44 protein-coding genes and 1 tRNA gene (2 of these 45 cut by a window edge) are annotated in these 57,671 nt (G+C 61.9%); 28 read left to right on the forward strand and 17 right to left on the reverse strand.

Features of this window, described 5'->3' with window-relative positions; translation table 11 throughout:
- The 4 genes from AB4097_RS07520 to AB4097_RS07535 form a co-directional block, all read right to left on the reverse strand.
- Positions 1–168: the start of a methyltransferase domain-containing protein gene (locus AB4097_RS07520; RefSeq protein ID WP_442038054.1), read on the reverse strand. Its footprint begins 546 nt before the window's first position; 168 of the gene's 714 nt are visible here — the first part of the coding sequence; its start codon is at positions 166–168; its stop codon lies off the left edge, out of view.
- An 8-nt stretch (positions 169–176) separates the two neighbouring features.
- A complete protein-coding gene (locus tag AB4097_RS07525; RefSeq protein WP_442038056.1) occupies positions 177–1,268 on the reverse strand; it encodes a type III polyketide synthase in 1,092 nt (363 codons plus the stop codon).
- A 116-nt stretch (positions 1,269–1,384) separates the two neighbouring features.
- A complete protein-coding gene (locus AB4097_RS07530; protein WP_442038059.1) occupies positions 1,385–2,308 on the reverse strand; it encodes a DMT family transporter in 924 nt (307 codons plus the stop codon).
- A gap of 85 nt (positions 2,309–2,393) precedes the next feature.
- Positions 2,394–2,687, reverse strand: a complete 294-nt coding sequence (locus tag AB4097_RS07535; protein ID WP_442038061.1) for a hypothetical protein — start codon at positions 2,685–2,687, stop codon at positions 2,394–2,396.
- Positions 2,688–3,072: 385 nt separating this feature from the next.
- Here AB4097_RS07535 and purT point away from each other — a divergent pair, with 385 nt between their 5' ends.
- The 4 genes from purT to AB4097_RS07555 all read left to right on the forward strand — a co-directional run bounded on the left by purT (position 3,073) and on the right by AB4097_RS07555 (position 8,019).
- Positions 3,073–4,245, forward strand: coding sequence for a formate-dependent phosphoribosylglycinamide formyltransferase (gene purT / locus AB4097_RS07540; RefSeq protein WP_442038063.1), 1,173 nt, complete (start codon positions 3,073–3,075; stop codon positions 4,243–4,245).
- Positions 4,246–4,418: 173 nt separating this feature from the next.
- Entirely contained in the window at positions 4,419–6,539 is a 2,121-nt protein-coding gene (locus tag AB4097_RS07545; RefSeq protein ID WP_442038065.1) for a PAS domain-containing protein, read from the forward strand.
- Complete coding sequence (locus AB4097_RS07550; protein ID WP_442038067.1) at positions 6,539–6,970, forward strand: response regulator; 432 nt, start codon at positions 6,539–6,541, stop codon at positions 6,968–6,970. Before AB4097_RS07545 ends, AB4097_RS07550 begins: the two co-directional genes overlap by 1 nt.
- The gene (locus AB4097_RS07555; protein ID WP_442038069.1) at positions 6,967–8,019 is read left to right on the forward strand and encodes a sensor histidine kinase; all 1,053 of its coding nucleotides are present in this window, start codon (positions 6,967–6,969) and stop codon (positions 8,017–8,019) included. Before AB4097_RS07550 ends, AB4097_RS07555 begins: the two co-directional genes overlap by 4 nt.
- Positions 8,020–8,034: 15 nt before the next feature.
- Here AB4097_RS07555 and AB4097_RS07560 read toward each other — a convergent pair whose 3' ends face one another.
- A complete protein-coding gene (locus AB4097_RS07560; protein ID WP_442038071.1) occupies positions 8,035–8,376 on the reverse strand; it encodes a hypothetical protein in 342 nt (113 codons plus the stop codon).
- Between the two features lie 415 nt (positions 8,377–8,791).
- On the opposite strand from AB4097_RS07560, the gene AB4097_RS07565 reads away from it, so the two are divergent.
- Positions 8,792–10,435 carry a Na/Pi cotransporter family protein gene (locus tag AB4097_RS07565; RefSeq protein ID WP_442038073.1) on the forward strand — a complete coding sequence of 548 codons (1,644 nt, stop codon included), beginning with the start codon at positions 8,792–8,794 and terminating at the stop codon, positions 10,433–10,435.
- Between the two features lie 9 nt (positions 10,436–10,444).
- Here the strand turns inward: AB4097_RS07565 and AB4097_RS07570 are convergent, their stop codons facing one another.
- Complete coding sequence (locus AB4097_RS07570; RefSeq protein ID WP_442038075.1) at positions 10,445–10,645, reverse strand: hypothetical protein; 201 nt, start codon at positions 10,643–10,645, stop codon at positions 10,445–10,447.
- A gap of 125 nt (positions 10,646–10,770) precedes the next feature.
- Here AB4097_RS07570 and gcvA point away from each other — a divergent pair, with 125 nt between their 5' ends.
- Positions 10,771–11,706 (forward strand): transcriptional regulator GcvA, encoded by a 936-nt coding sequence (gene gcvA, locus AB4097_RS07575; protein ID WP_442038077.1) that lies wholly within the window; start codon positions 10,771–10,773, stop codon positions 11,704–11,706.
- A gap of 20 nt (positions 11,707–11,726) precedes the next feature.
- Here gcvA and mdoH read toward each other — a convergent pair whose 3' ends face one another.
- On the reverse strand, positions 11,727–13,922 hold the full coding sequence (gene mdoH / locus AB4097_RS07580; RefSeq protein ID WP_442038079.1) for a glucans biosynthesis glucosyltransferase MdoH: 2,196 nt from the start codon (positions 13,920–13,922) through the stop codon (positions 11,727–11,729).
- Positions 13,898–15,580: a glucan biosynthesis protein gene (locus tag AB4097_RS07585; protein WP_442038081.1), complete on the reverse strand. Its 1,683-nt coding sequence runs from the start codon at positions 15,578–15,580 to the stop codon at positions 13,898–13,900. The genes mdoH and AB4097_RS07585 overlap by 25 nt, the downstream gene beginning before the upstream one ends.
- 73 nt (positions 15,581–15,653) lie before the next feature.
- On the opposite strand from AB4097_RS07585, the gene glmU reads away from it, so the two are divergent.
- The 3 genes from glmU to AB4097_RS07600 all read left to right on the forward strand — a co-directional run bounded on the left by glmU (position 15,654) and on the right by AB4097_RS07600 (position 19,534).
- Positions 15,654–17,030, forward strand: a complete 1,377-nt coding sequence (gene glmU / locus AB4097_RS07590; RefSeq protein ID WP_442038083.1) for a bifunctional UDP-N-acetylglucosamine diphosphorylase/glucosamine-1-phosphate N-acetyltransferase GlmU — start codon at positions 15,654–15,656, stop codon at positions 17,028–17,030.
- A gap of 111 nt (positions 17,031–17,141) precedes the next feature.
- Entirely contained in the window at positions 17,142–18,968 is a 1,827-nt protein-coding gene (gene glmS, locus AB4097_RS07595) for a glutamine--fructose-6-phosphate transaminase (isomerizing) (protein WP_442038085.1), read from the forward strand.
- Entirely contained in the window at positions 18,965–19,534 is a 570-nt protein-coding gene (locus tag AB4097_RS07600) for a GNAT family N-acetyltransferase (protein WP_442038087.1), read from the forward strand. The genes glmS and AB4097_RS07600 overlap by 4 nt, the downstream gene beginning before the upstream one ends.
- On the opposite strand, the gene recG is transcribed toward AB4097_RS07600, so the two are convergent.
- Positions 19,486–21,603, reverse strand: a complete 2,118-nt coding sequence (gene recG / locus AB4097_RS07605) for an ATP-dependent DNA helicase RecG (protein WP_442038089.1) — start codon at positions 21,601–21,603, stop codon at positions 19,486–19,488. The genes AB4097_RS07600 and recG overlap by 49 nt on opposite strands.
- A gap of 194 nt (positions 21,604–21,797) precedes the next feature.
- On the opposite strand from recG, the gene AB4097_RS07610 reads away from it, so the two are divergent.
- The 3 genes from AB4097_RS07610 to mfd all read left to right on the forward strand — a co-directional run bounded on the left by AB4097_RS07610 (position 21,798) and on the right by mfd (position 26,466).
- Positions 21,798–22,094: an FAD assembly factor SdhE gene (locus AB4097_RS07610; protein ID WP_442038091.1), complete on the forward strand. Its 297-nt coding sequence runs from the start codon at positions 21,798–21,800 to the stop codon at positions 22,092–22,094.
- 26 nt (positions 22,095–22,120) lie between these two features.
- On the forward strand, positions 22,121–22,570 hold the full coding sequence (rpiB, locus tag AB4097_RS07615; protein WP_442038093.1) for a ribose 5-phosphate isomerase B: 450 nt from the start codon (positions 22,121–22,123) through the stop codon (positions 22,568–22,570).
- A gap of 374 nt (positions 22,571–22,944) precedes the next feature.
- Entirely contained in the window at positions 22,945–26,466 is a 3,522-nt protein-coding gene (mfd, locus tag AB4097_RS07620; RefSeq protein ID WP_442038095.1) for a transcription-repair coupling factor, read from the forward strand.
- Positions 26,467–26,800: 334 nt separating this feature from the next.
- Here mfd and AB4097_RS07625 read toward each other — a convergent pair whose 3' ends face one another.
- Together AB4097_RS07625 and AB4097_RS07630 are read right to left on the reverse strand one after the other, a co-directional pair.
- On the reverse strand, positions 26,801–27,145 hold the full coding sequence (locus AB4097_RS07625) for a hypothetical protein (protein ID WP_442038097.1): 345 nt from the start codon (positions 27,143–27,145) through the stop codon (positions 26,801–26,803).
- A gap of 129 nt (positions 27,146–27,274) precedes the next feature.
- On the reverse strand, positions 27,275–29,089 hold the full coding sequence (locus tag AB4097_RS07630; protein ID WP_442038099.1) for an extracellular solute-binding protein: 1,815 nt from the start codon (positions 29,087–29,089) through the stop codon (positions 27,275–27,277).
- A gap of 217 nt (positions 29,090–29,306) precedes the next feature.
- On the opposite strand from AB4097_RS07630, the gene AB4097_RS07635 reads away from it, so the two are divergent.
- Complete coding sequence (locus AB4097_RS07635; protein WP_442038101.1) at positions 29,307–30,095, forward strand: invasion associated locus B family protein; 789 nt, start codon at positions 29,307–29,309, stop codon at positions 30,093–30,095.
- A gap of 74 nt (positions 30,096–30,169) precedes the next feature.
- Here the strand turns inward: AB4097_RS07635 and hspQ are convergent, their stop codons facing one another.
- Positions 30,170–30,499: a heat shock protein HspQ gene (hspQ, locus tag AB4097_RS07640; protein ID WP_442038103.1), complete on the reverse strand. Its 330-nt coding sequence runs from the start codon at positions 30,497–30,499 to the stop codon at positions 30,170–30,172.
- A 221-nt stretch (positions 30,500–30,720) separates the two neighbouring features.
- On the opposite strand from hspQ, the gene AB4097_RS07645 reads away from it, so the two are divergent.
- Entirely contained in the window at positions 30,721–31,692 is a 972-nt protein-coding gene (locus tag AB4097_RS07645) for an AEC family transporter (protein ID WP_442038105.1), read from the forward strand.
- 263 nt (positions 31,693–31,955) lie between these two features.
- Here AB4097_RS07645 and AB4097_RS07650 read toward each other — a convergent pair whose 3' ends face one another.
- Positions 31,956–33,152, reverse strand: a complete 1,197-nt coding sequence (locus AB4097_RS07650; protein WP_442038107.1) for a UbiH/UbiF family hydroxylase — start codon at positions 33,150–33,152, stop codon at positions 31,956–31,958.
- A 202-nt stretch (positions 33,153–33,354) separates the two neighbouring features.
- Here AB4097_RS07650 and AB4097_RS07655 point away from each other — a divergent pair, with 202 nt between their 5' ends.
- From AB4097_RS07655 to pncA, 5 genes are all read left to right on the forward strand, one after another.
- On the forward strand, positions 33,355–34,902 hold the full coding sequence (locus AB4097_RS07655) for an ABC transporter ATP-binding protein (protein ID WP_442038109.1): 1,548 nt from the start codon (positions 33,355–33,357) through the stop codon (positions 34,900–34,902).
- A complete protein-coding gene (locus tag AB4097_RS07660) occupies positions 34,892–35,968 on the forward strand; it encodes an ABC transporter permease (protein ID WP_442038111.1) in 1,077 nt (358 codons plus the stop codon). Before AB4097_RS07655 ends, AB4097_RS07660 begins: the two co-directional genes overlap by 11 nt.
- Entirely contained in the window at positions 35,965–36,882 is a 918-nt protein-coding gene (locus tag AB4097_RS07665; protein ID WP_442038113.1) for an ABC transporter permease, read from the forward strand. Before AB4097_RS07660 ends, AB4097_RS07665 begins: the two co-directional genes overlap by 4 nt.
- A gap of 103 nt (positions 36,883–36,985) precedes the next feature.
- Positions 36,986–38,068 (forward strand): BMP family ABC transporter substrate-binding protein, encoded by a 1,083-nt coding sequence (locus AB4097_RS07670; RefSeq protein ID WP_442038115.1) that lies wholly within the window; start codon positions 36,986–36,988, stop codon positions 38,066–38,068.
- Positions 38,069–38,165: 97 nt separating this feature from the next.
- Complete coding sequence (gene pncA, locus AB4097_RS07675) at positions 38,166–38,816, forward strand: bifunctional nicotinamidase/pyrazinamidase (protein ID WP_442038117.1); 651 nt, start codon at positions 38,166–38,168, stop codon at positions 38,814–38,816.
- 248 nt (positions 38,817–39,064) lie between these two features.
- Here the strand turns inward: pncA and rimO are convergent, their stop codons facing one another.
- From rimO to AB4097_RS07695, 4 genes are all read right to left on the reverse strand, one after another.
- Positions 39,065–40,381: a 30S ribosomal protein S12 methylthiotransferase RimO gene (rimO, locus tag AB4097_RS07680; RefSeq protein ID WP_442038119.1), complete on the reverse strand. Its 1,317-nt coding sequence runs from the start codon at positions 40,379–40,381 to the stop codon at positions 39,065–39,067.
- A gap of 489 nt (positions 40,382–40,870) precedes the next feature.
- On the reverse strand, positions 40,871–41,989 hold the full coding sequence (locus tag AB4097_RS07685; RefSeq protein WP_442038121.1) for a glycosyltransferase: 1,119 nt from the start codon (positions 41,987–41,989) through the stop codon (positions 40,871–40,873).
- A 444-nt stretch (positions 41,990–42,433) separates the two neighbouring features.
- Entirely contained in the window at positions 42,434–43,564 is a 1,131-nt protein-coding gene (locus AB4097_RS07690; protein ID WP_442038123.1) for a GNAT family N-acetyltransferase, read from the reverse strand.
- Positions 43,565–43,635: 71 nt separating this feature from the next.
- The gene (locus AB4097_RS07695) at positions 43,636–44,499 is read right to left on the reverse strand and encodes a calcium-binding protein (protein WP_442038125.1); all 864 of its coding nucleotides are present in this window, start codon (positions 44,497–44,499) and stop codon (positions 43,636–43,638) included.
- Between the two features lie 949 nt (positions 44,500–45,448).
- Here AB4097_RS07695 and AB4097_RS07700 point away from each other — a divergent pair.
- From AB4097_RS07700 to AB4097_RS07740, 9 genes are all read left to right on the forward strand, one after another.
- Entirely contained in the window at positions 45,449–48,181 is a 2,733-nt protein-coding gene (locus AB4097_RS07700; RefSeq protein ID WP_442038127.1) for an AMP-binding protein, read from the forward strand.
- A gap of 225 nt (positions 48,182–48,406) precedes the next feature.
- Positions 48,407–49,165, forward strand: a complete 759-nt coding sequence (locus AB4097_RS07705) for a hypothetical protein (protein ID WP_442038129.1) — start codon at positions 48,407–48,409, stop codon at positions 49,163–49,165.
- A gap of 608 nt (positions 49,166–49,773) precedes the next feature.
- Positions 49,774–49,858: transfer RNA gene (locus tag AB4097_RS07710), tRNA-Asn, on the forward strand.
- 457 nt (positions 49,859–50,315) lie between these two features.
- Complete coding sequence (locus tag AB4097_RS07715; RefSeq protein ID WP_442038131.1) at positions 50,316–50,963, forward strand: sugar transferase; 648 nt, start codon at positions 50,316–50,318, stop codon at positions 50,961–50,963.
- 346 nt (positions 50,964–51,309) lie between these two features.
- The gene (locus AB4097_RS07720; RefSeq protein ID WP_442038133.1) at positions 51,310–52,290 is read left to right on the forward strand and encodes a polysaccharide deacetylase family protein; all 981 of its coding nucleotides are present in this window, start codon (positions 51,310–51,312) and stop codon (positions 52,288–52,290) included.
- Positions 52,291–52,564: 274 nt separating this feature from the next.
- Positions 52,565–53,602, forward strand: coding sequence for a GNAT family N-acetyltransferase (locus tag AB4097_RS07725; RefSeq protein ID WP_442038135.1), 1,038 nt, complete (start codon positions 52,565–52,567; stop codon positions 53,600–53,602).
- Positions 53,603–53,690: 88 nt separating this feature from the next.
- Positions 53,691–54,683, forward strand: a complete 993-nt coding sequence (locus tag AB4097_RS07730; RefSeq protein ID WP_442038137.1) for a NosD domain-containing protein — start codon at positions 53,691–53,693, stop codon at positions 54,681–54,683.
- Positions 54,684–55,283: 600 nt separating this feature from the next.
- Entirely contained in the window at positions 55,284–56,732 is a 1,449-nt protein-coding gene (locus AB4097_RS07735) for a lipopolysaccharide biosynthesis protein (protein WP_442038139.1), read from the forward strand.
- Between the two features lie 23 nt (positions 56,733–56,755).
- Positions 56,756–57,671, forward strand: the start of a protein-coding gene (locus AB4097_RS07740) for an O-antigen ligase family protein (RefSeq protein ID WP_442038141.1). Its footprint extends 1,712 nt past the window's final position; only the first 916 of its 2,628 coding nucleotides appear in the window; its start codon is at positions 56,756–56,758; its stop codon lies off the right edge, out of view.

Below are 57,671 nucleotides of genomic sequence, written 5' to 3' on the forward strand. Positions count from 1 at the left end.
CAGCTGCCGGGTCGCCCGGTCGAGCCACTTCAGAACCGGACCATGGGTCATGGTCACGACATTCACCGTCGCCAGGTCCTTCAGGCAGGCGCGGTAGTCTTCCAGGCTGACGGTCTCGGTGTCCATCCACTCCGTTTCAGGGCTCCGTTCGGCAAAACTCCGGCTCATGGCAGCCTCTATTCGGCAAGCGTGAAGCGGAAGGTTTCGGCCACAAGTCCGGGGCCGAACGCCATTCCGAACCCATTCGAATTCCGGGGGGCATCCTGCATGATCCGGCCAAGAACGAACATCAGCGTTGCGGATGACATATTGCCGAAATCCCGCAGCACGCCCCGTGACCAGTGCAATGCGTCGGGGGCGAGATCGAGGCCCTGTTCGACTGCGTCGAGGATCGTTCTGCCGCCGGCATGGACGGCCCAGAGGTCGAATTCGTCCTTGCGCTGTCCGCGCAAAATGCCGCCGTCGTCGTTGCGGGTTGCCTCATGACGGAGCGCTTTCGTAATCTGCGAGGGCACTTCGCCGGACAGGCTCATCTCGAACCCGGCATCGCCGATGCGCCAAGTGATGAGATCCTGGGTGTCCGGGATCGTTGCCACGCGGAAATCCTTGAGCGCAATGCCATTTGGATCTGCGGAAACGAGGCTCGCCGCGCAGCCGTCGCCGAAAAGCAGGGCGCTGAGGATCACCTCCATGTCGGAGGTTTCCTGAAGGTGGAGCGTGCAGAGCTCCAGGTTGACGACAAGTACCTTGGCGCTCGGCTCGGACCGGACGATGTGATGGGCAATTTTCAGGGCGTTGACGGCGGCGGCGCAGCCCATGAAGCCCACCATGGTTCGCTCGATGGACGGATCGAGCCCGAGCCGCTCCATGATCTGCTGGTCGAGGCCAGGCGCCGTAAACCCGGTGCAGGAGGCCACGACCAAGTGGCTGATCGATGCGAGGTCTCCATTCAGGTCGAGTGCCTCGATGGCTTTTTGCGCCAGATCGACCGCATGAGTCTCGAAGCGCTTCATGCGGGTACCGGTACCGGCAAACTGCCCTGGCTGGAAAAAGCCGTCCTTGTCCGCCGAGGCCTCAAGATTATCGCTCGGAGTCAGGGTGGAGTAGCGGTGTTCGATTCCTGACCGCTGGACCATCCGCCTGAAGATCAGCTTGTCTTTCCGCTCCGGCAGGAACTGGTCGACGAAACCGATGAAGGTCTGATGGACGTCGTGCTGCGGTACGGCGGTGCCGATCCGGTTGATATATGCGCCTGCCAAACGAGCCATCCTGCCGAACTTGGCCCTGACTCGATGTTCGACGAATCAGAGCCCTACGGAAGCTGAGATAGGGCGGCCTCGGGAGAGAGGAAACGAATGCAGGCGCAGAAGTCGCACCCCGAGGATCACGAATGCGATAGGGGAGCGGCTACGCTCTCGGTTTGGGTAGGGCCTGCCGCAGCCATACCTGATGGCTGGTCTCGCTTGAGAGTCTGCTCCCGCGCGAAGATGAACAGGCCGGCGGCCACGACGATGAAGATGCCGACCAGCGCCATGGCGTCCGGCCATTCGTCGAAGAACAGTGCACCGATGGCCAGGGCCCAGAGAATCTGGCTGTATTGAGCCGCTCCGAGGCGGTCGGCCGGGGCGTATTGGGTTGCGATGATGAACAGGGCCTGGGCGACGAAGGCGGTCGCCGCGAAGGCGAGAAGCAGCACCCATTGATGGGTCGTCGGCCAGGCGAAGCCCGGAACCATCAGGATTCCTGCAATGACCGTCGTTGCCAGGAAGACCGTGCCGATCAGGGTGAAGCGCTTCTCCGTGTGACCAATCATCCTGCCCGTGATGACACCGCCTGCCGAGCACAAGGCCGCCGCGAGCGCCGCCAAATGGCCGGGCAGGAATTCCTTGAAGCCGGGACGCACGATGATCATGACGCCGACGAAGGCGGCGCAGACCGCAAGGCCGCGGCGCCATCTGACATGCTCCTTCAGGATGAAGATCGACAGGATCGTCACGAGGCTCGGCATCAGGAACAGAAGGGCGAAGGCCTCCGCGAAGGGCAGGCTCCGGAAGGCCATGACGCTGAGGGGCGTCGTGATGGCGATCAAGAAGACGCGAAGCCCCATGAGCCAGGGCTTGTTCCACCGAACGAGGTCGACGAGCTTGTCGCCGGATTTCATGAAGACCGGAGACAGAAGGAGGGGGATGAGGTACCCGACGAATGTCACCTCGAAAGGGTCGAGGCCATGGCCGATTTCCTTCACCACCGCATCACCCCAGGCGAAGACGGCAAAGGCTAGAAAAGCAAGAAGGATACCTTTGACCATGCTCTGACCATCCCGCGGCGCCGCGGCGGTGAGGATACGAAAAGACCGGCTGTCGCGACCGGATGGGATGGGCAGAATAAGGGAATTATCTGGGCATGACGAGGCGGGGGCGCTTGCGCTCGACCACCACGACCTTTGGTCCGTCCGCTCGCTCGGGCATGATCATCCGCTCGGACCGGCGCGGCTGGGGTGCCGCCTTCAGCACGACGGGACGCACCTCGTCCTCGGAAAGTCCCATGAGTTGCGAGGCAATCTCGACTTGGCTGTCGATATCATCCGTCAGGCCCTGTGCCGCGATGATCGCCTCCTCCAGGACCGGGGGTTCCACGCGGGTCACGCGCCGGTTTCGGCTTTCGGACGATTTCTTCTTTGCTAGCATTGGGCTTCTCCTGGGCAGACCCCTTAACCCATCGATCTTCCGATTGCGTAATGCGCGATTGAGACGGCAGGGCTGCATTCAGCGCAAGCGAAGCCGGTCTCCTGCCCATCATGAACGCAGCGCGACGGAGACTTGATCCATGGTAAGGCGTGAAAAAGCCGATATCCGGGGCTTCCAATTTCGTCTCGTAAGGGTGAGACGGGATGAGCATTATCCTATGTGAATAAGACCTCTCGATCATCGAGACGACAGTACGGGGACTCGACCTCGCTGCACCGGTCAGCCATTGATGGCCCGAAGCAGGCTCTTCGATCCTATATGGAAGGTTGAGTCTGGCAAGTTGCCAAACGGGCATTGCGGCCCACCCTGAAGGAAAGGCATTCCTGTGTTCACAGCCAAGCTTCTTCTCCTCGGATCGGGCGAACTCGGCAAGGAGTTCGTGATCTCAGCCAAGCGCTATGGCTGCTATGTGGTGGCCTGCGACAGCTATCCTGGCGCTCCCGCCATGCAGGTGGCGGACGAAGCCGAAGTCTTCTCCATGCTCGATGCGGATGCTCTCAGGCTCGTCATCGAGAAGCACCGGCCCGATTTCATCGTTCCTGAAATCGAGGCGATCCGGACGGAAGTGCTGCAGGAGTTCGAGGATAAAGGTCTTACAGTCGTTCCTTCCGCCCGGGCCGCCTCGCTGACTATGAACCGAGACCGGATCCGGGACGTTGCCGCGACTGAACTCGGCCTGCGCACGTCCAAGTACCGTTACGCGGAGAGCCTCGAGGAGGTTCGGGCAGGGGCGGAGCACACGGGTCTGCCCTGCGTGATCAAGCCCGTCATGTCCTCTTCCGGCAAAGGGCAGAGCACCGTGCGGACGACCGACCAGTTGGAGCAGGCCTGGGACGACGCCGTGGCGAACATGCGCGGGGATCGGAAGAAAGTCATTGTCGAGGAATTCATCGCCTTCGAATACGAGATCACCCTGCTGACGATCCGCTCCCGTGAGGGCGTATCGTTCTGCGAGCCCATCGGTCACCGCCAAGAGCGGGGTGATTACCAGGAATCCTGGCAGCCGACGCCCATGACCGAGAAGCTGCTGGCGGATGCCAAGGATATGGCGCGGAAGGTTGTCGACAATCTCGGTGGGTATGGGATCTTCGGCGTCGAATTCTTCGTCACTCGGGACGAGGTGATCTTCTCCGAGCTGTCGCCGCGTCCGCACGACACGGGGCTCGTAACGCTGCTTTCCCAGAACCTGTCGGAATTCGATCTCCATGCCCGTGCGGTTCTGGGCCTGCCGATCCCCCAGGTGCGGCTGCACGGCCCCACCGCCTCCGCGGTGATCCTTGCCGACCGGGAATCTGAGCGGTTCAGGATCGAAGGGTTGCGGGAGGCTCTCGCAACCGGATCGGCGGCTTCCGATGTGGAGGTGCGAATCTTCGGAAAGCCCACGACCAGGAAACACCGTCGCATGGGTGTTGCCCTGGCCTCCGGCCGCACGGTCGAGGAGGCGCGCGAACAAGCCCGGCAGGCGGCGGCTCGGCTGCGGATTGATTACGACCGCTGAGGGAGTTTTCCGATTGAGCTTGGCTCAAGGGATCCTTGCGGCTTCGCGTGTCGTATCGGTCACAGTGACCGGATGTATCGCCTAACCCTATGGTACTCGGCAGAGAGCAGCCTAGATTCGGGCAAGCTTTGTCCGGCATCAACAAGGGGGCTGGCGGCTGACCAGCATTGCGATTGAAGACGATCAACTTTGAAGCGCTTTTCAGCGCCTCGCCCAACCCTTACGTGCTGGTGGACCTCTCGCTTACTATCGTTGGGATGAACGACGCCTATCTCCAGGTGACCATGCGCAAGCGGGAGGATCTGATCGGACGCAACATGTTCGATGCGTTTCCTAGCGATCCGGACTCGGCGAGCCACCGGCAGTTGAGAAGCTCCTTCGACAAGGTCATTCGCGAGAAGTCCGCCGACTATCTCTCCGTGATCGAGTACGCCATTCCCTTGCCGAACGGTCAGGGTTTCGAGGAGCGCTTTTGGAGCGCGACCCATACGCCGCTTTTCGATGAGGCAGGCGAAATGGCGTTCATCCTCCAGCACACGGTCGACGTAACGGAGCTCCATCGGCTGCGGAATCTCGCGAAGAGCACGGTCCTGTCGTCCGGCCCGTCGGCCTTGATCGAAACGGATATGTTCCGCCGGGCCCAGGCCGTTCAGCAGGCCAATGAGGTGCTGAACGCGGAGCAGCAGCGTCTGCGAGGGTTGTTCCAGCAAGCCCCCGGGTTCATGGCGGCGCTGAGCGGGCCGCAGCATGTGTTCACCATGGCGAATACGGCCTATCTTCAGCTGATCGGTCGTGAAAACATTGTCGGGAAGCCTGTCCGGGAGGCGTTGCCCGAGGTGGTGGAGCAGGGCTTCGTCGAGCTTCTCGACCGCGTTTATGAGGGTGGCCAGCCTTTCGTGGGGCGAAGCATCCGTATCGTCCTGGAGCAGGGTGATGGCGATGTTCAGGATGAACGCTTTCTGGATTTCGTCTATCAGCCGATCTTCGATGCCAACGGAAAGGTCTCCGGCATCTTCGTGCAGGGGCATGACGTCACAGAGCAGAAGCGCACCGAGGAGGCTCTTCGGGAAAGCGAGGAGCGGTTCCGGGCCATCGCCAACTCGATCGATCAGATGATCTGGGCGACGCAGCCCGACGGCTTCCACGATTACTATAATCAGCGTTGGTATGAGTATACGGGCGTTCCGGATGGGTTGACCGATGGCGAGGGTTGGAACGGCATGTTCCACCCTGACGACCAGGAGCGTGCCTGGGTAATCTGGCGCCAGTGCCTGGAAACGGGTGAGCCATACCACATCGAGTATCGGCTGCGGCATCGTTCCGGCGAGTATCGCTGGGTCCTTGGTCGGGCGCAGCCGGTTCGCGACGAGGAGGGCCGGATCAAGCGCTGGTTCGGTACCTGCACGGATATCCATGATTTCAAGCAGGCTCAGGATGCGCTTCGGGAAAGCCGCGAGCGAGCGCTTCGCACCGAGGGAGAAACCCGCAGACTGGCGTCGGTTTTAGCCGACCGGGTCGCGGAACTCGATGCCGCGAACGAGGAAATCCAGCGCTTCGCCTATATCGTCAGCCACGACCTGAGAGCTCCTCTGGTCAACATCATGGGGTTTACCAGCGAACTCGAAGGGGCTCAATTGGAGATCGAGCAGCTTTATAGGACCATTCAGAAGGCCAACCCAAGTTTCATTTCGCCGGCGGCTCGCGAGGCCATCGAATCCGACCTGCCGGAGGCCATCGGATTCATCCGGTCTTCGACCGTCAAGATGGACAAGCTGATCGGGGCCATCCTGAAGCTCTCCCGCGAGGGTAGGCGGGTCTTGGCTCCGGAACCTATCGATATGGTCCAAATGCTGGAGGCCCAGCGCCGAAGCGTCGCACACCAGTTGTCCGAGCGAGGCGCGGAGCTTTTGCTGGAGCCTGTTCCCGATCTCACCAGCGATCGGCTCGCCATCGAGCAGATCTTCGGCAACCTCATCGACAACGCGGTAAAGTACCTCGACCCGTCCCGCCCTGGCCGGATCTTGGCCCGGGGGCACGCTCTTGGGAACAATGTCATCTATGAGATCGAGGATAACGGGCGAGGAATTGATCCCAGGGATTTCGAGCGGATCTTCGACCTGTTCCGCCGCTCCGGTGTTCAGGATCAGCAAGGCGAAGGAATCGGACTTGCACATGTGCGCGCTCTCGTGCGAAGGCTCGGCGGTACGATCTCGGTGTCGTCGCGGCGTGGGGAAGGCTCGGTCTTCACCGTCGTCCTGCCAAGCTATCTCAGCATGAGTTCGGAAGCCGCCTGATGCCTCAGCAACAGCCTGTTACCATCATTATGATCGAGGACGACGAAGGACATGCCCGCCTGATCGAGAAGAACATCCGTCGAGCCGGCGTCTGCAACGAGCTTCGCACCTTCGCCAGCGGGACAGCGGCCGTAGATCACCTGTTTAGCGAAGAGGTGCGCAACGCGGGTCCGTTCCTGGTTCTGCTCGACCTCAACCTGCCGGACATGAACGGGGTCGACATTCTCGCCAAGCTCAAAGGCGACGACAAGCTGAAACGTGCTCCGGTGGTGGTGCTCACGACCACAGACGATCAGCGCGAAGTGCAGCGTTGTTACGATCTCGGCGCCAATGTCTACATTACCAAGCCTGTGGAGTACGAGTCCTTCTCGCAGGCCATTCGTCAGCTCGGGCTCTTCCTGTCAGTCATTCAGGTTCCCGAAAACCTATGAGCCAGGGCGCCGCTGGAACCGCGCCGATCCGGCTTCTGTACATCGATGACGATCATGGGCTGGGCCGTTTGGTTGAGCGCTCCCTGTCGCGGCATGGCTTTCAGGTGAGACATGCCCTCAGCGGCGATGAGGGGTTGAGCCGGCTTGCCGCCGAACGCTTCGACGTCGTCGCCCTCGACCACTTCATGCCCGGCAAGGAGGGCCTCGAGGTCCTCACCGAGATCCGGACCCTTTCCGACCCGCCACCCGTCGTTTACGTGACCGGGGCCGACGAGGGCAGGATCGCGGTCGCCGCTCTCAAGGCCGGAGCGGCCGATTACGTGATCAAGGATGTCGGTGGGGTCTTCCTCGATCTCCTTAGAACAGCGGCCGAGCAGGCGCTGGCCGCCGAGAGACTCCGGCAGGAGAAGGAAGCTGCCGAACGGGAAATGCGGGAGGCTCGGGAGCGTGCCGAGATGCTGCTGCGCGAGGTCAACCATCGCGTCGCGAACAGTTTGCAGCTGGTCGCGTCCCTCGTTGCCATGCAGCAGCGGGCGCTCGGCAGCGATACCGTCGCAAGGGATACATTGACCGAGACGCAGAGCCGTATCACGGCCATCTCGCAGATTCACCGGCGCCTTTACACCTCCAACGACGTCCGTTTCGTAGAAATGGACACCTATCTGGAGGGGCTGGTCGAGGAGCTGGAGGGCGCCATGCGCGCCGCCGGGCGGGAGCATACGATCACCTTGCAGGCTCAGCCGGTGTCGATCCCGACCGACAAGGCTGTCTCCGTCGGCGTCATCGTGACGGAGCTCGTCACGAACGCATTCAAGTATGCCTATCCTGCCGGAAAGGCCGGCGATATCCGGGTTGCCCTGTCCTCAGACGATGGACATGCGATGCTCGTCGTCGAGGATGACGGGGTCGGTTGGAAAGGGACCGGAGTGGTGCAGGGGAGTGGTCTTGGCACGAAGATCGTGAAGGCCATGGCGTCCAATCTGCAATCCGCTATCGAGTTCGATCAGGGATATTCGGGCACGCGGGCAGTCCTGTCCTTCGCGATCTGATCTGCCCGACCGCGCTCAGCGCGACGGGTTGTTCTTCGAGCCTCCGCCACTTAGGCGCGCTCGAATTTCTCCGACAATGATGTTCAGTTCCCGTTGCAGCCGGTTGAGGCGCGAGAGGAGCTCTCCGTCCGGCATCCCCGTCGTGTTCGGTCGCTCCTCTCCATTGGGAGTGGAATGCGTCATGCTGCGCAACTCCTCCAATGTCGTTGGGCCGATGTTGGGGACAGTCAGCCATTGGGCATCCGAGATGCTGGCGACCTCGCGGATGGTGGGGCACCGTCCTTTGAATTCGGCCAGAATCGCCCCCCGGACGCGTCCGGAGCATTTCTCGATTGGAAATGGATCGTCCAAACCCATCTCGCGCCCTCGCACACCAAGCAGTGAGATCCCGTCCATCAATGCCCGCCACCTTGGAACTTAGCTTTTTAGGACACTCCATGCGTAACCATTATATGCACAAAAGAGCAGACGACCTTTAGGAGATGGCGGCATGCGTTCGGAGTAGCCAAATTGATCTTGGCAGGAAGCGCGGCTGTTTTTGCGTTCATGCAAAGATCGTAAAGCCGATCCGGGCCAGTCCGAAGAACGCTCAAGCGACTCTCGCGGTCATCCGAATTCCCTTAGGAGACATGCGGGGCTCGCGGCTTCCCGGGCGATTTTCTGGATATTAATCCAGCACATGGTCATTATTAGCCGGCAACCTTATTGCCGCGGCGGACTTTGGTGGGTAAGCAAGGAGATTGTGCCGTATTTCGCGAATCCAGAGGATTGAATGTCCGCAACCTCCGTCTTGATCAACCTCTTCGGTGAGATTGCTCTGCTTCTGTGGGGCATCAACATGGTCAATAGCGGGGTTCAGCGCGCGTTCGGCAGCGATCTTCGCTGGATCCTTGGGGTGGCGCTGAGGACGCGTCTGCAAGCCTTCCTTGCCGGACTCGGCGTAACGACCGTCCTGCAAAGCAGTACGGCGACGGCCTTGATGGTGGCATCCTTTACGGCTGGGGGCGCGGTCGACATTGTTCCGGCTCTGGCCGTGATGCTTGGTGCGAACGTAGGCACGACACTCATCGTGCAGGTGCTCTCGTTCGATGTATCGTTGATATTTCCGGCTCTGATTTTCGGCGGTTTCGTAGCCTATCGCCGCGGAAGAACAAGCCGGATCAAGGATCTCGGCCGGGTGACCATCGGCCTGGGGCTGATGTTGCTGTCGCTGCACCTCCTGAGCGAAACGATAAGGCCCATCGAATCCTCGAAGGTCATCAAGGACCTTCTGGCCGTCATCGCGCCCGATCCGCTGATCCTGGTGCTTCTGTCGGCGATCTTCGCATGGCTCGCCCATTCGAGCGTTGCTGCACTATTGTTCATCATGTCGCTCGCGGGCGCCGGCGTCATCGATGCTCATTCGGCCCTGGTCATGGTCCTGGGCGCCAATCTCGGCAGCTCCCTTAACCCACTGCTGGAGGGGACCGGGGGCGATCCCGTAAAGCTGCGCGTACCCTTCGGCAACTTCGCCATGCGGGTGATCGGCTGCCTCGTGACGTTTCCGCTGATCGATCCGATCCTGTCGGTCATGTCAGGGTTCGATCCCCATCCGGAGCGCTTGGCGGCAAACTTTCACACGCTGTTCAATCTCGTGGTTGCGGCAATCTTCATCCTGCCGCTGCCCTGGATTGCGGGGCTGCTGCTCAAGGTCTTTCCGGAGAAGCTCCGTGCCTCCGATCCGGGCACGCCGCAATATCTCGACAAGGATGCGCTCGATACCCCGTCCGTGGCTCTCTCCAACGCGGCTCGCGAAGTCCTGCGCATGGTCGATACCGTCGAAGCCATGCTGAGGAGTTCCCAGGATCTCTTCCGGGAGGATGACATCAGCCGTGTCGACCAGGTCAGCCGCACGGACGACGTGCTCGACAGATTGTTCAGCGCGATTCGCCGCTATCTGAGTTCGATCAACCACGAGACCTTGAACGAGACGGAGGCGAAGCGCCTCTCGGACATTCTGGCCTTTGCGATCAATCTGGAACATGTGGGCGACATCATCGACAAGAACCTGATGGAATTGGCCGCCAAGCGCATCAAGAACCATCTGCGCCTGCCGAAGGACAGCCTGGAAGACATCACCAATATGCACGCGAAACTCCTGGAGCATCTGCAGCTCGCGGCGTCGGTTCTGATGTTCCAGGACCTGGGCTCCGCCCGCCGGCTCGTCTCCGAGAAGGAGCGGTTCCGCGATCTCGAACGCGCGGTCGCCCAGAAACATCTTGAGCAGCTCAGGTCCGGCCGTGCCGTCGGCGATACCAGTGCGCTCCAGCTCGACATCGTGCGCGATCTCAAGCGCATCGAGGCGCATATCGCATCGACCGGGCATTCGCTCCTCGAACAGAGCGGGGAGCTCAAGCCCAGTCGCCTCACATCCTGACAGAGGGGCTTACATTTTCTCCATCAGCGCACGCCAATCCATGTAGCGGACGGTATCAGGCAGACCGATGTCGCGCCGCTCGTGATCGGATAGGGCTCCGAGGTCCCGGATGACGGGTGCCGTCTTCCGGGGCATGGGACGAAACCATAGAGTCAGGCGCAGCCAAGCACTCTCGACGCCGCGAAGGCGGTGCGCATCTTCGTATCTCATGACAGCCTACCGTGATCGATTGCCAGGGCTTCAGCGCCGTGGCGATAGGCAGAGATTGCGCCTGCCCGAGAAACTTGACAAAGCAAATGCCAATAGGCTGGCATAAGGTAGCCTTATGGATCGTCATGTCTAAACCGCCTTCCAAACTCCCTCCCATGAGCGCCGTCCGGGTCTTCGAGGCGGCAGCTCGGCATCAGAGCTTTACCCGGGCCGCCGAAGAGCTCGGCATGACGCAGGCTGCGGTGAGCTATCAGATCAAGATTCTCGAAGACCGGGTCGGAGCACCGCTGTTCAAGCGTTTGCCCCGTCAGGTGACGCTGACGGCGAAGGGGCGCCAACTCGCACCAGCTGTTACGGAAGCTTTCGAGGCCTTGCGGAATGCGTTCTCAGGCGTCGAAGAGAGCGTGCAAACGGTCCTCTCGCTGACGACCCTGTCCACCTTCGCGTCCAACTGGCTCGTGCCGCGCCTGGGGCGCTTCCGGCAGCTCCATCCCAACATCGCCGTTCAGATCTCCGTTTCGACCGAGATGGTGGAGCTTGCGCGAAGCGAGTTCGACATCGGGATCAGGAGCGGCACGGGAGACTGGCCGGGACTTGAGACCCATGTCCTGTTTCCCAACCAATTCATCCCGGTCTGCAGCCCCGAACTGCTCCACGGTGTCGAGGTGCGGGAGCCCATCGATATTCTCAAACTCCCGCTCATCTCGCCCGGTGACCCCTGGTGGCAGGACTGGTTCGCCGCGGCAGGAGAGACGGGTGTCGATCTCTCACGGCGCCCGGATAATTCGCTGGGAGTGCAGCAGCTTGAGGGCATGGCGGCCATCGCCGGCCAGGGCGTGGCACTCATCAACCCCTTTTTCTTTCCCGAGGATCTCGCCTCGGGACGGCTGGTGAAGCCGTTCGATCTTCTGGCCACTACGGACCGCAGCTATTGGTTGGTTTATCCGAAACCCCGGCGCCGCTCAGCGAAGATCGAGGCTTTCCGGGATTGGGTGTTGAGCGAGGTGGCGGGCGACAGCGAGGCAGCGGATTGTCGGGTTGATACGAAAACCGGGGCGTAACGCCCTGGTTTGAACAACCCTTATTCCGCCGCCTGTGTCTCTGCCGGCTTGGCCTTCAGATGCACGAGCCTGTCGATGAGCGCCCGGTCGTGGAGAACGACCATGCGCTCCTTGTTGTGCAGCCAGCTGACCGCATCGTCGATGGTCTCGGCATCGACGAGTTTGGCCTCCGCAAGGGCCCGCTCCGTCTCGATGATGCCACGCTTGCGGGACAGGGCAGGCGGCAACATCTCGACATGCCGCTCCCGCAGGTTGGGATCCTCATAGATGGCCCGAAGACTGTCGGCATCGTCGAACCCGAAGGTGACATTGCGAGCCTGCAGCTCGTTTGCGCGCGTCGCGATGGCCGGCGGCTGATGCTCTTCGGGCGTCCGAAGAAGCCCAAGCCGTTTCAGCGCGAGACCGGCGCCGAGCTGCCCGCTGAGCCAGGAGAGCGGAATGGCCAGCAGAAGGCCGATGATCGTGGGAGACATCCACAGGAACAGGGATGTTGCGATCATGAAGGCGGAGATGCCGGCCAGCGCACCGAGAACCGTGTGGGCCCTGTGGCGACGGACGATGTCCTTGAACGGGATGGACCCATCGTCGCGACGCTGCGGCTGCCAGCCCGTGTCCCGTCCGAGCAGGATCTGGAAGACCGACCCCGACTGGATGAGCATCAGGATCGGTGCCAGGAGCGCGGAGAGGATGATCTCGATCGTCGACGAGATGATCAGCCGGATGCCGCCACCCGAGGCGCGCCGGTCGCTGCCGCGGATGAGCATCAGCAGAAGACCGAAGATCTTGGGAGCCAGCAGGATCCCCATGGTCAGCGCAAAGAGCGCCAGGGCTCGCTCGGGGTCGAACCGGGGCCAGATCGGGTAAAGGCGGAAATCGCGGGCGAAATATTCCGGCCGGATATACGTCGTCTGCAGGACGAGCGCGATACCGACGATCAGCTGGAACAGCCAGAACGGCGAGGCCAGATAGGACATGATGCCGGTGGCGAAGTGCTGACGTGTCGGCAGCTTCAAGCCCTTGGCCCCGATGACCCGCATGTGCTGGAGGTTGCCCTGGCACCAGCGCCTGTCACGCGCCGACAGGTCGATCAGGGATGGCGGGCTCTCCTCGTAGGAGCCCTGCAGATCGGCCAGCATATAGACCGACCAGCCCGCGCGGCGCAGCAGCGCCGCCTCGACGAAGTCGTGGCTGAGGATATGACCGCCGAAGGGAGGCTTGCCCTTCAGGTCGGGCAGACCGCCATGGGCGGCGAAGGCCCTGGTGCGGATGATGGCGTTGTGGCCCCAGTAATTGCCGTCGCGGCCCATCCAGACCGCAAGGCCCATGGCGATGACCGGCCCCGTGACCCGCGCGGCATATTGCTGGAGCCGGGCGAAGAGCGTGTTGCGATTGATGATGAGCGGCAGCGACTGAATGATGCCTGCATCGGGATCGGCTTCCATGGCGGCAGCCAAGCGCGCGATGCACTCGCCGGTCATGAGACTGTCGGCGTCCAGAACCAGCATGTGCTCGTAGTGGCCGCCCCAGCGGGACACGAAATCGGCAATGTTGCCGGCCTTGCGATGGTGGTTCTTCTGGCGATGGCGGTAATAGAAGCGCGCTCCCGGCCCGAGACGCTCCCTCAGGGCAAGGAACGCCCGCTCCTCGGCCACCCAGGCGTCTGGATTCGTGGTGTCGGACAGAATGAAATAGTCGAAATGGTCGCGGAGGCCTGTCGCCTGAACCGATTCATAAATGGCTTCCAGGGCGGCATAGGTCCGGTCCGTCTGCTCGTTATAGACGGGCATGACGATGGCGGTGCGCTGCTGGAGGGAACCAGGCAGAGGCCCCCGGTGCGCGGGGCGCCGCAGCAGGGCGAAGAAGCCCAGGAGGGCGCTGGTGAAAGCGACCGCGATCCAGGAGAAGTTCACCGTGAACAGCGCAACGAGGACCCACTGGAGCGCCGTCGTGCGGCTCACCGACACGACCTGGTACATCTCGTAGGTGCCGTAGGCCGTGAGCAGCAACCCGCCTCCGAAAACGAAAAGGCGGGCGAACCAGGTCCCGAGCTTGGGATCCTGGTGAAGCGGCCGGCGCTCCTCCGATTCCGACCAGCGGCGAAGCGACTGGGTCGGCATGTCGAGGTGCTTTTCCGGCGGCATTGAGGGCGCGGGCCGCCCGAGGGCGGCCACGTTCGGGTTAGAGTCGGGACCTACGGTGTCCAACGATAGAGCCATGTCTCGCTAATCGGTTTCCCGCCTGCTTCAAGGATCAGGCGCATCTCACACGCGTTTTCGTTGCCCGGGTCAAGCTCGAACGCAACACGTACTGTCTTTCGTTCCGGATATGGCAAAAGTTTGAGGTTCTGAAACGTTCCAGGTCCAACGGTCAGAACCGACTTTAGGTCCGTCGGCAGATTGTCACCGAGCGCATCGCCGGTAAAGTCGACCGTGAAGCGTCGTCTTCTGCCGCCGCTGCCCCGGCCCGAGCGAGTCGCCGACACGGTCGCGAGCGGCGGGCGTTCAGGCGCGTTCCATCCCCAATATTGCCGATACGCGATAGCGACTTCGGACCCGGTCGCCATTGGCGCCTTCGGACGCCAATAGGTCAGAATATTGTCGTTGATCTCCGAGTCCGTGGGGATCTCGAGCAGCTGGACGCTGCCTTGGCCCCAGTCGCCCAACGGCTCGATCCAGAGGCTCGGCTTACGCTCGAATCGCTGGTCGTCATCCTGAAAGGCTTCGTAGGAACGTTCCCGCTGCAGCAGGCCGAACCCACGTGGGGAACTGTCGACGAAGGCCGAGATCTGGAGCGTTTCGGGATTATGCAGGGGGCGCCACAGCCATTCTCCCGAACCGTTCAGCATCTGCAGCCCGGACGATTCGTAGACGGCGGAACGAATATCGTCCGAGTTGAGAAGATCATTCGGTCCATAGAGGTAGGTCGACGCGATGCCGCCGAGACCCACATGTTCCAGGTTGACGCGAGGGAAGAGAGTCATCTCCACATCGACGATGGTCATGTCGCCAGGGCGGAAGGTCATGCGCACCGCACCGGTGGTCGATTCCGAATCGAGGACGCCGTGCACTGTAATGGCGTTGCTCCCCACAGCCGGACGTTCGAGCCAGAACGCACGGAAAACCGGAAATTCCTCGCCGCGCGCTTCGGCCGGGCGCAGGGTCAGAGCCCGGGCGATGGCACCGTAGGACTGGCCGCGTGCGATGGCACGGAAGAAGGTACCCCCCTGAACGAAGGCGAAGTCGAACGGTTTCCCGTTTCCGAGCTGCGCGATCAGCTTGAAACCCGAAAAGCCTATATCCGGCAGATTGTTGGGCGGATTGATCCGGCCGTAGTCGAACTGCGAGGGATTGAAGCCGATCCGGCGGACGGCGCCATCCTCCACGACGTAGAGATCCACCGCATCCCTGAAGACGAAACCGCGATGCAGCGGCTCAACGGAGATGCCGCGGTTGTCCGCGCTCCAGATGGCCGGCTGATTGTAGCGGATGGTGGAGTATTGCTCCTGATTCAGGTTGCCGAACACATCCGGCAGGTCGTTCGGTGCCGCCACATAGGGCTTTTTGGAGAGCTGCCGCGCGATATCGATCACAACGGCCGGGTCGAACCGTTGATTCTCGCCCATCCTTGCCGAAATCGTCGCTTGGGGTGTTTGAGCCAGGACGGCAGGCGCGTATGCGAGCCCGGCGACGGAGACGCCGATATAGGCCAGCATGTCGCGCCGGCGAGGATGGAAAGGGGACGAACCCCTTGGCGGAACCGGCACAGCGATACTCTTGTGTGAACGAGGCTCTTCAGCCAGACAGTTGGAATGCCCTATACATATCGTCAATCGTGAGCATGAAGTAAACGAGGCGGGCGGCGGAAACCGCCTCATTGCTTATGAAAAGATTGCCGAAATACCCCTTCTGACTAAGTTCGACGCCAAAGTGTCACCGGATTGAAACTGTATGACCTCGACAGACTCCTTCAAGACGCCTTCGTCCCGTAGCTGCCTTGCCATCGTGCTGGCCGCAGGCGAGGGGACCCGGATGAAATCAGGGAGGCCCAAGGTCCTGCACCAGGTGGCCAACCGTTCCATGGTCGGCCATGTGCTTGCCACCCTGGCGAAAGCGGGTGCCACGAGCGTTGCTGCTGTCGTCGGACCGGACCGGGACGACGTCGCGAAGGAAGTGCAGAAGAGTTTTCCCGAGGCACGGATCTTCGTTCAGGAGGACCGACTCGGTACGGCCCATGCCGTTCTGAGTGCCCGGGAGGCTCTCGCCCTTGGAGCGGACGATGTCATCATCGCCTTCGGCGACACGCCGCTCGTCCTGGCCGAGACCTTCGCCAAGCTTCGGTCTCCGCTGGCGCGAGGGGCCGGCGTAGTCGCCATGGGTTTCGAGGCGAAGGATCCCACTGGTTACGGACGTTTCATCACTTCGGGCGATGAGCTGCTCGCCATCCGCGAGCACAAGGACGCCAGCGAGGCCGAGCGGCAGATCAAGCTCTGCAACGGCGGCCTGATGGCGATCCGTGGCGACCTTGCTCTCACGTTGCTCGACAAGGTCAGGAACGACAACGCCAAGGGCGAGTATTATCTCACGGACATCGTCGAGATCGCCCATGCCATGGGGCATCGGACAGCCGTCGTCGTCGTGCCTGAAGAGGAGGTGCATGGCGTCAACGACCGGGCGCAGCTCGCGGCAGCCGAGCGGATCATCCAGGAGCGGCTGCGCCTTGCGGCCATGGCAGCGGGCGTGACCCTCATAGCCCCCGAGACGGTCTTCCTCAGCCACGACACCCGGCTTGGGCCGGATGTCGTGGTCGAGCCTCATGTCGTCTTCGGTCCCGGCGTGGTCGTCGAGGAGGGGGCTGTCGTGCACAGCTTCAGCCATCTTGAGGGCACCCGGATTGCATCTGGAGCCGGTGTCGGACCCTTCGCGCGCCTGCGCCCCGGCGCCTCGATCGGTCCCAAGGCCAAGGTCGGCAATTTCGTCGAGATCAAGAACACGGAGCTCGGGGCCGGCGCCAAGGTGAGCCACCTGACCTATCTGGGGGATGCCAGCATCGGAGCCGAAGTGAATATCGGCGCGGGCACGATCACCTGCAATTACGATGGATACGGCAAGTACCGGACCGAGATCGGCGAGGGGGCCTTTATCGGCTCGAACTCCTCCCTCGTGGCGCCCGTCACCATCGGCAAAGGAGCCTTCGTGGGGTCCGGGTCGGTTATTACGGACAATATCCCTGAGAACGCATTGGGTCTGGGGCGCGGACGTCAGATTGTAAAGGAAGGCTGGGCCCTTGAATTCAGGGAGAAAGCCCAAGCCGCCAAGAAGAAATAAGGCTTCTTGTCACAATAAGTTACGCAAGTTGATTCCGCTGTAAGGCCGAGCCTCTGTAAGGAAAGCTCGAGGCTTAGCGGCTGTCGAATTAGATCGGAGAAGTTTCAGGGCATGTGCGGAATCGTTGGAATCGTCGGAAAAACTCCTGTCGCGCCACAGATCGTGGAGGCTCTCAAGCGTCTGGAGTACCGGGGTTATGATTCCGCCGGTGTGGCGACCCTCGAGGAAGGCCGGCTCGATCGTCGCCGTGCCGAGGGCAAGCTGCGCAACCTGGAGACCAAGCTCTCGCAGGCCCCGCTCTCGGGCGTGATCGGCATCGGCCATACCCGGTGGGCCACTCACGGCAAGCCTAATGAGACCAATGCCCATCCCCATGCGACCGATAAGCTCGCGGTCGTCCATAACGGCATCATCGAGAATTTTCGTGAGCTGAAGACGGGGCTGGAGGCCAAGGGCGTTCGGTTCGAGACGGAGACCGACACCGAAGTGGTGGCCCAGCTCGTGACCTATGAGATTCGCCAGGGGCGGCTGCCCATCGAGGCCGTCGCCGTGACCTTGCCGCGCTTGCGCGGAGCCTTTGCGCTGGGCTTCCTGTTCTCGGGTGAGGACGATCTCCTGATCGGCGCCCGCCACGGCGCACCCCTTGCCATCGGCTATGGCGAGGGTGAGATGTACCTCGGCTCGGACGCTCTGGCCCTGGCGCCGTTCACGGACGAGGTTGTTTATCTCGATGATGGCGATTGGGCGATCCTAACCCACAGAGGGGCCGATATCCGGGATGAAAGCGGCAAGCCGGTGCAACGGGTCCGGCACAGGATTCCGGTTGGGTCCTTCCTGGCAGACAAGGGCAATTACCGCCACTTCATGGCTAAGGAAATCCATGAACAGGCCGAGGTCGTCGGCCGAACGCTCGCTCATTACGTGAATTTCGCGGCCGAACGTGTTGAGCTGCCAGCCGAATTGCCGTTCGACTTCAAGGATCTGAACCGGATCTCCATCTCCGCCTGCGGAACCGCGTATCTCGCGGGACTGATCTCGAAATACTGGTTCGAGCGGCTGGCACGCATCCCCGTCGAAATCGACGTTGCGTCGGAGTTCCGTTACCGGGAGGCGCCTCTGGAGCCCGGCGGATTGGCGCTGTTCGTATCCCAGTCGGGCGAGACGGCCGATACGCTGGCTTCGCTGCGCTATGCCGCCGCCGAGAAGCAGCATACTCTCTCCGTGGTGAACGTGCCGACCTCCACCATGGCGCGGGAGAGCAACGTCATTGCGCAGACGCTCGCGGGCGTCGAGGTGGGTGTGGCCTCGACCAAGGCCTTCACCTGTCAGCTCACGGTGCTCCTGTCCCTTGCCATCGCGGCCGGCCGGGCGCGAGGCACCCTCAGCGCCGAGGAGGAGGAGGAGCTGGTGAACGCCCTCATGGCCGTTCCCGGTCAAATGACCGAAGCGATGAAGCGCGAACATCAGATCGAGATCCTGGCCCGCGATCTCTCCAAGGCGAAGGACGTTCTCTATCTTGGGCGCGGCACATCCTATCCGCTCGCCATGGAAGGGGCCCTGAAGCTCAAGGAAATCTCGTATATCCATGCGGAAGGCTATGCGGCCGGCGAGCTCAAGCACGGCCCCATCGCGCTCATCGACGAGACCATGCCCGTGATCGTGATCGCGCCTCACGACACCATCTTCGAGAAGACCGTTTCCAACATGCAGGAAGTGGCAGCCCGCGGCGGCCGCATCATCCTCATCACAGACGAGCGGGGGGCGCTGGAGGCCGGTCTCGACACGATGGCGACCATCGTCATGCCGTCCGTGCATCCGATCGTGGCGCCGATCGTGAATGCAGTTCCGATCCAGCTGCTTGCCTATCACACAGCCGTTTTCATGGGCAAGGACGTGGATCAGCCGCGCAATCTCGCGAAATCCGTGACGGTGGAGTGAGCGCACCCGATTTCACCATCCGCTTGGCGCGCCCGGACGATCTGGACTGGCTCGGGGCTGTCGAGCGCTCTGCTGCGTCCGTCTTCCGGAATTCCGGTCCGGCGTGGCTCGCCGATGGCGATACGATGGATCCGGGCGTCCTGGCCGATCTCTGCCGGGATGGGACGCTCTGGGTGGCCGCTGACGGGAACGATGAGCCGGTCGGCTTCCTCGCCGGCCATGGGCTGGATGGGTCGTTCTATATCGCCGAGGTTTCCGTTACCGCCTCGCACCAGCGCCGGGGCATTGGAATCCGGTTGGTAGAAGCTGCCATCGAGCATGGCAGGCGGCTGGGATTCGGCGCCATCACGCTGACGACCTATCGCGACCTGTCATGGAACGGGCCGTTTTACGCCCGATTGGGTTTCGTCGAGGTCGATCCGGACGAGGCCGGACCTCGTCACCGCGAGAAGCTGCGGGAGGAGGCGGAGGCCGGGCACGATCCGTCCCGGCGCTGCATCATGGCGCTGCGCCTGGATCAGCCGGCCCGCAGCAGCCGGATCGCCGCGTCCCGTTCGAACAGGTAGAGCAGCACCCGCAGGGCCTGCCCCCGCTCGCTGACGAGATCGGGGTCGCGGTCGACGATGAGGCGCGCATCGTCCCGGGCGGCGCCGAGGAGATCGCCGTCCGTCTCCAGGCGGGCGAGCTTGAAGCCGGGGGTGCCGGATTGGCGCGTGCCCAGGACCTCGCCTTCGCCGCGCAGGCGTAAATCCTCCTCGGCGATGCGAAAGCCGTCCTCGGTCTGGCGCATCATCTCGAGCCGCGCCTGGGCCACCTGGCCGAGAGGTCCTTTGTAGACCAGGAGGCAGGTGGAGGATTTCGAGCCGCGGCCGATGCGGCCGCGCAGCTGGTGGAGCTGGGCGAGGCCGAAACGCTCGGCATGCTCGATCACCATGATCGTGGCGTTCGGCACGTCGACGCCGACTTCGATCACCGTGGTGGAGACGAGGACCTTGGTCTCGCCGCTGGAGAAGCGCTCCATGGCGGCGTCCTTGTCCTTGCCGGCCATCTTGCCGTGGACGAGGCCGACCTGATCGCCGAAGAAGCCCTGAAGCATTTCATAGCGCTCCTCGGCGGCCGCGAGGTCGATGGATTCGGATTCGCCCACGAGCGGGCAGACCCAGTAGACCTGATCGCCGTTGGCGATGGCGCGGCCGATGCCGCCGACCACCTCGTCGAGCCGGTCGATGGCGATGAGCTTCGTGGCGATGGGCTTGCGGCCGGCGGGCTTCTCGCTCAGCACCGACACGTCCATGTCGCCGAAATAGGTGAGCGCCAGGGTGCGCGGAATCGGGGTCGCGGTCATGACGAGGATGTCCACCGCCTCGCCCTTGGAGCCGAGCGCGAGGCGCTGGTGCACGCCGAAACGGTGCTGCTCGTCCACCACAGCGACGCCGAGATCCTGGAACGCCACGCCTTCCTGGAACAGCGCGTGGGTGCCGACCGCGATCTGGATGCTGCCGTCGGCGAGGCCGGCCAGGATCGTCCGGCGCGCGACGCCCTTCTCGCGCCCCGTGAGCAGGGCGATGGTCAGTCCAGCCTGCTCGGCCATGGGGGCGAGGCGCTCGTAATGCTGGCGGGCGAGGATTTCGGTCGGCGCCATCATGGCGGCCTGCCGCCCGGCCTCGATGGCGCTCGCCATGGTGAGAAGCCCAACCACGGTCTTGCCCGAGCCCACGTCGCCCTGGAGCAGGCGCAGCATCTTCTTGTCCGAGGTCAGGTCCTGCCGGATGTCCTCGATGGCCTGGGCCTGCGAGCCGGTGAGCCCGAAGGGCAGGGCGGCCTTCAGCCGCTCGACCAGATGGCCGTCTCCGGCGTTCACCCGGCCCGGCAGCCGCCGCATGCGGCTCCTCACGAGCGCGAGGGCAAGCTGGGAGGCCAGCAACTCGTCATAGGCGAGGCGCCGGCGCGGAGCGGATTTGGCGAGCGCCTCCTCCGAGAGCTGAGAGGCGTTGTCGGGCTTATGAAGGGCAAAAAGCGCCTGCCGGAAATCGGGCAGGGCGTTCCGGTCGAGCCATGCAGAATCCTGCCATTCGGGCAGCCCGGGGATCTTTTCGAGTGCAGCGCCGATGTACTTGCCCACCATCCGCGAGGAGAGACCCTCGGTCAGGCCATAGACCGCCTCGACGGCGGGCAGGTCGGCGATACCCTTGTCGTCCAGGATCCGGTCCGGGTGGACCATCTGGCGCCGTCCGTCCCACAGCTCGATCGTGCCGGACACGTAGCGGCGCTCGCCCACGGGCAGGATCTTCTCCAGGCGGGCCTTCTGGCCGTTGAAGAAGATCAGCGTCACATCCCCGGTCTCGTCCTCCACGAGGATTCGATAGGGCGCACGGCGGCCGGGCGGCGGCGGACGGTGCCCCACGACGGTTACGGAGAGGGTCACCGGCTCGCCCACGGGAGCGTCGGCGACCGACCCCTTCATTTCGCGGGAAATGCCGCTGGTCGGCACGTGGAACAGCAGGTCCATGACGCGCGTGGGCTTGCCCGGCTCGCCGAGGAGACGGTCCAGCAGGGGGGCGATCTTCGGCCCGACGCCTGGCAGGGTGTTGGCAGGGGCGAAGAAGGGATCGAGGATGGACGGACGCAAGGACATTCAAATGGGTGGCAACGGGACAGGAGATGGTTATATAGCCGCTAGAGCATCGGACCCAAAAGTGGAATGCACTTTTGGGAGCTATCCGATGCTCAATCCTTTATGCGGCGCATCGTCGAGTGCGGATCCGGAAGGCCGCACGATGCGTTGGGCCGCCTGGAGGCGAGGTTATCTTTCATTGATCGGAGCACAGCATGAGCGGAACGACACGCAGCAGCGCCGGCCTCGACACTCGCCGCAGGCAGATCCTGTATCGCTCCTGGCATCGCGGCATGCGGGAGATGGACCTGATCATGGGCCGCTTCGCGGATGCGGAGATCGGCGAGCTGTCCGAGGAGGACCTCGACGAGTTCGAGCGCCTGATCGAGGTGACCGACCGCGATCTTCTCGGCTGGATCACAGGCGAGATCGAAACGCCCGCCAATTACGACACGCCGCTGTTCAAGAGGCTGAAGGCGTTCCACACCCACACGTCGCCGATTCATAGCTGAGTGCCTTCAGACGGGATGACCTCTCCATGACACCCAGCAACCGCGTCGTCCTCTCCAGTGACCACGCCGCCATTCAGCTCCGACAAGCCATTGCCGCTCATATTGCGGTGCGTGGCTGGGTAGCGGTCGACATCGGACCGACGACGCCGGAGAGCACACCCTATCCTAAACACGGCGAAGCAGCGGCGCGGCTCGTCGCCTCCGGCGATTGCCGGTTCGGCATCATCCTATGCGGCACCGGCCAGGGCATCATGATGGCTGCGAACAAGGTAACGGGCATCCGCTGCGGCGTCTGCAGCGACACATTCTCAGCCCGCATGATCCGTCAGCACAACGATGCCAACATGTTGTCGATTGGCGCACGCGTAGTGGGTGAAGGGCTGGCGCTCGACATCGTGGATGCATTCTTGAACGCCCGATTTGAGGGTGGCCGGCATGCAACTCGCGTGAATATGATTGAGTCGCTGGAGGGGTAGCGCGATTCCTTGTCTCCTCATGCAAGGGAGCGGCAGGGGTGAAGGAGGCACAGCAGAGTGCAACCCACCCGTCATGGCCGGGCTTGTCCCGGCCATCCCGATACGGTGAGGTTCAGCGTTTCAAGCCATCGGGATCACCGGCACAAGGCCGGTGATGACGTGGTAGAGAGCGCTGTCGGTCCTCGTCAGGCACAGCGCTCCGACTTTGCGACCCCATCCTCAATCCCTCCCCGCAAGGGGGGAGGGAAAACGCACTCGACAGAGGGATGACAGAAGCCCTCGCATCGGACTAAACCACGTCCATCGCAATCCCGTTTCGACGAACCGCGCCCGCCGGCCCGCGTTCTCCTTGATCTCTGAACCGATACCTCATCATGAAGCCAGCCCTGACCCGTGCTCTCGACGCCCTGAAGAAGGGGCAAAGCCTGACGCTGTCCAGCGTGCCGGACGGCTTCGACGCGCTTGCCGTCGCCGATCTGGCCCGGGGCCTCTCGGGGCAGGTGGAGGGACCGGCGGTTCTGGTCCATGTGGCGCGGGACGGGCAGCGGCAGCAGAATTTCGCCAACAGCCTCGCCTTCATCGCACCCGAGATCGAGATCCTGACCTTCCCGGCCTGGGACTGCCAGCCCTATGACCGGGTCTCGCCCAATGCGGCGATCACCGCGCAGCGAATGACGACCCTCGCCCGCCTTGCCCGGTCCAAGACCTCGGAGGACAAGCCGCGCATCCTCTCGACCACCGTGAATGCCCTGGTTCAGCGCGTGCCGCCGAAGGCGCGCATCGCGGCCGAGACCTTCTCGGCGGCGCCCGGCAACGTGGTCGACACGACCCAGCTCATCAACTGGCTCGAGGCCAACGGCTTCCTGCGCACCGGCACCGTGCGCGACACGGGCGAATACGCGGTGCGCGGCGGCATCATCGATCTCTTCCCGGCTGGGCTTCCCAACCCGGTGCGCCTCGACTTCTTCGGCGACGCGCTCGAATCGATCCGCGCCTTCGACCCGGAGACCCAGCGCACAGTCGGCACCCTGCGGTCCCTCGATCTCGTGCCCATGAGTGAGGTCCAGCTCACCACGGAGAGCATCCGACGGTTCCGGCAGGCCTATGTGGCGGCTTTCGGCGCGCCGACCCGGGACGACCGGCTCTACGAGGCGATCAGCGAGGGGCGGCGCTATCCGGGCCTCGAACACTGGATGCCCCTCTTCCACGACCATCTCGACACCCTGTTCGACTACGTGCCGGGCATTCCTGTGGTGTTCGACACCCTGGCCGACGATGCCGCCGGCGAGCGCCTCGCCCAGGTGAAGGATTATTACGACGCCCGTCGCGAAACCATGGGGCAGAACCAGCCCGGCGTGGCGCCGTATCGGCCGCTGCCGCCGGACGCGCTGTATTTCAAGCCGGACGAATGGTCTGAGCGCACGGCCAAACTGCCGCTCGCCCGGCTGACGCCCTTCGCGATGCCCGAATCCGCTGGCCGCCTCGTGATCGATTGCGAGGCCCGGCAGGGGCGCAACTTCATCGCCGAGCGCGCCGACGAGAACGCCAACGTGTTCGAGGCCGTGGTGCGGCACATCCGCGGCCTGCAGGCGGGCAAGAAGCGCGTCATGCTCGGCGCCTGGACGGAGGGTTCCCGCGAGCGCCTCTGCCACGTGCTGCAGGACCACGACCTGCGCCAGACGAGGCCCATTGCCCGGTTCTCCGACGCGATGGCTTATCCGCGCAACGAGATCCCGGTCGGAATCTGGCCGCTCGAATCGGGTTTCGAGACGGCGGATCTCGCCGTCATCAGCGAGCAGGACATCCTCGGCGACCGCCTCGTGCGCCAGAAGCGCAAGTCGAAGCGGCCGCAGGACTTTTTGACCGAGGTCGCGGCGCTCACGCCGGGCGACCTCGTGGTTCACGTGGATCACGGCATCGGGCGTTTCGAGGGGCTGAAGACCATCGAGGCGGCGGGGGCTCCGCACGATTGCCTGGAGCTGCATTATGCCGGCGGCGACCGTCTGTTCCTGCCGGTGGAGAACATCGAGCTTCTGACCCGCTACGGGTCGGAGGAAACGGAAGTCCAGCTCGACAAGCTCGGCGGCGGAGCCTGGCAGGCCCGCAAGGCGCGCATGAAGCAGCGCATCCGCGAGATGGCGGGCGCGCTCATGAAGATCGCCGCCGCGCGCATCCTCAAGGAAGCGCCGCGCCTGACGCCGCCGGAAGGGCTCTATGACGAGTTCGCGGCCCGCTTCCCCTATGACGAGACCGAAGACCAGCTCAACGCCATCGAGGCGGTGCTGGACGACATGGCGTCCGGCCGTCCGATGGACCGCCTCGTGTGCGGCGACGTGGGCTTCGGCAAGACGGAGGTCGCGCTGCGAGCCGCGTTCGTGGCCGCCATGAGCGGCAAGCAGGTGGCCGTGGTGGTGCCGACGACGCTGCTCTCCCGTCAGCATTACCGCACCTTCTGCGACCGCTTCCGCGGCCTGCCGCTCAACGTGGCGCAGGCCTCGCGCTTCGTGCCGGCCGCCGAGATGAAGAAGACGAAGGAAGGGCTGACCGACGGGTCGGTGGACATCGTCATCGGCACCCATGCGGTGCTCGGCAAGACCATCAAGTTCAAGGATCTCGGTCTCATCATCGTCGACGAGGAGCAGCATTTCGGCGTCAGCCACAAGGAGCGCCTGAAGGAGCTGCGCGCCGAGGTTCACGTGCTGACGCTTTCGGCCACGCCGATCCCGCGCACCCTGCAGCTCGCTCTCACGGGCGTGCGCGAGCTGTCGCTGATCACGACGCCGCCGGTCGATCGCCTTGCGGTGCGCACCTTCATCACGCCGTTCGATCCGCTTCTCATCCGCGAGGCGCTGCTGCGCGAACGGTATCGGGGCGGGCAGGCCTTCTATGTTGTACCGCGTCTCGACGACCTCGGCGATGTGAAGGCCTTCCTCGACAAGGAGGTGCCGGAGGCAAAGGTCGCGGTGGCCCACGGCCAGATGGCGGCCGGGCAGCTCGAAGACGTCATGACGGCCTTCTACGAGGGCAAGTACGACATCCTGCTCTCCACCACCATCGTGGAATCTGGCCTCGACATCCCGACCGCCAACACGCTCATCGTCCACCGGGCCGACATGTTCGGCCTGTCGCAGCTCTACCAGCTGCGCGGCCGCGTCGGGCGCTCCAAGACCCGCGCCTTTGCCCTGTTCTCGGTGCCGGCCAACAAGACCCTGACCGTGCAGGCCGAACGGCGCCTGAAGGTGCTCCAGACCCTCGATACCCTGGGCGCGGGCTTCCAGCTCGCCTCGCACGATCTCGACATCCGCGGCGCGGGCAACCTGCTGGGCGAGGAGCAGTCCGGGCACATCAAGGAGGTCGGCTACGAGCTCTACCAGCAGATGCTGGAGGAGGCCGTTGCGCAGCTCAAGGCCGGCATCGAGGAGCCCACGGAGGATCAATGGTCGCCCACCATCGCGGTCGGCGCCCCGGTGATGATCCCGGAGAGCTACATCGCCGACCTGCAATTGCGGCTCGGGCTCTACCGCCGCCTCTCGACCTTCGAGACCGACCAGGAGATCGACGCGTTCCGGGCGGAAATGGTGGACCGGTTCGGGCCCGTGCCTTCCGAGGTCGATCAGCTTCTCAAGATCATGGCGATCAAGGTGCTCTGCCGCCGCGCCAATGTGGAGAAGGTGGACGGCGGGCCAAAGGGCATCATCATTTCCTTCCGCGACAATTCCTTCGCCAACCCGATCGGGCTCATCTCCTACGTTACCGAGCAGGCGTCCTTCGCGAAGGTGCGTCCCGACATGAAGATCGTGTTCGTCCGCGACACGGAGACCCCGGACGAACGCATCAAGGCCGCAACCACGATCCTGCGCAGCCTCGTGCGAATCGCGGAGAAGAAGGCTGCGTAAAGGGGTGAATGCGTAACGCGTCATTCCTGGCTCGCCTAAGACGCCCCGGAATGGCATCCTCCCACGTCATCACCGGCCTTGTGCCGGTGATCCCGATGGAAAGAGGCGCGGCGCTTTAACAGTCGAGATGGCCGGCACGAGGCCGGCCATGACGGATGGATGTCATCCCCGGCGAGCGCAGCGAGGGAAGGGGATCCATAGCGTTGCGCCTGATCGTGGATTCCCTTCCCCTCCGCTACGCTTCGGCCGGGAATGACACTGAGGGCGATCCTATAAGCGAGATCACCGGCACAAGGCCGGTGATGACGTGGGAGGGGTTGATGGGTTCTAAAACTCAAATATCCTGCGCCGCGACGGCGTGCATGCTGAGCTGATTCTGGAGCATCGTGACGGCGCCGCTCACGCCGCCCGTGAGGATCACGGGGGTTCCGGTCTCGGCCAGGTTCTTGCGCAGACGGCTGGCGAGTTCCAGGAATCGGCGACGCTCGGCCCAGCCGGCATGGCGGGGCATCTGCAGCACCACGGCCGCCGGGCTCGGGATCAGGGCCAGAACGTCGTCGGCGGCTTCGAAAGGTGTCGTGACGCTCGCATAGCCCATGCCGGCCAGTTCCATCGACAGAGCACTGTCGGGATCACGGTCGCCGTCGTCGACGACGAGAACCTTCGGCATTGCGTTCATGACGATACCCTGCAGTTGGACGCGACAGATGAGACAGGAGGTGCTCACCTAACGTCGAAGCAGAGCATTTGTTTCATCATCTACATGAATGGAAGCTCAACAATAGGCTGCATGCACGGCTCCTCGGGGTTAGTGCGGCTGCCACCACCACGTATCGATATTGGTCCCCATGAGCGGTGTCCTGTCCGGTCTCCTCAGGTCGCTCTTGTAGGCAAGCCATTGATCTTTCACGTAGAACAAGGGAACCACGTAGAAGCCCGACAGGAGGGCGCGGTCGAGCGCCCGCACGGCGGAGACGAATTCCTCCCGGCTTTTGGCTTCCAGAAGGCCGTCGATCAGGCGGTCGACTGCCGGTGAGGTAACCCCTGCGTGGTTCTGGGACCCACCCCTTTGCGCCGCAGCCGAGCCCCAGCGGTTGCGCTGTTCGTTGCCCGGGGAGGGCGTGCCGGGCCAGAGCCATTGCACCATGTCGAAGTCGAACCTAGCGAGGCGGCGCCAATACTGCACGTCGTCGACGAGGCGCACCCGGGCCTGAACGCCGATCCGGCTCAAGGATTGCGAGAAGTTGAGGGCCAGCCGCTCCTGGGACCGGGAATTGACCAACATCTCGAAGGCGAAGGGCTCGCCCGTGCCTTTGCGGCGCAGGACATCGTTCTCCAGTACCCAGCCGGCCTCAGCCAGAAGCGCGAGGGCACGTCGCGCCGTTTCCCGGTCCCGGCCCGAGCCGTCCCCGGCGGGCGGCTCCCACCGGCCTTCGAGGATGTCCTCGCGCACCGCGCCGGGGAACCCCGCCAGCAGGGCGCGCTCCCGTTCGTCGGCGGGTCGGCCCGTGGAGGCGAGGTCGGAACCGGCGAAATAGCTGTCGGAGCGGGTGAGCTGGCCGAAATAGAGATTGCGGTTCACCCAGTCGAAATCGAACAGGTAGCTCAGCGCCTCCCGCACCCGGACATCCGCGAAGAGGGCTTTTCGGGTATTGAACACGAAGCCGTTCATGCCCTTGGGCAGCCGGGTCGTCAGGGTCTCCCGGACGATGCGCCCGTCCCGGACGGCGGGAATGTCGTAGCCCGTGGCCCATTGGCCCGGATCGCCCTCGATCCGGAAATCGTAAAGCCCCGCTTTGAAGGCCTCGAACAGGGTGTTGGCATCGCGGTAGAAATCGTAGCGGATCTCGTCGAAGTTATAGAGCCCGCGGGTGACCGGCAGATCCTCACCCCAGTAATCCTTGCGGCGGGTCAGCACGACCCGCTCGCCAGGCCTGACCTCGGTCAGGGCATAGGGGCCGGAGCCGATGGGCGGGGTCAGGGAGGTCTTGTCGAAGGTCTCCAGGTTCGTGGCATGGGCCGGAAAGATCGGCATCGTCATGCCGATGAGCAGCGGCAGCTCCCGGTCGTTGGAGCCCGACAGGTCGAACCGGATCCGGTGCGGATCGAGGATCTCGACCGCCTTCACCTGCCCGAAGCTGGAGCGGTGGAACGGCTTTCCGTATGTCTTCAGCGCCTCGAACGAGAAGCGCACGTCCTCGGCCGTCAGGGGATGGCCGTCGGAGAAGCGGGCCCGCGGATCGAGGTTGAAGGTGATGGAACTCCGGTCATCCGGCATCTCGACCGTGCGGGCGACGAGGCCGTAGATCGTGAACGGCTCGTCGGTCGAGCGCATCATCAGGCTCTGGAGCACGTAGCGCGGCACCACGTCCGGGGCGACGCCGAGGACGATCAGTGGGTTGAGGCTGTCGAAGGTGCCCTGGAGGGCCAGGGTGATTCGACCGCCCTTGGGCGCCTGCGGATCGGCATAGGGCAGGTGCTCGAACCCCGGTGCGAGGGCAGGCTCCCCGTGCATCGCGATGCCATGCCGCAGAGTCTCCTGGCCGGGCCCGGCTGCGAGGCCCAAGGACGGAAAGAGAAAGGCGGCGGCAATCAGCAGATTCCGTATAAGCCTGAGGCTCATGACGCTCCCGGTGCAAGACGGCGTTCATCCGAGCAATGTTGTACAGAAATTTGCCCGAGGTGACTGGAAACCTACCACACGAAAGGTTAAAGGAGCCCCACACGTCTTGTCTTCGCCACATTCGGCAAGGATTTGGACCCCGTCATTGCAGGTTAAGAACACGCCGGATAAACGGCTTATTCGAAAGCCGACCTTTCGATTGAAGAGGATCACAAACATGTCTTTCGCGACACGCTTCGCGAGCCTGGGGGGGACCCGTGGCCTGGCGACCGCCTTGGCTCTTCTGGTGAGCGCACCCGTTCTGGCCCAAACCGCCCCGGCCCCGAAGCCCGCGGCTCCGGCGACCCGTCCGGCCGCTCCGGCCCAGCAGCCTGCTCCCGGCGCGGCCCAGCCGCAGAATACCGGCCCGACGGTCGTGCAGGTGAAGGCCGAGCCGTCCCAGCCGGAATGGACCAAGGTCTGCGGCAAGGACCAGAACACCAACACCGAGATCTGCTACACGACCCGCGACTTCGTGTCGGACCAGGGCCAGCCGGTCCTCGCTCTCGCCGTCTATGACGTGAAGGGCCAGCAGCCGCAGAAGGTCGTCCGCTTCGTGATGCCGCTCGGCCTGCTGCTGCAGCCGGGCCTGCGCTTCGCCGTCGATCAGGGCCAGGCGACCCCCGGCCGCTACGTCATGTGCCTGCCCAATGGCTGCTTCGCCGAGGCTCAGGTGAAGGACGACTTCATCGCCGCTATCAAGAAGGGCAGCAACCTGAACGTCAGCGTCCAGAACCAGATGGGCCGCGAGATCACCTTCGCCGTTCCGGCGGCGGGCTTCGGCAAGGCCTTCGATGGTCCTCCGATCGACCCGAAGGTTCTCGAGGAGCAGCAGAAGAAGCTCCAGGAAGAGCTGCAGAAGAAGAGCGAGGAGATGCGCCAGCGCATGCTCCAGAGCCAGGGTCAGGGCGGCGCGGCCGCTCCCGGCGCTGCTGCTCCCGCCGCGCCGGCTGCTCCCAAGCCGTAAGGTTTGAGGCATCGAACAAACGGAAACGCCGGGCCAAAAGCCCGGCGTTTTCTTTTGCCTCGAATTGAGAAAACTCAGTTGGCCAGGATCGGCTTGGCCTTGTAGCTGCCGTTCTTGTCCAGAGTGAACATCTCGGCAATCATCGGATTGCGCAGAGGCTCGTCGGAATGGTCGGGCAGAAGGTTTTGCTCGGAAACGTAGGCGATATACTCGGTTTCCGCGTTCTCGGCGAAGAGGTGGTAGAAGGGCTGGTCCTTGCGGGGCCGGGACTCTTCAGGGATCGACAGCCACCATTCCTCGGTATTGTCGAATTCCGGGTCGACGTCGAAGATGAGCCCCCTGAAATCGAAGACCCGATGCCGAACCACTTGGCCGATCGCGAATTTTGCTGAACTCGCTTTCATGGTCTTAACTCCTTGATCTTCATATAGAGATTATCGCCGGATTCTCCAAATCGGCCTCTTGTCACAATCGAGAGAGCAAAGCCTCCACCCGGCCGAGCCTTGCATCTGCGGAACACCGCCCTGCCGAAAGATAGCATTGTCGTAAGGTTGGAACCTTGCCAGAAGAGGCTCGCACCTCCGGCCTGCCGTTCCTTCCTCCCGCTGACCATTCGGAGCCGCCGATGTCCGACCTGATCGGGCTGTTCAATCTTCTTGCCCCCTTCTTCGGTCTCATCGGTCTCGGCTTCTTCTGCGGCAGGGTGGTGAAGCAGCCCGAGGCCGGGCTCGCGTGGATGCAGTTCTTCCTGATCTACGTGGCGCTGCCCTGCCTGTTCTACCGGCTCATCGCCGACAAGCCCCTGGACGAGCTGGCAAATTGGCCGTTCATCGCGGCCACCACCTTCTCGACCGCCTGCGCCTTCGTGTTCTCGTTCGCGACAGGGTGGCGGTACACGAAGGACCTGCCGCAATCCGTCATGCAGGGCGTGGCTGGCTCCTACTCGAACATCGGCTATATGGGGCCGCCGCTCATCCTCGCGGCCATCGGCACCTCGGCCAGCGCGCCGGTCGTCCTGATCTTCGTGTTCGACAACCTGTTCCTGTTCTCCGTCGTCCCGCTTCTGATGTCGATGGCGGGCCTCGACAAACTCAGCTTATCCGCGACGATCCGCCGGATCGTCTGGCGCGTGGTGACCCATCCCTTCAACGTCGCCACGGCTGTTGGCATAGCGGCGAGCTATTTGCACGTCCGGCTTCCCGGCCCCGTCGAGCAGATGGTCTTATGGCTGTCCGGAGCGGCCGCGCCATGCGCCTTGTTCATCCTCGGTGTGACGGTGGCCCTGCGACCCCTGCGGCAGATGCCGGGCGAGGTTCCCGCGCTGGTCTTCATCAAGCTGATTCTCCACCCGTTGCTGGTCTGGGTGGTGCTGTCCGCCGTGGGCGATTTCGGCCCGGCCTGGACCTACGCGGCCATGGTCATGGCGGCCCTTCCGCCCGCCCTCAACATCTTCGTCATCTCGACCCAGTACAACGTGGGCGTGGAACGCGCCTCGGCCTGCGTCCTCGTCGGCACGCTGGTGTCGATGTTCACGCTGACCGGCGTCCTCTATCTCACCACGAAGACCGGGGCTCTGCCGTACGACCTGTTTCCGTGAGGGAATCCAGTGCAGCTGGCAGTAGCGCTCTCCACGTCATTCCCGGCCTTGTGCCGGTGATCTCACTTGCTTGAGGTGCCGCGCTTCTCCGTATCGGGATGGCCGGCACAAGACCGGCCATGACGAGCGAGAGTGTCATCCCCGGCGAGCAAAGCGAGGGAAGGGGATCCATAGCGCGGCGCCTGAACGTGGATTCCCTTCCCCTCCGCTGCGCTCCGGCCGGGAATGACAGTGGCGAGGACCAGTCCTCTTCAATCCGCCCCTTATCCCTGCATCAGCCGGGGCGCGCCGACCCGGGGGAGCACGCCCTCGCGCATGACGATCCGGCGCAGGGGGCCGATGTTGCTCAAGGCCAGGAGACCGGCGCCGCGCAGGAAATCGGTTGGGATCATGCCCGTGAGGAGCGTCCGGTTGAGGCCGTCCACGGCGGCCGTGCGCAGGCGGACATCGAGATCACGGCTGCGCTGATAGCCTTTCAGTGTCTCGTCCGAGCCGGGAGAATGGCCCGCATCGTGACCGTCGATGACGGCGTCCCGGAGCGAGGCGACATCGCGGAAGCCGAGATTCAGGCCCTGGGCGCCGATGGGCGGAAACACGTGGGCGGCCTCTCCGACGAGGGCGAGGTGCTGCGACCAGTAGCGGTTGACCGAGAGACCGCTCATGGGCACGAGCCCGCGCGGGCCGTCGATGCGCATGGCGCCGAGATGCGATTGCGCCTGCCGCTCGATGGCACGGGCGAGGGCCGCATCGTCGAGATTCGAGAGACGCTCGGCCTCATCCTTGCCGGTGACCCAGACGAGGCTCGAACGGCGGCCGGGCAGGGGCACCAATGTGAAGGGCCCGTGGCGGGTGTGGAACTCCGTCGAGGTGTCCCGGTGCTCCCGGTCGTGGGCCAGGATGACCGTCACGGCGGATTGCGGGTAGGACCATGTCTTCGCATCGATCCCGGCGATCTGGCGCAGTTTGGAGTTCCGCCCGTCGGCCGCGACGACAAGGCCGGCGCGGATCGTCTCGCCGCCGGTCAGGGTAAGGGCAGCACCCTGATCGTCCGCCAGGAAGCCCGCGGCGAATTCCGGAACAAGGGTCAGGTGCTCGGCCTTTCGGGCCGCCTCGGCAAGGGTCTCGACGAGGGCGATGTTCTCGATGTTCCAGCCGAAGGCATCGAGGCCGATCTCTCCGGCCCGGAACGACGCCGGAGGCGGACGGAACAGGCTGCCCGTATCGTCGATGATGCGCATGGTTTCCAGCGGCGCCGCGACGGAAGCCACCGCGGGCCAGACGCCGAGGGCTTCCAGAAATCGGACCGAGCCGTTGAGAAGGGCAACGGTCCGCCCATCCCGGCGCACGTCGAGGCCACCGATGAGAGCGGTCTCGTAGCCGTCGCGGGCGAAGGCCAGAGCGGCGCTCAGGCCCACGGCTCCGGCGCCCACGATGGCGATGTCATAGGTTTTCTCGGTCACGGCTCTCTCACCATCAGGTTGTGGACGGTTCGCGGACTCACAATAAACCACGGATTCGGCATTGCCGACCGGCGCGCCGCTTCCCTATGATTATTCCATAACGGAAGCCCGCATCCCGACGGCCCTTGCCAAGAGCCGCGCGGGCGGTCATCCATGTGCAAATTCCTAACTTGCCGCAACCCTTGAAATCAGAGTCGCTTGTGTGAAGGCAGACGTATCATCATCGGGGCCGCCCCTCGTCGAACTTCAAGGGATCAGCAAGCGCTATGGCGACCTTCTCGCCAATGATGGGATCAATCTGGCCATCCAGCCGGGCGAAATCCACGCCCTCCTGGGCGAGAACGGTGCCGGCAAGTCGACGCTGGTCAAGATCCTCTATGGGGTCATCGAGCCGAGCGCCGGCGAGATCCGGTGGGAGGGGCGCCCGGTCACCATCGGGTCCCCGGTCGAGGCCCGCAATCTCGGCCTCGGCATGGTGTTCCAGCATTTCTCGCTGTTCGACGAGCTGACCGTCGCCGAGAACATCGCCGTGGCCCTGTCGGACGAATGGAGCCTATCGACCGTCCGCAGCAAACTCGGCGAGATCAGCCGGACCTACGGCCTGGCGCTCGATGCCGACCGGGCGGTCTGGACCCTGTCGGCCGGCGAGCGCCAACGTATCGAAATTGTCCGCTGCCTGCTCCAGAATCCCAGGCTTCTGATTCTGGACGAGCCGACCTCGGTTCTGACGCCGCAGGAGGCCGAGCATCTTTTCACCACCCTGGACCGCCTCTCGGCCGAGGGCTGCTCCATTCTCTACATTTCGCACAAGCTGGAAGAGGTGCGCCGCCTCTGCCGCAGCGCCACGATCCTGCGAGGCGGGCGGGTGGTCGCCACCATCGATCCCCGGGCCAGGAGCGCCCGCGAGATCGCCGCATTGATGGTCGGCAACGAGGTCGGCGAGGTCCGCACCGACGCCCCGCACCATGTGATGGGCGAGATGCTCAGGGTCTCGCACCTGTCCATGCTGCCGGCTGGTTTGCACGGGCAGGCCCTGCGCGACATCGATCTCGTGGCGAGGGCCGGCGAGGTCGTGGGCATTGCGGGCGTCGCGGGCAATGGGCAGAGCGAATTGTTCGCCGCATTGTCGGGCGAGCGTCTCGCCGACCGGCCGGACGCCGTCGTGATCACCGGCAAACCGTCGGGGACCTTGGGCATCGACGCCCGGCGCCGTCTCGGCGCGGCTTTCGTGCCCGAGGAGCGCCTGGGCCATGCGGCGGCTCCGACCCATCGCCTGAGCGAGAACACGCTGATTTCCCACGCGGCCACGGAAGTGAGCCGCTCCGGCTTCATCCTGTTGAATGCCGCGAGGCGGCTCGCCCGCTCCATCATCCAGAGCTTCGACGTGCGCACCCCCGAGGGCGATCCACAGGCGCGCAAGCTCTCGGGAGGCAACCTTCAGAAATTCGTGATCGGCCGCGAGATCATCCGCAAGCCCAAGCTCATCATCGTCGACCAGCCCACATGGGGTGTCGATGCGGGTGCGGCGCGTCTCATCCGTCAGGCTCTCGTGGACCTCTCGCGCGCGGGCAGCGCCGTCGTGGTCGTCAGCCAGGATCTCGACGAGTTGTTCGAGGTGGCCGACAGGATGGCCGTGATCCATCAGGGGCGGTTGAGTCCGCTGAGGCCGGTCGGCGAATGGACAAAGGAAGCCATCGGCCTGGAAATGCTCGGTGTCGCACAAGCCCAGGGGGACGCTCATGCGCTTTGAGCTGACGCCCCGTCCCAACGTGTCCCCCGTCATGCGGGCGCTCGCCCCGGTGGCCGCCTTCGTGACGGCCTTTCTCATCGCGGGATTCGTCATCTGGCTGATGGGGCGCTCGCCCATCGCAGCCTTCGACGTCTACGTGCTCCAGCCCCTGAGCGACCCCTGGTCCCTGCAGGAGCTTCTCGTCAAGGCGACCCCGCTGGCTCTCATCGCCATTGGCCTGTCCTACTGCTTCCGCGCGAATCTCTGGAACATCGGCGCGGAAGGCCAATACGTGATCGGTGCCGTGCTCGGCAGCTGGCTCGCGCTTAAAGTCCACGGCACGGAGGCCGGTTTCTGGGTGTTGCCGCTCATGCTCCTGCTCGGCATCATCGGCGGCGCGCTCTACGGGCTGATCCCGGCTTTCCTGAAGACGCGCTTTGGCGTCAATGAGATCCTGACCAGCCTCATGCTGGTCTACGTGGCGCAGCTGATCCTGGACTATCTGGTGCGCGGCCCGTGGCGCGATCCCAAGGGCTTCAACTTCCCGCAATCGGTGACCTTCGACCCGTCGGCGACGCTGCATCCGATCCTGGAGGGCGGCCGGGTTCATTTCGGAGCCGTGTTCGCGCTGATCGCTGTCCTGCTCACCGCCGTGATCCTCGGGCGAACCCTGTTCGGCTACCGGCTGAAGCTGACCGGCGATGCGCCCCGGGCGGCGCGGTTCGCCGGCTTCAGCTCCAAGGCGACCACCATGGCGGTCTTCGCCATCTCGGGTGGGCTCGCCGGGCTTGCGGGCATTTCCGAGGTGTCGGGCCAGATCGGGCAGCTTCAGCCGTCGATCTCGCCCGGTTACGGCTTCACGGCCATCACGGTGGCGTTCCTGGGACGCCTCAACCCCATCGGTATCCTGATCGCGGCCCTCGTCGTCGCCCTGACCTTCATCGGCGGCGAGAGCGCGCAGATCATGCTGAAGCTGCCGCTCGATCTCACGCAGGCCTTCCAGGGCATCCTTCTGCTCTGCGTGCTCGCGGCCGACGCGCTCGTGAGCTACCGCATTCGTTTCATCTCACGGGGAGGGGGCAAGTGACCACTTTCGAGGCCATTCTGCTCACCATCGTGACGGCGTCCACGCCGCTCCTGATCGCCGCCCTGGGCGAGCTGGTGGCGGAGCGCTCAGGCGTGCTCAACCTCGGCGTCGAGGGCATGATGGCAATGGGTGCCGCCTGCAGCTTCGCCGTCGCCGTGACCTTCGACTCGACCCTGCTCGGCGTCGCCGCCGGAATGCTCGCGGGCACGCTGATGGCCGCCCTGTTCGCCGTCGTGGTGCTGGGCTTCGCCGCGAACCAGGTCGGTTCGGGCCTCGCGCTGACGATCTTGGGCCTCGGCCTGTCCGGCCTGATCGGCGCTCCCTTCGTCGGCGCCCGGCGCGACCCGGTCGCGCATATCGACATCCCGGTGCTGAGCGACATCCCGGTCGTCGGTCGCCTGTTTTTTGAGCAGGATCTTTTCGTCTACGCATCCATCGCGCTCACGATCCTGGTCGCCGTCTACCTCACCCGGACCCGCTCCGGCCTGACCCTACGCTCCGTCGGCGAGAACCATACCTCCGCCAATGCCCTGGGGCTTCCGGTCTGGCGGGTGCGCTTCTGGGCCATCCTGTTCGGCGGCGCCTGCGCGGGGCTCGCGGGGGCCTATCTCGCCCTCGTCTATACCCGCTTCTGGTCGCCCGGCATGACGGCGGGGCGTGGCTGGATCGCCCTGGCGCTCGTGGTCTTCGCGGCGTGGCGGCCGGGCTGGCTCCTGGTCGGGGCCTATATCTTCGGGGCCGCGACGGTGCTGCAGCTCCACGCCCAGGCTGCCCAGTTCGGCGTGCCGCCTCAGCTCCTGTCGGCCGTGCCGTATCTTGCCACGATCATCGCCCTGCTGCTCCTGTCCCTGCGCCATGGCAGGGCCATCGGAGCACCCGGCTCGCTGGGGGTGCCTTTCGTGCCTGACCGGTGAGCAAACTGGTGTTAATCTGACCAAAGTGTAGGCAGAGGAATTCTTGCCAGAAGCCCTCAGACCTGCGACGGAATGGGTGAAATCCAAACTCGAGGGAACAAGCATGTTTTCAGGGAAAGTCTTCGGAGCCGTTGCGGGGGCAGCGGTCCTGGCTCTGTCCGCCACCGGCGCATTCGCGCAGGCAAAGGACAAGGTCAAGGTCGGCTTCATCTATGTGGGCCCCGTGGGTGATTTTGGCTGGAGCCACCAGCACGATCAGGGCCGCCTGGCCATCGAGAAGGCGTTTCCAGGCAAGGTGACGACCACCTTCGTGGAGAGCGTTCCGGAAGCCGATTCCGAGCGCGCCATCGAGCAGCTCGCCCGCACCGGCCACGACCTGATCTTCACGACGTCCTTCGGCTTCATGGAGCCGACCCTGAAGGTCGCCAAGAAGTACCCGAACATCAAGTTCGAGCACGCCACCGGCTTCAAGCGTGCTCCGAACCTCTCGACCTATGCGGCGAAGTTCCACGAAGGCCGCTACATCACTGGTGTGATCGCCGGCAAGATGACCAAGTCCAACACCATCGGCTATGTGGGGGCTTTCCCGATTCCGGAAGTGATCGCCGGCATCAACGCCTACTATCTCGGCGCGCAATCGGTGAACCCGAACGTCAAGATCAAGATCGTATTCGCCAACACCTGGTTCGACCCGGCGAAGGAAGGCGATGCCGCCAAGGCGCTCCTCGACCAGGGTGTCGACGTCCTGGCTCAGCACACGGATAGCCCGGCGCCGATCCAGGCGGCCGAGGCCCGCGGCAAGTTCGGCTTCGGCCAGGCTTCCGACATGGAGCGCTTCGCCCCGAAGGCGCAGCTCACCGCCATTACCGACAACTGGTCTGATTACTACGTCGCTCGCACCAAGGCGGTTCTCGACGGTACCTGGAAGTCCGAGGACACCTGGGGCGGCATTAACGCCCACATGGTCGTGATGACGCCCTACAAGAACATGCCCGACGATGTGAAGAAGATGGCCGAGGACACCGAGACCGCCATCAAGTCCGGCAAGCTCAACCCCTTCAAGTGCCCGGTCCTCGGCCAGGACGGCAAGGAGATCGAGTGCAAGGGCAACGGCGCCCTCTCGGACGAGCAGGTTCTCGGCATGAACTTCTACGTGAAGGGCATCGAGGACAAGATCCCGCAATAAGCGGAATCAGGCCTGAAATGGGAAAGGCAGCCGGGCGACCGGCTGCCTTTTTCGTTGAGTCTGCTATATCGGCCATCGAAAAGCAGGGAATGTACGCATGACCGAACGCGTGACGATCGAGCCGGGGGAGCAGGACGTCCTCATTGTCGTGGACGTGCAGGTCGATTTCCTGCCCGGCGGGGCGCTGGCGGTGCCGGAGGGCGATGCGGTGATCGCACCCATCAACCGGCTCGCAAAGCTCTTCCGGCACGTGGTGCTGACGCAGGACTGGCACCCGGAGGGACACGCCTCCTTCGCGTCGAGCCATCCCGCCAAGCAGCCCTTCGAGACAACCGAGCTGAATTACGGTCCGCAGGTTCTCTGGCCCGACCATTGCGTGCAGGGGACGTCCGGCGCCGAGATTCCCCGCGAACTCGACATCCCGCACGCGCAGCTCGTCATCCGCAAAGGCTACAATGCCGGGATCGACAGCTATTCCGGGTTCAAGGAGGCGGACCGGCGGACCTCGACCGGGCTCGCTGGCTACCTGAAGGAGAGGGGCTTCCGACGGGTCTTCTGCGTCGGGCTCGCCCTGGATTTCTGTGTCGCCTGGACGGCGCTCGACGCCGTGGAGGCGGGCTTCGACACCTACCTGATCGAGGATGCGTCGCGGGCGATCGACACCGGTGGCTCGCTTGCCAAGGCTCGCCACGACCTGGAGGCCGCGGACGTTCATACGATCAGGAGCGAGCAGATCGTCGGGGCGTGAACTCTGCGTCATGCCCAGCCTTGTGCCGGGAATCCACGTCTGGCCTTTATGGCAGTCGTCCTGAGAAGCCCTCATCCTGAGGAGGATTGCGTCAGCAATCCGTCTCGAAGGATGAGGGCGCCTCCAGAGAGCACTTGACGATCCTTCGAGACGCAGCTTTGCTGCTCCTCAGGATGAGGTGGAAGGGTTGAAATGAAATCACCGGCACGAGGCCGGTGATGACGTGAGGCATGTTGAGCGGACGCGGCTTAAACCGCCGTCCCGTGCAGGTCGTACTCGTCCGAGCTTTCGATCCTCACGTTGACGATCTCGCCCGGCTTCAGCGGCGTCTTCGCGGCCACGTAGACGACGCCGTCGATCTCGGGAGCGTCGTACTTGGTGCGGCCGGTCGCGACCGTGGCTCCCTGCTCGTCGATGATCACGGGAAGGGTGTTGCCGACCTTGCTCCTGAGGATCTTGGCACTGACCTTCTGCTGCGTCTGCATGAAGCGGTGCCAGCGCTCTTCCTTCACTTCCGGCGGCACGGCGCCGTCGATGTCGTTGGCGGGCGCGCCCTGGACCGGCTCGTACTGGAAGCAGCCGGCGCGGTCGATCCTGGCGTCCTTCAGCCATTGCATCAGGAAGTCCACATCCTCCTCCGTCTCGCCGGGGAAGCCGACGATGAAGGTCGAGCGGATGGCGAGATCGGGGCAGATCTCGCGCCACTTGTGGATGCGCTCCAGGGTCTTCTCCTGGTTGCCGGGACGGCGCATGGATTTCAGGACCCTCGGGGAGGCGTGCTGGAAGGGGATGTCCAGGTAGGGAAGGATCTTGCCCTCGGCCATCAGCGGGATGACCTCGTCCACATGGGGGTAAGGGTAGACGTAATGCATGCGCACCCACATGCCGAGATCGCCGAGTTCCCGGGCGAGCTCGAAGAAGCGGGTGCGGACCTCGCGGTCCTTCCACAGGCTGGGCTGGTACTTGATGTCGAGGCCGTAGGCGCTGGTGTCCTGGGAAATGACCAGGAGTTCCTTCACGCCGGCCTTGGCGAGTTTTTCCGCCTCGCGCAGCACGTCGGCGATCGGGCGGCTGACGAGGTCGCCGCGCAGCTTCGGGATGATGCAGAAGGAGCAGCGGTTGTTGCAGCCCTCGGAAATCTTCAGATAGGCGTAATGGCGCGGCGTCAGCTTCACGCCCTGGGGCGGAACGAGGTCCACGAAAGGGTCATGGGCCGGCGGCACGGCCTGATGCACGGCCGAGACCACGGATTCGTAGGCCTGCGGCCCAGTGATCGCGAGGACATTCGGGAATTGGTCGCGGATCTGCTCGGGCTCGGCGCCCATGCAGCCGGTGACGATGACCTTGCCGTTCTCGGCCATGGCCTCGCCGATGGCCTCAAGGGATTCTGCCTTGGCGCTGTCGAGGAAGCCGCAGGTGTTGACGATCACCACGTCGGCCCCGTCATGCTCCTTGGTCAGCTGGTAACCCTGGGCGCGAAGCTGGGTGATGATGCGCTCGGAATCCACCAGGGCCTTCGGGCAACCCAGGGACACGAACGAGACTTTCGGCGCGGGAGCATTCATCCGCAACATCCACTTATCTAATCGAAACCGACATCCGCGAGGCATCCGCCCGGAGCGGCGCATCGTGACGGAGCCGCGATGGGAGACCTGTCGATCGAGGGCAGGAACACTCGGCATGGTCGGGCAGGTTTGCGCTCGAGACCTGCCGGCGATGTCGCCTGGATCGATCCAGCGCCTCGCGCAGGCGTTCCAGGACATCGGGACCGCGGGACTTAAGACGCGACGTGCCTTTACAACACCGGGTTGGCCTTTACAACATCCGGTTTGACGCGGGCACCGTTCGCAATCGGAGGCGAGGGGGGCTCGGTCGGCGCGTTTGGCGGACGTTGAAGCCTGGCCGTGGAGCGCGGGATGGGGTGGCGGGATGGGGTGGCGCCTGGATAACACCCATCGCCACGGTTTGCGATCACGCGCGAGCCCCGGAAGTCGATGCTGCCCGATGAGAGGTTGGCCTAGTCTGCCAGCACCGCCCTGAGCTCCGATACAGCGTCAATGCGTCCCTGTCGGGGCGGCCTTGTCTATGACCGCTGCGAATTCCCGTTCATATAGGCGCGCCACTGCGTCGCCGGTGTACTTTCTCCCCTGGACGCGGAGCTTCTGCTTGTCGATCGGGGCGTCCAGCACGGCGATCATTTCGCTCGCGAGCACCTCGGGAGAATCCTGCTCTGCTATTCGGCCGTAACGCCCGAACCCAACCAGTTCGAGGGTGCCCATGGAAGCCTTGGTCACGACGACCGGGCAGCCCGCGTACTGGGCCTCGATGACGACCGTCGGCAAGGCCTCCCAGCGGGAGCTCAGCACCATGGCCGATGCTGAGGCCAGGAACGGAAAGGGGTTCTTGAAGCCAGGCATGTCCACATGGTCCTGCAGGCCCAGCATCCGGCACTCCTGCTCCAATTCCTCTCTGAGTGGGCCATCGCCCAGTATGATCAAGTGGGCCGGCCTCTGCTCGAGCACCCGGGCGAAGGCCCGGAGGAGCAGCGAATGATTCTTCTGCTCGACCATGCGCCCGACGTTCAGGAACACTGGGAGGTCACCGGTCATCCATGGATGATCGGCCTCCTGCGCGGCCAATTGATCGATGTTGTCCCCGATCACCACATTGGGCATGACCGAGAGAGGCAGGTCTTTCCGCCGCGTGAATGCGGCGACGGAGAGCAGGCTGCTCTGATCGACGCAGAAGATGCGCGCGAACCGGCCATAGACCCAGGGTGCCAGCCGGTAGGCGACGAGAGCGGCGATGCTCTTCTTGTCGACATGATAGACGGCATTCATGTCGCCGTGCTCGATCGCGATCATGGGGAGCCAGGGAACGAACCGACCTGCCAGTGCAGCCAGAACATTGGCTGCCACCAGGGCGGAGATCAGGATGTCGGGACGGCTTGTCCGCAACGCGCGTACGAGCTTTGGAAGGCTCCGCATGGCCCGCCCGGCTCCGAGGTCCGTGATGCGGACCGCAGGGGAGATGAGTGCCTCGCAAGGTCCCGTGCGATTGGCGATGATGAGCTCGACCTCGTGGCCGTTGGCAGCCAGGGCATTGGCAAGCATCACGTGAGCTCGCTCGCCTCCGCCGCCATCAAGGCTGCTGAGAAAGAGTGCGATGCGCATGTGGCGATCTGATTCCGGTTTCGCGGTATGGTCGGGCAGCCGTAGGAGCCGTTCGATCTTTCCGATATGGTTCAAGGACGTTCGCCTCGCGTGCCTATTAGAGTGTTGCGCCGACAATGGCAGGGAAAAGGTGCATGGCAGCCGTCTCGCATGAACATCTCTCATGGAGCCGCTTTCAGGAACCATCCGATGCTCGTTCATCATCCGGAGCATCGGCAGATTACCCTCGCGGACAGGGCTCCGTGAGTGAGAATTGGTATGAGAGCATGGAGCCTCTCACGGTGCATCGGTCTATGCTCCCGCCAGCCTAGCCCAGCCCGGGACGAAACGGGCCTTGGCGCCCGTATGTGCTGCAATGGAGAGCATGAGACCGTATCCGCGAGCTGATTAAGGCCGCGTTCGATGAAAGAGGCGAAGAGGGCGCGAAGTCTTCCTCAGCATTGCTCAGGTTGCCGTCATCGGGTTGGTTCTAGACTCTTTCAGACGCGTGCCGCCTGATTTTCCGGGCGCGTCCTTCCCATCCGACAAGAGGAGGCGCGACCGCCTCATGATCGTGCGACCCACACGGGAAAGCGCGTCCTGACACAGTGCCGCTACTCCGGACACGGTCGTGGGATAGTATCGCAGGTTGACCCTGTTTACCTTGTGAGCCGCCCAGGTTTCGTGCCAGGGTTCCGCCTCACCGAGGAAATGGTGCCCGAGAAGCCCTTCTGTCTGCCCGTGCTTGAGCGCTTCATGACTCAGCAACAATCCGGGCGAGCAATGCGCGAAACATTCGTCGTAGCCGATCTTGAGCTCCCACGACTTGTTGCCCCAGATCACGTCGAGGCGAACAGCTGCCGTCGCGTTGCCGATGGTCATGAAGCCGAGACGGAGGGCTCCCTCATGTGCCATCCGGGTGCAATACATCCGGAAGAAGGAGAAGCGTTTGCCATCATATTGAAGGCCCGTTGCGGTCCGGCCCTTCCAACCTGAGGACTCGACCCTGCAGAATTCGTCGAGCAGTTCGGGAAGTTCGTCGGGGCGCGGGCGGGTGATGCTGAATCGTACCACTCCGAGCTTCTCCGCGGCCTTTCGCTTGCGCCTTAATGTGCAGCGCCGTTTTGCCGACATGCGCTGTTCCACATCCCGGCCGATATCATCGAACAGAACAAAGGAATCCTGACTGCCGCTCGTCTTTTCTACCCATAGACCGGAGCGTGTCAGCCTTTTGAACTCCTGAACCTGCTCGCACGTGGTCGAGCTACCCCGCATAAAGACAGGGTAGCGCGCCATTCGCAAAACCTTGAGCAGGAGTTGCAGGTAATGGTCGTTTCGAGCGATCAGTCGCTGAGGCTCAGACAGCCTGTGGTCGAGACATTCCAACCGGTGGGCCAGGCCGTAGCGACGCAGAACGAACGGTGCTACGGCCTGGATGATTCCGGACTCCCGCAAGACGATGATGCACAGCCTGTCGTCTCGAAAGGCACGGGCCGCCGAAACGATCCACGCGAATTGAGCCATAGGCCACGGGATCTGCGAGGCGAGTGAATTCCACTCGCCCTCGAGGGCTTCGAGACGCGAGAGGTCACTCACCACCTCCACAGTCAGAGCCGTGCCAGCCACGCAAATGGAAAGAGGCTCCCCCCGCATCTTTCGAGTGCCCCTTAGACGAGGAAGAAGTCTTTGTGCGTGATGGCTAGGTGGGGAGACAGTTTGGCGATGGCCTTCTGAGAAGCACCGCCCGTTCCGTCGGGATCATAGTAAAGATTGCCCGTGTTGGAGTCGTAGATGATGCGATCGTTCGCATCGTGGGCGGCCGATCCGGTCCAGAATGCATGCTCCTTCAGGGTGCCCTTGGGGCCCGCCTTAGTGTAAATCGACCGGGCGAGTTGGATGGTGTCGTCCCGCACGTTGAAGTCGGTGATCGTGTCCTTGTTCCCATTCGTGGGAGAGACGTCGAACACGAAATTGTCCTTGCCGCGCCCACCCGTGAGAGTGTCCTTGCCGAGTTGTCCGTACAGAAAGTCGTTTCCCTTACCGCCACTCAGCTTGTCATTTCCCCGACCGCCGAACAGATAATCGTTGCCGTCCTCTCCGCTCAGATAGTCATGGCCGCCGTAGCCCTTGAGCCGGTCAGCGTCCTTGCCTCCATAGAGCCGATCACGTCCTGCATTGCCCAGAAGCGCATCGTCGCCGTTCCCACCGGAGAGCGTCACGCCTCCATAAAGAAAGCGGTCGGACGTCATGTCGATCAGATCGTTGCCTTCTCCGCCGTAGAACGTCGTGACGTTGACCAGGCGCGGCGCGTCGTAACCTTTGCGATCGAGAAAGATGATGTCGGGACTAGCGGTACCGGACAGCGTGAACTGATCGCTGGCGTCGCCCCATGTGGCTACGCTGGCAATGCCGGAAATGTCTCCGCCCATCTTCTCGGGCGGCTGAGTTGCCGTAGCCGGGTCGCCCGGCGTTCCGAGGTCCCCCCATTGAATGCCGAATTCGAACGTCCCATCCCAGTTCAGAAATTTCATGGTCCCAGCCTCGCTCATGACCGAACATCTTGCTCGGTAGCTCTTGGAACTTGGGCATTCTTCCTAGGATGAAGGCGTTGTTTTCATCGTCGGCATGCCCGTAGGCCAATATATTGCCGCGACCAGATAAGAAAAAAATAGCTCTAAATAGGGTATAATCCCTACCTCATGATAGAGCAGGAGCTAATACTAACTCGCTTCGCAGGAGATTGTGGAGATAACCGAACTAAAAACGATAAAGAATTTCACGTCAGGCGGGCCGTGCTATCGCATTCCTCAGCCATTTCCATCCTATCATTCTCAATTACAGATCATGATTGGTAATGGCGCGTCGTCAGGCAGGTTTAAGCAGATGAGATCGTCCTCAACAACTGCAGCCCTGGCTGCATCCGGTGCGGTTAAGTGATGCTATGCGCTGCGTTCGGCTCTCGTTCTCAAATGAGCCAGGACAAACCCCACCGCCAGAGCTGTGAGGCTGCCGCCGAAGGGTGCTCCGGCAATCGCGACAAGGAGTCCGTAAGGCAGGAGCATAGCAAATGTAATGAATCCGCCCAGCAAGGCTGCCAATAACAGCAAAACCATTTCAAACCTCAGCGCAGCAACATTGCTACTATGAGGTAATCCCTTATCGACTGTCTAGTCCCGAGACAGAGAAACCTTGCGCCATGCGCTGCCACGATGCCGCGGGAAGACCGCTGCCGAAGCAGACTGTCGAGTTGGTCCATAGCATGGCGGCGAAGGGCAGGGGAACTCCTGATTCCTGTAAATTACCTAGGTTAAAATTCGGCCGACCATCCCGAGGTAATCAACTCTGACGTCGAGGGATCAATAAGGATGGGAGGATCCCTCACCCCTTTGATAGTCGCTAACTCATTTTGGGCTCTGTGGAATTTCAGTGACTTAGTGCAGTGTGAGTGTTCAGCCGTCGGTTTTTCGGGATGACGGCGCCGTGTTCGAGTTCTCTGCGAGGGGTACCAAGTTCAGGGAGGGGTATTTGCTCCTACACAATGAGAAGGCGGCTCACCCGGGCTGCCCTGCAGATACGTTCCCCGCACTTGGAACAAAGCCAGAAGCTCACTCCACCCTGGCTCAGGCGATCCGTCACAATGCCGGACGATTTCCCCGGCAACCCGTGATCGTGTCATCCGCGTTCGAGCCTCTGACCTACAGGGATCTGCAGGCCGGACTCGATAAGGTCCGCCGTGAGCTGCGCCAGACCGGGTTCGGTTGCGACGCCCGGATCGGGGTGCTGATGCCGAGCGGGCCCGAGGCAGTCCTCGCCATCGTAGCGGTGTCCTGCTGCAGCGTAGCGGTTCCGCTCGATCCGCGTTTGCCTCTCCCGGAGCTTGGGCGACGTCTCGCCATTCTGCGCCTGAACGGTCTTCTTGTTCCGCGTGGCGGAGCTTCGGAAGCACGGCAAATCGCCGAGGAAAAAGGGATACCGATCATCGAGGCCGCTCCTGTCGGACAAGGCAGGCTCGGGCTCCGCATCATCGTGCGCTCCCCTGGTCCTCCCGTCGTCGACACGGAGCCGAACCCATCTTCGCCGGCCTTCATTCTGCAGACATCCGGCACGACCGCAGAGCCGAAACTGATCCCTTTCAGCCACATCAACATGCTGGCAGCCGCATTGCGACTTCAGACCTGGTTCGGACTCACGGCCCAGGACCGCTGCCTCAGCGTATCGCCATCCTATTATTCCCACGGGCTCAAGGTGACTGTCTTCACGCCACTCCTGACGGGCGGCAGTATCGCGATCCCGTCGAACATCGCCGTCCTTGCGTTGGACGAATGGTTCGATCACCTGCGACCGACCTGGTACTCGGCGGGGCCGACGCTCCACAACTCCGTGTGGGAGAAGGTGAAAAGCCTGTCAGGCGCGCCGATAGCACACACCCTTCGTTTCATCACGTCGGGCGGTGCGCCGCTTCCGAATGAGATCAGGGGCGGTTTGGAACGGATCCTCGGTGTTCCCGTCCTGGAGCATTACGGATCCAGCGAGGCCGCGCAGATCGCCGTCAACCGGCCGGGTCCCGGCGCAAGCAAGCCGCGAACCTGCGGACAGCCCTGGCCCGGCACGGTGATGATCGCAGATGCGCAGGGGAATTCGCTGCGGACCGGGGAGCGTGGAGAAATCTGGGTGCGCGGACCGACCGTGATGGCAGGCTATCTCGATGCACCCGAACACAATCATGCTTCCTTCGTGAAAGGTTGGTTGCGCACCGGTGATATCGGTAGTCTCGACAGCGATGGCTTCCTGTCTCTGCACGGCCGCATCAGCGAGACGATCAATCGCGGAGGAGAAAAGATCGCTCCACTTGACGTCGACAACGCGCTTCTGCGTCATCCGGCGATATCCGAGGCTGCGGCTTTCAAGATCCCGCATCCTCGCCTGGGCGAAGATATCGCGGCAGCCGTTGTTCTCCGCACGGGCGCGCAGGTCACACCTGCCGAGATCCGCAGCTTCCTGCAAGGTGAGCTGGCTTCGTTCAAAATTCCTCACCGGATTGTCATTCTCGACCAGCTGCCCAAGGGAATAACCGGCAAGGTGCAGCGGCGACGGCTCAGCGAAACGTTCGGGATGCAGACGAATCCGGCCCCTGTGAGGCGTGATGTCGGTAATACTGAGAAGCCATTGGATCTCGAAGCCGAGTTGCTGGCCCTTTGGCAGAAGCTTCTGAAATCCAAAACGTTAACGGTCGACGACGACTTCTTTCAATGCGGCGGAGACTCGCTTCTGGCAATGGAAATGCTGATCGAAGTCGAGCGCATCGTCGGACATCAGGTGCCTGAAACGATCCTGTTCGGGGCGGAAACCATCCGCCAGCTTGTTCCAAAGATTGCCGATGCGCCGATTGCGACGACGTCCCCTGTCTTCGAGTTTTACGCCGAGAGCAATAAATCCCCCCTGCATTTCTTTCATGGTGATCTCGCCAGCGGCCATTCGAGCCTGAGGCGGGTCGTGGAGCTTCTCGGTCGCGATTATCCGATTGCGTCCATCGATCCCCATGGCCTTCGCGGAGAGCCGCTGCCGTCCACGATCGAAGGCATGGCCGCCGATCGCTTGCCTCTCATCCTGGAAAGGCAGGTCAGCGGACCTTTCCTCCTCGGCGGCAAATGCAATGGTGCCATGGTGGCGTTCGAAACGGCCCGCCTGCTGGTGCAGGCTGGTCACGAGGTGGCGATGGTCGTCATGGTCGATCCGCCGATCGTCGGAGCCCGTCCCGTGTCACGGACGGTGCTCAGAATGATGAGGCACCTGGTTTCACCGCAGCGCCTCGGGCAGGTTCACGAGCAGCTCGCCTGGCTGGGTTGGTTCCTCAAGATTCCACCGGGCGAACGGATGATCCGCCTGACGCGGTTCCTGAACCTGCCGATGTGCGAGAAATCTGCCAGGGTCCGAGAGGCCCTGTCGAGTTCCAACCACGGCGTTCCGCCCGTGCTGTGGGATGTCTATGCGTCTGCGATGGCGCAATATCTTCCGGAGCGGCTCGATGTGCCTGTCGTCTTCTACGCGGCCGACTATGACGGACAGGCTTGGCGCCGCATCAGCCCACGCCTCGAAATGGTTCAAGTGTCAGGCGGGCACCGTGACTGTCTCACCACCGGGGCGGATCCTCTGGTGGACCATCTGCGGCAACGACTGGACCGACTAACAGACGGGACCGTCCGGTTGCAATAATCCGATCCTGTAGCGGAGGGCCATCTTCCGTGAAGTGAAACTGCTGTGCCATCAAGGATGCAGTGACGTTCAGAAATGAGTTGAGTGTATGCGAACCGAAGCTGAGCAAATTTTCGCCCCTGAACGTGCTCCATGCAGAAGGATGTGCCGCCGCAGACCACAGCCTGAGAGCGTTTGGGATCGAATTTAGAATTTGGGGACACTTCGCGACCAAACGCGAGGTCAGTGCTGTTCAACCTTTCTCCCTTCCCGGCCAGGCAGCGATGCAGCCAAGCAGCAGAGAATGGTCAACCGAACCAGGAAGCCATGCGATTGCTGCTGCAGACGTTGTACTTGAGTATTCCGCGTTACCTGAAGCGTTATGGTGCCTCAAATACATTTCTCTATGCGGCCTATCGGCTCGCCAACAGCACGGTCATCTTGCTGATCTTCAGGATCATTACGCTGGATCCGGGCGACATGGACTGGAGCCTGATAGCGGGACAGGACGAGCGATGGAAGTTCCTTGGTCCTGACGAACTGGGGCAATTCTCCGAGCAGGATCACTCTCTCGAACTGGATGCCGGCTTCCTCACGGCCGCCTTCGCCCGGGGCGACCGATGCTATGGCTTTGTCGAGAACGGTATCTTGGGATCTTACACCTGGTATGCGACGGGACCGACACCGCTTTCGATGCATCTGACCGCGCATTTTCGAAATGACTACATTTACATGTACAAATCCTTCACGGCGTTGGCATTCCGCGGACGGCGGCTTTGCGGAACCGGCGTCAGCCGGGCGCTCCATGCCCTAACGCGAGAGGGAATGCACAAAGGGCTCGTCAGCTATGTCGAGGTGCATAATCAACCATCCCTGAAGGCCCTAAGGCGGGCCGGCTTCCGGAATGTGGGAAGGGCGATTGTGCTGGGAGGCAAAAGCCCAAGGCTGTCTTATTCCACTCCCGGCAGCCCAGCGGTGTTCCGGATCAGGAGATTTTCAGCCTGATGCCTGATCGAGCTCGAAGCAGGCCGCGACCGTCAGCATCAAGCTCCTCGAGAGGATCCGTCGTTCCGCGTATCCTGTAGCGCTGAGGGTCCACTCGAACGTTGATCCAGTCTGTACGGATTTTCCGCCGGAACGCGCTTCGGACGGGCTGCCAATGCGGCGCTGACAGGACGAGGTTCAACAGGCGATAAGGTGAAGACTGTGATGGCGCAGATAAGAATCGATGCACAACAATGGAAAAAGCTCTCGATGTAGTCCCTGCGCTTCTCCTGATTGGCTGAAGCATGAATGGGTTTTCGATGACACGATGCCGACGCATTGACAGGCACGGGTACCACGAAATCGGAACTATCCGGACTTGTGTCCGCCGATCATAAAGACCAGCTCACAGCATCGACGCGCTGCCTTGCCCTTGAGTGCTAATTCACAATATGGCTGCTCCCACAGCCTGTGGCGATATCTGTGGGCTGGAGTAACTCACAATCTCCGCTCCCCGGACATTGAAGTTTAGCAGAAATTGATGATCATTCTAGACAGGCAATCGGCAAAGACCGGACAAAAATTAAACGGTTTCTCTGGCCCGATTGTCGTGAATGCGGGTCGTGTGGTCCCAGATGGCGAAATTGGAAGACGCAGCGTGCTGTTGACGCGCCGCCGTAAGGCGTGGGGGTTCGAGGCCCTCTCTGGGAGCCATTCTACTTGTCTGAGTTGCCCGCCATGTTCGATCAGAACGGTATGATTCAGCCGCGGTGGTGATCGCGTCCACCCGGCGTCCTGTCGCGCACGACACGGATGGACCCTTGGATGGAGCAGGCAATGCAGATCCTGTTCTCCTTGAGGTACGCATCTCTCAACCGGGGAAGAGGCATCAAGTTGCCTTGCAGGGTGGAATGAGGCCGTACGCGCGTCAATGGCTTCCAGCTTTGAAGAGCCGCTTTGTCCCTTCGGGGCTACTTCAGGAAGCTCGCTTCCCTTTCTCTGGAGATGCCGGGGAAACTGACTCCTAAAGTCGTACTGCGATTGATGGTCTTGTTTAATTCTGAGCACGTCAAATAATTCAAAATCAAAGGGCGTCGAAATTCGCAAGAATCGACCTTGCGCACCCTACCTTCTCGGCGATGTGTCCGAAATTCTGTACTGGATGTAATCAATGCATGAAGCAGCTCAGGTTCTCCGGTTTAAGTTGACCGGTGGAGACACGAAACGTATTTTCGATGTCATTGTAAGTGCTTTGGCGATCATATTTCTAGCGCCGCTGATGGCCGCGATATATCTCTTGATTATCCTGACAGACGGAGGACCTGCGATCATCGGGCATATGAGGCTCGGACCCTCCGGTTCAGTGTTTCCTTGCTTGAAGTTCCGCTCGATGGTCGTCGATGCTGCAGATGTTCTTGCGCGGCACCTTGAGAATGATCCGGCAGCTCGAGAGGAATGGCAGCAGAATCATAAGCTGATGAACGACCCGCGCATTACGCCGCTTGGCGCGATCCTGCGGAAGACGAGCCTCGATGAGTTACCTCAGTTTTTCAACGTGCTCTGGGGGCATATGAGCCTCGTGGGTCCACGTCCCATCACGTCTGAGGAGGTTCAGCACTACAACAAGTCGATGCACTTCTACTATCGAACACGCCCTGGAATAACCGGCCTGTGGCAGGTCAGCGGGCGCAACAACACCTCATATCCCTACCGGGTCATGCTGGATGAGGATTATGTCGCGAACTGGTCCTTCAAGCGTGACATCGGCATCCTCCTCAAGACTGTGGTTTGTGTCGTCACGATGGATGGATCCCGGTGATCGGCTGGGTCGCTCCCGGATCATTTGATGGGGCTTGATCATGTCCACGGAATGGAAAGACCATAGCCAATAGGAGCTCTCGCATAGTTCAGGCGAGGTAGCTTGGAAGAGACTGAGCAATGTATTTCGTACATCATGGATCTTGGCTATTCTGAATAACGGCCAGTGCTCATAGAGCCAAGCCTCAGCAAACGCTTCAGACCCGTGAGCCGGAAGACATTGAAAATCGACGAGTGAAGGAATTGTTCTGCTGATGTCGGTTGTAGATGGAATGAATGTTCGGATGAGCCACTCCGGCGTCGTCGAAAGCCATAAGAGGTCGAAGCGGCAGCGGTTGGCCTCGCTGATGGCCGCAACAGGAACCGTGCGGATGCTGGAAAAATTTCCGCAACGGAATTGCCTCGTGGTTCTCAATTATCATCGCATCGGCTCGACCAGCAACACTGCGGGAGACCCGAATCTGTACTCGGCGACCCCGAAGGACTTCGAGGAGCAGGTTCGCTGGCTCAAGTGGAACTATCATATCAGCTCTTTGGACGAGGCGATCGCCTTCGTCGAAGGGAAAGAAACTTTCCGTCGAACCGGAATTCTTCTGACTTTCGACGATGGATACAAAGACAATTACGATTATGCTTTTCCCATCCTGCAGAGAAACAAGGCACAGGGAACCTTCTTTATATGCACGTCCTATATCGGCAGTTCGCAGCTCCCCTGGTGGGATCAAATTGCGTATATGCTCAAGAACTCGAAGAAAGCCCAGATCGCCCTGAACTATCCTGAGCGCTTGAGCTTCGATCTGAGTAGCGATTGGCTGCAGGTGCTGGACCATCTCCTGGCGATCTACAAGTCGGGCCATGAGCTCGATAAGGACAAGTTTCTGCGAGAGATCGCCATCGCCACGGGATTGGGTGATCATCGTCCGAACCAGCGGATCTTCATCGACAAGGATGAATTGAAAGAGATGTCCGAGAGCGGAATGGCAATCGGCTCCCATACCCACTCTCATCCCCTTCTCAGCCATTTGAGCCAGGACGACCAGCTGGAAGAGGTCGTTTGTTCCAAGCGGATGCTTGAGGAGCATCTCGGCATCGACATTCAATCGCTTGCCTATCCCGTCGGGTCACCGGATAGTTTCGATGGTCGGACGCAAGAGGTCCTCTGCAAGGCCGGGTACAGGATTGCGTTCTCGTTCTATGGCGGGAGCAATGTCGTCGGGAGAACCAATCCCTACGACGTCCGCCGCCATCACGTCGGTATACGGGATGGAGAGGCGCTTTTCAGGGTCCGCACATCGACGGCTGCCGTCATAGGTTCGCCTCTGTTCTAAATCCTATCCGGGGCTTTCTCTGGCCCGGCGGATCCCGCCCTGAGGTTCGACCGCTCCATATGCATGGAGCGGCCAAAATAACCTCGAACCATTCGAAATGGCCGTGCGATTTCTTATGAGAAGAAGACAAGCACAATGACGCTTCGCGCACTAATTCTATCTGTGCTGATGGATCTGGAAAAGAGTTCTAGCCCATTTGCGTTCTATTCCTGGTGAAGTTCTGCGCATAGAGTTGCACAATATTCAGGCTTCGTTCCCAAAAATGGGTCACTCAATGAAAGTGGTTGTTGTTCCAGGAGGCGAACTTCCTGCAGATCTGGTGACCCGCTGGGGTCAACATCAGGAAAGTAGTCCTCTGCTGTTCAGTCCCTTTTTCCGGCCGGAATTCACGCAAGCGGTTGCTAAAGTGCGTCGCGACGTATTTGTGGGCGTGATCGATGGCGGTTCTGCATTCCTCCCGTTCCAGCGTAACTTTCTGGGATCCGGACAACCGGTCGGTGGTCCGGTATCGGATTATCACGGGTTCATCGCAGCCCCGGAATTTCGGTGCGACATGGTAGCCGTCATGCGAGGCTGCGGGCTGAGGACCTGGGGATTCAATCATGTTCTGGCGCAGCAGACCATGTTCGCGCCGTGGAGAGTGATCGACACGGATTCTCCTATCGTTGACCTGGATCAACACGAAGCTCCCGGTTCGACAGCTCTCTATGCCGATCACAGACGCAAGCGCCGGCGCCTCGAACGCGAGGTCGGCCCGATCGAGGTTGAACTGCAATCGACCGATCCATCGATGCTCCACTTCTGCCTCGAGTGGAAATCTGCCCATTACCGCCGCATTGGAGCGCCCGATCTCTTCTCAAGACCCTGGGCACGGGCGCTCATAGACGTGGTCGCGTCGCATCGAAGCCCCGAGTTTTCCGGAATGCTTTCAGTGCTGCGCGCCGGGGGGCAACCGATTGCCGCGCATTTCGGGCTGCGGTCGGGGAACGTCTGGCACTACTGGTTCCCGACCTATAACCCGCAGTTCCAGCGCTATTCTCCAGGGATCCTCTTGTTGCTGGACATGATGGCCGGCGCGAAGGAGCTCGGCATGAGCAGGATTGATTTCGGACGAGGGGACAACGACTACAAGCTCAGGATCGCAAACCAAAGAGTGCCGCTTATCGAAGGAACCGTCGTGACAAATCCTTTTATCTGGCAGTGCCGCTCCAGGATCGCGCAACTCGTAAAAGCTGCTCCCGCAGTCAAGTCGTTGTTGAAACCCGCACATAGGATCTTCAAGGAAATGGACCGCGTCGCAAAACTTCGGTGAGTCCTGGATGAAGTGCTCCGCTCGGATGCGGGCCTTAAGGTGTGAATGGATGCCGTCAATATAGGCAGGGAACGCGGGAGTGATGCTTATGAATTTTAGAGAAATTCTGGCCTCCGTCGTGCTGATGGCAACGATCGTCCCCACCGTGTCGGCCAAGGCGGAGATTCTTTATGTTTCAGTCTCAGGGAACGACTCGAATCCAGGGACTTCGGACCAGCCATTGCGGACGATTACCAAGGCCGCCGAAGAGGCAAAACCCGGAACGAAAGTGACGGTTCTGGGTGGATTGTACAAGGAAGTCGTCATCATCTCGGCCGGCGGCACCTCCGACCTCCCAATCGTGTTCGAGGCGGCACCTGGAGAACAAGTCATTATTGACGGGCAGGAGACGCCGCCCGACACGAACCTGGTTCAGATCAGCGCCAACTACATCACTTTTCGTGGCTTCACCGTTCGCAACTCTACGCGAGGCGGTATTACCGCTTGGGGAACGCACGACGTCCGCATCGCGGATAACAAAGTCCAAGGGAGTAAGAAAGCCGGCATCTGGGTCGGCCACGCCGAGGCTGGACATTCGTACGCGAATCTCGTCGAAGGCAACGAGGTATGGAACAACTGTCTGGAGAACCTTACACCCACATCCAATGGTGGGTGGCCTCAAGGCATCAGCCTCCAGGCTTCCGATAGGAGCGCCATCATAGGAAATCGGGTCTACAGGAATTACGGCGAAGGTATCGGAACGCTATCGACACACGATGTCCGGATTTCCGGGAATGCCGCTTTCGACAATTACAGCGTGAACATTTATCTCGATAATGCTCCATCGACCGTTGTCGAGGATAACAAGGTTTATCATACCTACGCGAAGGAATTTTATCGATACGGGTTGCCTGCCAAAGGCATTATGATCGCGAATGAGTATACCGGGATTGAACTCCCTTCCAAGAATATACGAGTGACGCAGAATAGGTTGGGTGGCGTTGGGAGGGTGACATACGGCGATTATCAGCGCGCCTCCGGATTGATCGACAGCGTTATCAACCTGAATACGGTCCTCGATAAGCCTGAATCGCTGTGGTGATTTGCGGTGTTCGTTGTCGATGAGGTCTCAAGCGGCACGATATCACGGTAGTCAGTAAGCCCGGACACCCGTTCCCATCCGACTCTTCCCAGGACAATCCGTTGAAGCCGCCTCCCGGAGTGGGCGGGGATATTGCACGCCGCATGTTCGGCGAGTTCAAGAAGGCCTTGGGGTCGTGTCCCAGGCTTGACGATTTCGCTCAACGGTCTGTCTCGAGAAACCACAGAGCCGCCACCGTTCACGATCTAGGATCATCTATCCCGAAGTATAGGAAAATTCTGGTCCCATACCTCCGGGATTACCCATAATTTCCATTGTTCGGCGCCGCTGGTCATTCACTTCCCTAGACGGCTCAATCTCCCAACGATCCCTAGGTTCAATAAGTGGCAGTGTTCTAACTCGGAAGATCAATGCAGGACGACCGGAGGCGGCGTTAGATTTGGATGGAGTTGAAAAGGCATCCATGGCTCAGGACGGAAGCTTCCTGGGCGGTGTGGTTCCAATTCCTTATGATGAAAAGGAACAATGATGCATAAGATTTCAGCTGCGATATTTCAGGTTTCCGGACTGCGGTAGCGATCGATGTTTTCTCGACATGAGTTGAACCGCAAGGTTGCCGCGGGCGCGCTTTGGGCCCACTTGGCATTCGTAAGCACCAAGCTGATCACATTGCTCAACATGGCTGTCCTGGCCCGATTGCTGGGGACAGATGATTTCGGCCTGGTGGCGGCGGGTCTGGCCGTTCTGGCGCTTCTCGAAGCAGTGTCGGAGGGGGGAGTCGGAGCTGCCGTCGTTTGGCGCCGTGAGGATCCCGAGAAGACTGCCGCCGTAGCCATGGCGATCAGTATCATCGGCGGAGTCCTGGTCGGTGGAGTGGCATTCATCGCAGCGCCTGTCGTCTCCACGATCTTTTTTGATGACCGATCAACCGATATTATGCGGGCCTTGTCAGTGTGTCTCCTCCTGGCTGGGCCCTCTTCGGTCTTCGTTGGCCTTCTCCAGCGGGACTTGGCCTTCCGGAAGCGGATTATCCCAGAAGTCATCAAGGCTGTTACCAAGACAGTCGTGTCGGTCGCCCTCGCATTTTCTGGCTTCGGCGCCTGGAGCCTTATTTACGGTCACATTACGGGAATGGTTGTTGGCCTTGTGGCGCTCTGGTGGCTGGCAGGATGGTCTCCTCGCTTGTCGCTGGATCGCAAGATCGTCTCCGACATCCTCCCATTTGGTATCCAGATGACACTTGTCGGTATCGTAAGTGTCGTCAGCAAGAATGCCGATTATATGCTTATCGGGCATTTCCTGGACGTTGCGACGTTAGGAATCTACGTTCTTGCGTTCACTCTGACGGATCAGATCATCCTGGGGATATGCTGGGCCGCTAGCCAAGCTTTATTCGCGGCATACGGCGCCATCCAAGCCGATCTTCCGGCTTTGCGTCGCTCGTATGAGGATAGCCTGACCGGCATTGCCGCCTTAACGCTACCTGCCGCTGCAGGACTCATGATCGTTGCCGCTCCGATGGTCCATGTTCTCTATGGTGAGAAATGGACCAATGTCATTCCGGTGGTGCAGGTCCTCGCTGTCTACGCGATGGTGCATTCGGCGGCATTCAATGTGGGTGATCTCTTCAAAGCCATGGGGCGGCCGTGGGTGCTGACCTGGACGAACGTCCTCGGCCTTGTGCTTGCGCCACCTGTTGCATTCATTTCCACCCGTTGGGGCGTGGTCGGATTCGCCATCGGTCAGATCGTGATCATGATCATCCTATCGATCGTGCGACTCGTGATTGCCAATCGACTCGTCGGGATCGGCCCCAGGATATTTGCTCGCTCCTTGAGGTGGCCGTTGCTGTCGACGATCGTGATGGCAGGTGTAACGATTGGCATCGACAATCTCGTCCATATCAAGGGAGATTTGCCCAGGCTGATTATTTTGATCGCCGCCGGTGTGACAAGTTACGTTATTTCACTTGCATTGACTGCACCGTCCCTTCTGTCAGCAGTCGCAGCAATTGCGCGTCCGAAGCGTCAGCAGTTGATGTCGCCCTGATGAATACAATGATGGCTCGCTCCATGAAGCTGACGCGAACGCACAGACACATTGCGCTTGCTCTGGTTGCAGCGGCTCTTGCGGCGACCGCTTTAGCGCCAGTAGAGACGCTCGTGGCGCTGGGCGCCATCCTCGGGGCGGCAGCCTTGTATCGCTGGCCCCAGTATGGTGTGGCGCTGCTCGTGACAGGAACCGTCACAAATGCCTTCGGTGTCGCATCAAACGTGCACGGCCTGCCAGGAATTCAGACACCTCTAACCGTCGCCCTCGCGGCTATTCTCATGATACGCTGGATCGTCGGCAAGGAGGATCTGACGGCCGGATTTAGGTTTGTCCCTTTGCTGGTATGTGTCTTCAGCATCTCTCTATTGTCGCTTATCCATATTGAGGACTTTGAACCGACTTTTGAGAGATTGAGCGAGCACGCTAGAGATCTCGCTACTGCGGCAGTCGTCATCGCCTATCTTACGTCTCGCAATCGGTTGGGAACGACTATTCGGACGACCGTGCTGGCAATGGGAGCAATCGCGCTTCTGAGCGTGAAGCAATATCTTTCAGGGAGCTTCGATAACTCGGCTTTCGGGTTCGCCCAGGCGGCCATAAACCAGATCGCCGGCGAAGTTCACCAATGGCGAATTTCGGGGACCCTGCCGGATGCGAACTACTATGGCCAGATCCTTGTCATGACGCTGCCGCTGGCATGTGGTCTGGCCTTCATCGAGAAGAATCCGGTTGTCCGCCTCCTGTTCGCGCTCTGTGCACTGGCAATCCTGGCTGCGACCCTCTTCACCTTCTCTCGAGGAGCGATCCTGGCGATTGCAGCGATGGTGGTTGCCGGGATATTGACACTTCGTGCGCGCTGGCAGCTTCTCGGTGTCGCGTGCTTGCTGGCTGTGGTGGGAATTGCCGCAATGCCCAGCTCTTTTCTCGCCAGGATCG

Origin of the sequence: Microvirga sp. 2MCAF35 (assembly GCF_052115545.1) — a bacterium.
In the GTDB taxonomy this organism is placed as follows: domain Bacteria; phylum Pseudomonadota; class Alphaproteobacteria; order Rhizobiales; family Beijerinckiaceae; genus Microvirga.

Excerpts from the sequence above, each read along its gene's own strand:
- AB4097_RS07695 (WP_442038125.1), bottom strand. The coding sequence starts at position 44,499 with ATGAAATTTCTGAACTGGGATGGGACGTTCGAATTCGGCATTCAATGG.
- hspQ (WP_442038103.1), bottom strand. The coding sequence starts at position 30,499 with ATGAAAGCGAGTTCAGCAAAATTCGCGATCGGCCAAGTGGTTCGGCAT.
- pncA (WP_442038117.1), top strand. The coding sequence starts at position 38,166 with ATGACCGAACGCGTGACGATCGAGCCGGGGGAGCAGGACGTCCTCATT.
- AB4097_RS07685 (WP_442038121.1), bottom strand. The coding sequence starts at position 41,989 with ATGCGCATCGCACTCTTTCTCAGCAGCCTTGATGGCGGCGGAGGCGAG.
- AB4097_RS07715 (WP_442038131.1), top strand. The coding sequence starts at position 50,316 with ATGCATGAAGCAGCTCAGGTTCTCCGGTTTAAGTTGACCGGTGGAGAC.
- AB4097_RS07570 (WP_442038075.1), bottom strand. The coding sequence starts at position 10,645 with ATGAGATACGAAGATGCGCACCGCCTTCGCGGCGTCGAGAGTGCTTGG.
- AB4097_RS07625 (WP_442038097.1), bottom strand. The coding sequence starts at position 27,145 with ATGAACGCAATGCCGAAGGTTCTCGTCGTCGACGACGGCGACCGTGAT.
- AB4097_RS07560 (WP_442038071.1), bottom strand. The coding sequence starts at position 8,376 with ATGGGTTTGGACGATCCATTTCCAATCGAGAAATGCTCCGGACGCGTC.
- rimO (WP_442038119.1), bottom strand. The coding sequence starts at position 40,381 with ATGAATGCTCCCGCGCCGAAAGTCTCGTTCGTGTCCCTGGGTTGCCCG.
- glmU (WP_442038083.1), top strand. The coding sequence starts at position 15,654 with ATGACCTCGACAGACTCCTTCAAGACGCCTTCGTCCCGTAGCTGCCTT.
- AB4097_RS07635 (WP_442038101.1), top strand. The coding sequence starts at position 29,307 with ATGTCTTTCGCGACACGCTTCGCGAGCCTGGGGGGGACCCGTGGCCTG.
- AB4097_RS07585 (WP_442038081.1), bottom strand. The coding sequence starts at position 15,580 with ATGAGGCGGTTTCCGCCGCCCGCCTCGTTTACTTCATGCTCACGATTG.
- AB4097_RS07525 (WP_442038056.1), bottom strand. The coding sequence starts at position 1,268 with ATGGCTCGTTTGGCAGGCGCATATATCAACCGGATCGGCACCGCCGTA.
- AB4097_RS07725 (WP_442038135.1), top strand. The coding sequence starts at position 52,565 with ATGAAAGTGGTTGTTGTTCCAGGAGGCGAACTTCCTGCAGATCTGGTG.
- AB4097_RS07565 (WP_442038073.1), top strand. The coding sequence starts at position 8,792 with ATGTCCGCAACCTCCGTCTTGATCAACCTCTTCGGTGAGATTGCTCTG.
- AB4097_RS07660 (WP_442038111.1), top strand. The coding sequence starts at position 34,892 with ATGCGCTTTGAGCTGACGCCCCGTCCCAACGTGTCCCCCGTCATGCGG.
- AB4097_RS07535 (WP_442038061.1), bottom strand. The coding sequence starts at position 2,687 with ATGCTAGCAAAGAAGAAATCGTCCGAAAGCCGAAACCGGCGCGTGACC.
- AB4097_RS07645 (WP_442038105.1), top strand. The coding sequence starts at position 30,721 with ATGTCCGACCTGATCGGGCTGTTCAATCTTCTTGCCCCCTTCTTCGGT.
- AB4097_RS07610 (WP_442038091.1), top strand. The coding sequence starts at position 21,798 with ATGAGCGGAACGACACGCAGCAGCGCCGGCCTCGACACTCGCCGCAGG.
- AB4097_RS07720 (WP_442038133.1), top strand. The coding sequence starts at position 51,310 with ATGGCCGCAACAGGAACCGTGCGGATGCTGGAAAAATTTCCGCAACGG.
- AB4097_RS07730 (WP_442038137.1), top strand. The coding sequence starts at position 53,691 with ATGAATTTTAGAGAAATTCTGGCCTCCGTCGTGCTGATGGCAACGATC.
- mfd (WP_442038095.1), top strand. The coding sequence starts at position 22,945 with ATGAAGCCAGCCCTGACCCGTGCTCTCGACGCCCTGAAGAAGGGGCAA.
- AB4097_RS07630 (WP_442038099.1), bottom strand. The coding sequence starts at position 29,089 with ATGAGCCTCAGGCTTATACGGAATCTGCTGATTGCCGCCGCCTTTCTC.
- AB4097_RS07670 (WP_442038115.1), top strand. The coding sequence starts at position 36,986 with ATGTTTTCAGGGAAAGTCTTCGGAGCCGTTGCGGGGGCAGCGGTCCTG.
- recG (WP_442038089.1), bottom strand. The coding sequence starts at position 21,603 with ATGTCCTTGCGTCCGTCCATCCTCGATCCCTTCTTCGCCCCTGCCAAC.
- mdoH (WP_442038079.1), bottom strand. The coding sequence starts at position 13,922 with ATGGCTCTATCGTTGGACACCGTAGGTCCCGACTCTAACCCGAACGTG.
- AB4097_RS07555 (WP_442038069.1), top strand. The coding sequence starts at position 6,967 with ATGAGCCAGGGCGCCGCTGGAACCGCGCCGATCCGGCTTCTGTACATC.
- AB4097_RS07550 (WP_442038067.1), top strand. The coding sequence starts at position 6,539 with ATGCCTCAGCAACAGCCTGTTACCATCATTATGATCGAGGACGACGAA.
- rpiB (WP_442038093.1), top strand. The coding sequence starts at position 22,121 with ATGACACCCAGCAACCGCGTCGTCCTCTCCAGTGACCACGCCGCCATT.
- gcvA (WP_442038077.1), top strand. The coding sequence starts at position 10,771 with ATGTCTAAACCGCCTTCCAAACTCCCTCCCATGAGCGCCGTCCGGGTC.
- AB4097_RS07530 (WP_442038059.1), bottom strand. The coding sequence starts at position 2,308 with ATGGTCAAAGGTATCCTTCTTGCTTTTCTAGCCTTTGCCGTCTTCGCC.
- glmS (WP_442038085.1), top strand. The coding sequence starts at position 17,142 with ATGTGCGGAATCGTTGGAATCGTCGGAAAAACTCCTGTCGCGCCACAG.